General features: G+C 35.1%; 54 protein-coding genes and 1 riboswitch (2 of these 55 cut by a window edge). Of the genes, 5 read left to right on the top strand and 49 right to left on the bottom strand.

Going from position 1 to position 57,671, the window contains the following annotated elements; genetic code table 11:
• The 21 genes from essA to F9279_RS14690 all read right to left on the bottom strand — a co-directional run.
• Positions 1 to 518 carry the 5' portion of a type VII secretion protein EssA gene (gene essA / locus F9279_RS14780; protein ID WP_152114344.1) on the bottom strand. Its footprint begins 10 nt before the window's first position, so only the first 518 of its 528 coding nucleotides appear in the window; it begins with the start codon at positions 516 to 518; the stop codon falls past the left edge of the window.
• Entirely contained in the window at positions 493 to 3,459 is a 2,967-nt protein-coding gene (esaA, locus tag F9279_RS14775; protein ID WP_226793562.1) for a type VII secretion protein EsaA, read from the bottom strand. Before esaA ends, essA begins: the two co-directional genes overlap by 26 nt.
• Positions 3,460 to 3,482: 23 nt before the next feature.
• The gene (essC, locus tag F9279_RS14770; protein WP_152114340.1) at positions 3,483 to 7,970 is read right to left on the bottom strand and encodes a type VII secretion protein EssC; all 4,488 of its coding nucleotides are present in this window, start codon (positions 7,968 to 7,970) and stop codon (positions 3,483 to 3,485) included.
• Between the two features lie 51 nt (positions 7,971 to 8,021).
• The gene (gene essB / locus F9279_RS14765) at positions 8,022 to 9,251 is read right to left on the bottom strand and encodes a type VII secretion protein EssB (protein ID WP_152114337.1); all 1,230 of its coding nucleotides are present in this window, start codon (positions 9,249 to 9,251) and stop codon (positions 8,022 to 8,024) included.
• A 14-nt stretch (positions 9,252 to 9,265) separates the two neighbouring features.
• Positions 9,266 to 9,505 carry an EsaB/YukD family protein gene (locus F9279_RS14760; RefSeq protein WP_152114368.1) on the bottom strand — a complete coding sequence of 80 codons (240 nt, stop codon included), beginning with the start codon at positions 9,503 to 9,505 and terminating at the stop codon, positions 9,266 to 9,268.
• A gap of 81 nt (positions 9,506 to 9,586) precedes the next feature.
• Complete coding sequence (locus F9279_RS14755; RefSeq protein ID WP_152114335.1) at positions 9,587 to 9,880, bottom strand: WXG100 family type VII secretion target; 294 nt, start codon at positions 9,878 to 9,880, stop codon at positions 9,587 to 9,589.
• A 154-nt stretch (positions 9,881 to 10,034) separates the two neighbouring features.
• Positions 10,035 to 10,580 (bottom strand): hypothetical protein, encoded by a 546-nt coding sequence (locus F9279_RS14750; protein WP_152114333.1) that lies wholly within the window; start codon positions 10,578 to 10,580, stop codon positions 10,035 to 10,037.
• Between the two features lie 48 nt (positions 10,581 to 10,628).
• Positions 10,629 to 10,814, bottom strand: coding sequence for a hypothetical protein (locus F9279_RS25240; RefSeq protein WP_226793553.1), 186 nt, complete (start codon positions 10,812 to 10,814; stop codon positions 10,629 to 10,631).
• Between the two features lie 669 nt (positions 10,815 to 11,483).
• Positions 11,484 to 12,689, bottom strand: coding sequence for a M20 family metallopeptidase (locus tag F9279_RS14745; protein ID WP_152114332.1), 1,206 nt, complete (start codon positions 12,687 to 12,689; stop codon positions 11,484 to 11,486).
• Between the two features lie 12 nt (positions 12,690 to 12,701).
• Entirely contained in the window at positions 12,702 to 13,559 is an 858-nt protein-coding gene (locus F9279_RS14740; protein WP_152114330.1) for a MetQ/NlpA family ABC transporter substrate-binding protein, read from the bottom strand.
• Between the two features lie 24 nt (positions 13,560 to 13,583).
• Complete coding sequence (locus F9279_RS14735) at positions 13,584 to 14,246, bottom strand: methionine ABC transporter permease (RefSeq protein WP_152114328.1); 663 nt, start codon at positions 14,244 to 14,246, stop codon at positions 13,584 to 13,586.
• On the bottom strand, positions 14,243 to 15,262 hold the full coding sequence (locus F9279_RS14730) for a methionine ABC transporter ATP-binding protein (RefSeq protein WP_152114326.1): 1,020 nt from the start codon (positions 15,260 to 15,262) through the stop codon (positions 14,243 to 14,245). The genes F9279_RS14735 and F9279_RS14730 overlap by 4 nt, the downstream gene beginning before the upstream one ends.
• Before the next feature lie 100 nt (positions 15,263 to 15,362).
• Positions 15,363 to 15,476, bottom strand: a riboswitch (SAM riboswitch).
• A 335-nt stretch (positions 15,477 to 15,811) separates the two neighbouring features.
• A complete protein-coding gene (locus F9279_RS14725; RefSeq protein ID WP_152114324.1) occupies positions 15,812 to 16,114 on the bottom strand; it encodes a hypothetical protein in 303 nt (100 codons plus the stop codon).
• A gap of 890 nt (positions 16,115 to 17,004) precedes the next feature.
• Complete coding sequence (locus F9279_RS14720) at positions 17,005 to 18,204, bottom strand: hypothetical protein (protein WP_152114322.1); 1,200 nt, start codon at positions 18,202 to 18,204, stop codon at positions 17,005 to 17,007.
• Positions 18,205 to 18,218: 14 nt separating this feature from the next.
• A complete protein-coding gene (locus F9279_RS14715; protein WP_152114320.1) occupies positions 18,219 to 19,049 on the bottom strand; it encodes a hypothetical protein in 831 nt (276 codons plus the stop codon).
• Positions 19,046 to 19,735 (bottom strand): ABC transporter ATP-binding protein, encoded by a 690-nt coding sequence (locus F9279_RS14710; protein ID WP_152114318.1) that lies wholly within the window; start codon positions 19,733 to 19,735, stop codon positions 19,046 to 19,048. The genes F9279_RS14715 and F9279_RS14710 overlap by 4 nt, the downstream gene beginning before the upstream one ends.
• 12 nt (positions 19,736 to 19,747) lie before the next feature.
• The gene (locus F9279_RS14705) at positions 19,748 to 20,119 is read right to left on the bottom strand and encodes a GntR family transcriptional regulator (RefSeq protein WP_152114315.1); all 372 of its coding nucleotides are present in this window, start codon (positions 20,117 to 20,119) and stop codon (positions 19,748 to 19,750) included.
• Between the two features lie 251 nt (positions 20,120 to 20,370).
• On the bottom strand, positions 20,371 to 20,871 hold the full coding sequence (locus tag F9279_RS14700; protein ID WP_152114313.1) for a GNAT family N-acetyltransferase: 501 nt from the start codon (positions 20,869 to 20,871) through the stop codon (positions 20,371 to 20,373).
• Positions 20,872 to 20,879: 8 nt separating this feature from the next.
• Positions 20,880 to 21,245 (bottom strand): glutathione S-transferase C-terminal domain-containing protein, encoded by a 366-nt coding sequence (locus F9279_RS26080; RefSeq protein WP_319020769.1) that lies wholly within the window; start codon positions 21,243 to 21,245, stop codon positions 20,880 to 20,882.
• A 12-nt stretch (positions 21,246 to 21,257) separates the two neighbouring features.
• On the bottom strand, positions 21,258 to 21,914 hold the full coding sequence (locus F9279_RS26075; RefSeq protein ID WP_319020767.1) for a hypothetical protein: 657 nt from the start codon (positions 21,912 to 21,914) through the stop codon (positions 21,258 to 21,260).
• A gap of 530 nt (positions 21,915 to 22,444) precedes the next feature.
• On the bottom strand, positions 22,445 to 22,840 hold the full coding sequence (locus F9279_RS14690; RefSeq protein WP_152114311.1) for a VOC family protein: 396 nt from the start codon (positions 22,838 to 22,840) through the stop codon (positions 22,445 to 22,447).
• Between the two features lie 274 nt (positions 22,841 to 23,114).
• Between F9279_RS14690 and F9279_RS14685 the strand changes: the two genes are divergently transcribed.
• The gene (locus tag F9279_RS14685) at positions 23,115 to 24,086 is read left to right on the top strand and encodes a bile acid:sodium symporter family protein (protein WP_152114309.1); all 972 of its coding nucleotides are present in this window, start codon (positions 23,115 to 23,117) and stop codon (positions 24,084 to 24,086) included.
• 101 nt (positions 24,087 to 24,187) lie between these two features.
• Here F9279_RS14685 and F9279_RS14680 read toward each other — a convergent pair whose 3' ends face one another.
• The 5 genes from F9279_RS14680 to F9279_RS14660 form a co-directional block, all read right to left on the bottom strand.
• Positions 24,188 to 24,586, bottom strand: coding sequence for a hypothetical protein (locus F9279_RS14680; protein WP_152114307.1), 399 nt, complete (start codon positions 24,584 to 24,586; stop codon positions 24,188 to 24,190).
• 368 nt (positions 24,587 to 24,954) lie between these two features.
• A complete protein-coding gene (locus tag F9279_RS14675) occupies positions 24,955 to 26,859 on the bottom strand; it encodes an ABC transporter permease (protein ID WP_152114306.1) in 1,905 nt (634 codons plus the stop codon).
• A complete protein-coding gene (locus F9279_RS14670; RefSeq protein ID WP_152114304.1) occupies positions 26,834 to 27,598 on the bottom strand; it encodes an ABC transporter ATP-binding protein in 765 nt (254 codons plus the stop codon). The genes F9279_RS14675 and F9279_RS14670 overlap by 26 nt, the downstream gene beginning before the upstream one ends.
• Before the next feature lie 83 nt (positions 27,599 to 27,681).
• Positions 27,682 to 28,683, bottom strand: coding sequence for a sensor histidine kinase (locus tag F9279_RS14665; protein WP_152114302.1), 1,002 nt, complete (start codon positions 28,681 to 28,683; stop codon positions 27,682 to 27,684).
• Positions 28,680 to 29,384, bottom strand: a complete 705-nt coding sequence (locus F9279_RS14660; protein ID WP_152114300.1) for a response regulator transcription factor — start codon at positions 29,382 to 29,384, stop codon at positions 28,680 to 28,682. Before F9279_RS14660 ends, F9279_RS14665 begins: the two co-directional genes overlap by 4 nt.
• A gap of 214 nt (positions 29,385 to 29,598) precedes the next feature.
• On the opposite strand from F9279_RS14660, the gene F9279_RS14655 reads away from it, so the two are divergent.
• Both F9279_RS14655 and F9279_RS14650 read left to right on the top strand, forming a co-directional pair.
• A complete protein-coding gene (locus tag F9279_RS14655; protein WP_152114298.1) occupies positions 29,599 to 29,847 on the top strand; it encodes a DUF2642 domain-containing protein in 249 nt (82 codons plus the stop codon).
• A gap of 60 nt (positions 29,848 to 29,907) precedes the next feature.
• Positions 29,908 to 30,129 carry a DUF2642 domain-containing protein gene (locus F9279_RS14650; RefSeq protein ID WP_152114296.1) on the top strand — a complete coding sequence of 74 codons (222 nt, stop codon included), beginning with the start codon at positions 29,908 to 29,910 and terminating at the stop codon, positions 30,127 to 30,129.
• Between the two features lie 200 nt (positions 30,130 to 30,329).
• Here F9279_RS14650 and F9279_RS14645 read toward each other — a convergent pair whose 3' ends face one another.
• From F9279_RS14645 to F9279_RS14635, 3 genes are all read right to left on the bottom strand, one after another.
• Entirely contained in the window at positions 30,330 to 30,665 is a 336-nt protein-coding gene (locus F9279_RS14645) for a hypothetical protein (protein WP_152114294.1), read from the bottom strand.
• A 230-nt stretch (positions 30,666 to 30,895) separates the two neighbouring features.
• Positions 30,896 to 31,588 carry a DUF2089 family protein gene (locus tag F9279_RS14640; protein ID WP_152114292.1) on the bottom strand — a complete coding sequence of 231 codons (693 nt, stop codon included), beginning with the start codon at positions 31,586 to 31,588 and terminating at the stop codon, positions 30,896 to 30,898.
• Between the two features lie 16 nt (positions 31,589 to 31,604).
• Positions 31,605 to 32,603: a helix-turn-helix transcriptional regulator gene (locus F9279_RS14635; RefSeq protein ID WP_152114290.1), complete on the bottom strand. Its 999-nt coding sequence runs from the start codon at positions 32,601 to 32,603 to the stop codon at positions 31,605 to 31,607.
• 413 nt (positions 32,604 to 33,016) lie between these two features.
• Here F9279_RS14635 and F9279_RS25230 point away from each other — a divergent pair, with 413 nt between their 5' ends.
• Complete coding sequence (locus F9279_RS25230; RefSeq protein WP_193224587.1) at positions 33,017 to 33,193, top strand: hypothetical protein; 177 nt, start codon at positions 33,017 to 33,019, stop codon at positions 33,191 to 33,193.
• Between the two features lie 83 nt (positions 33,194 to 33,276).
• Here the strand turns inward: F9279_RS25230 and F9279_RS14630 are convergent, their stop codons facing one another.
• The 12 genes from F9279_RS14630 to F9279_RS14575 all read right to left on the bottom strand — a co-directional run bounded on the left by F9279_RS14630 (position 33,277) and on the right by F9279_RS14575 (position 47,049).
• A complete protein-coding gene (locus F9279_RS14630) occupies positions 33,277 to 34,707 on the bottom strand; it encodes a 6-phospho-beta-glucosidase (protein WP_152114288.1) in 1,431 nt (476 codons plus the stop codon).
• 13 nt (positions 34,708 to 34,720) lie between these two features.
• Entirely contained in the window at positions 34,721 to 36,604 is a 1,884-nt protein-coding gene (locus F9279_RS14625) for a beta-glucoside-specific PTS transporter subunit IIABC (protein WP_152114286.1), read from the bottom strand.
• Between the two features lie 132 nt (positions 36,605 to 36,736).
• Positions 36,737 to 37,573, bottom strand: coding sequence for a BglG family transcription antiterminator LicT (gene licT / locus F9279_RS14620; protein WP_152114284.1), 837 nt, complete (start codon positions 37,571 to 37,573; stop codon positions 36,737 to 36,739).
• Positions 37,574 to 37,832: 259 nt separating this feature from the next.
• A complete protein-coding gene (locus F9279_RS14615) occupies positions 37,833 to 38,792 on the bottom strand; it encodes a phosphoglycerate dehydrogenase (RefSeq protein WP_152114282.1) in 960 nt (319 codons plus the stop codon).
• A gap of 103 nt (positions 38,793 to 38,895) precedes the next feature.
• On the bottom strand, positions 38,896 to 40,065 hold the full coding sequence (locus F9279_RS14610; RefSeq protein WP_152114280.1) for a M20 family metallopeptidase: 1,170 nt from the start codon (positions 40,063 to 40,065) through the stop codon (positions 38,896 to 38,898).
• Between the two features lie 24 nt (positions 40,066 to 40,089).
• Entirely contained in the window at positions 40,090 to 41,373 is a 1,284-nt protein-coding gene (locus F9279_RS14605; RefSeq protein WP_152114278.1) for an Nramp family divalent metal transporter, read from the bottom strand.
• Positions 41,374 to 41,455: 82 nt separating this feature from the next.
• Entirely contained in the window at positions 41,456 to 42,232 is a 777-nt protein-coding gene (locus tag F9279_RS14600; protein WP_152114276.1) for a LamB/YcsF family protein, read from the bottom strand.
• A 26-nt stretch (positions 42,233 to 42,258) separates the two neighbouring features.
• Positions 42,259 to 43,218, bottom strand: coding sequence for a biotin-dependent carboxyltransferase family protein (locus F9279_RS14595; RefSeq protein WP_319020766.1), 960 nt, complete (start codon positions 43,216 to 43,218; stop codon positions 42,259 to 42,261).
• Complete coding sequence (pxpB, locus tag F9279_RS14590) at positions 43,215 to 43,946, bottom strand: 5-oxoprolinase subunit PxpB (RefSeq protein WP_226793550.1); 732 nt, start codon at positions 43,944 to 43,946, stop codon at positions 43,215 to 43,217. Before pxpB ends, F9279_RS14595 begins: the two co-directional genes overlap by 4 nt.
• An 18-nt stretch (positions 43,947 to 43,964) precedes the next feature.
• Positions 43,965 to 45,152 (bottom strand): pyridoxal phosphate-dependent aminotransferase, encoded by a 1,188-nt coding sequence (locus F9279_RS14585; protein WP_226793547.1) that lies wholly within the window; start codon positions 45,150 to 45,152, stop codon positions 43,965 to 43,967.
• Between the two features lie 115 nt (positions 45,153 to 45,267).
• The gene (locus tag F9279_RS14580; protein WP_152114271.1) at positions 45,268 to 45,984 is read right to left on the bottom strand and encodes a FadR/GntR family transcriptional regulator; all 717 of its coding nucleotides are present in this window, start codon (positions 45,982 to 45,984) and stop codon (positions 45,268 to 45,270) included.
• A 21-nt stretch (positions 45,985 to 46,005) separates the two neighbouring features.
• Positions 46,006 to 47,049: a homoserine dehydrogenase gene (locus F9279_RS14575; RefSeq protein WP_193224586.1), complete on the bottom strand. Its 1,044-nt coding sequence runs from the start codon at positions 47,047 to 47,049 to the stop codon at positions 46,006 to 46,008.
• 110 nt (positions 47,050 to 47,159) lie between these two features.
• Here F9279_RS14575 and F9279_RS14570 point away from each other — a divergent pair, with 110 nt between their 5' ends.
• Positions 47,160 to 47,783, top strand: coding sequence for a FadR/GntR family transcriptional regulator (locus F9279_RS14570; RefSeq protein WP_152114269.1), 624 nt, complete (start codon positions 47,160 to 47,162; stop codon positions 47,781 to 47,783).
• Between the two features lie 587 nt (positions 47,784 to 48,370).
• Here the strand turns inward: F9279_RS14570 and F9279_RS14565 are convergent.
• The 8 genes from F9279_RS14565 to F9279_RS14530 all read right to left on the bottom strand — a co-directional run.
• Positions 48,371 to 49,957: a hydantoinase/oxoprolinase family protein gene (locus tag F9279_RS14565; RefSeq protein WP_152114268.1), complete on the bottom strand. Its 1,587-nt coding sequence runs from the start codon at positions 49,955 to 49,957 to the stop codon at positions 48,371 to 48,373.
• On the bottom strand, positions 49,957 to 51,048 hold the full coding sequence (locus tag F9279_RS14560) for a DUF917 domain-containing protein (RefSeq protein ID WP_152114266.1): 1,092 nt from the start codon (positions 51,046 to 51,048) through the stop codon (positions 49,957 to 49,959). Before F9279_RS14560 ends, F9279_RS14565 begins: the two co-directional genes overlap by 1 nt.
• A gap of 27 nt (positions 51,049 to 51,075) precedes the next feature.
• On the bottom strand, positions 51,076 to 51,876 hold the full coding sequence (locus F9279_RS14555) for a nitrilase-related carbon-nitrogen hydrolase (protein ID WP_226793559.1): 801 nt from the start codon (positions 51,874 to 51,876) through the stop codon (positions 51,076 to 51,078).
• A gap of 30 nt (positions 51,877 to 51,906) precedes the next feature.
• Positions 51,907 to 53,229 carry a cytosine permease gene (locus tag F9279_RS14550; RefSeq protein ID WP_193224585.1) on the bottom strand — a complete coding sequence of 441 codons (1,323 nt, stop codon included), beginning with the start codon at positions 53,227 to 53,229 and terminating at the stop codon, positions 51,907 to 51,909.
• Positions 53,230 to 53,407: 178 nt separating this feature from the next.
• Entirely contained in the window at positions 53,408 to 55,009 is a 1,602-nt protein-coding gene (locus F9279_RS14545) for a hydantoinase/oxoprolinase family protein (RefSeq protein ID WP_152114260.1), read from the bottom strand.
• Positions 55,006 to 56,124 carry a DUF917 domain-containing protein gene (locus F9279_RS14540; protein WP_152114258.1) on the bottom strand — a complete coding sequence of 373 codons (1,119 nt, stop codon included), beginning with the start codon at positions 56,122 to 56,124 and terminating at the stop codon, positions 55,006 to 55,008. Before F9279_RS14540 ends, F9279_RS14545 begins: the two co-directional genes overlap by 4 nt.
• Before the next feature lie 140 nt (positions 56,125 to 56,264).
• Positions 56,265 to 57,563, bottom strand: a complete 1,299-nt coding sequence (locus F9279_RS14535; RefSeq protein WP_193224584.1) for a helix-turn-helix domain-containing protein — start codon at positions 57,561 to 57,563, stop codon at positions 56,265 to 56,267.
• A 21-nt stretch (positions 57,564 to 57,584) separates the two neighbouring features.
• Positions 57,585 to 57,671, bottom strand: partial view of a PucR family transcriptional regulator ligand-binding domain-containing protein gene (locus F9279_RS14530; protein ID WP_152114254.1) — the 3' portion only. 180 nt of this gene lie beyond the right edge of the window; 87 of the gene's 267 nt are visible here — the last part of the coding sequence; the start codon falls outside the window, past its right edge — the gene reads right to left on this strand; its stop codon occupies positions 57,585 to 57,587.

The raw sequence follows: 57,671 nt of genomic DNA, 5'->3' as shown, positions 1-57,671 counted from the left end.
CCATTCTTATTAGGAGATGTCTTTCTATTAGAACGGAAAAAAACAACCAATACTAAAATAAGAAGTAACAGACAGAAGACCGCCAGTATTGTTATCAATACTGCCATAGACTGCATGGATGCTCCATCCTGTTCAGAGGTATCCATTCTATATTGCCTATCCACCTCATTACTGGTAAATAGCTGTAGCTTCTCTGCTTGACTAATAATAGGCTTTTTCGTTTCTATTTCATTAGTAAAGAGCAGGTCTTTCCATTCATCAAAGTTATTCACCTTACTTCCATCAAATGTAATCTCACGCTTTTCTGCAGACAAAGCATCCGATCTAGATGAAGTTCTTGATTCTTTAAGAAGGTTAGTATCCTTTTGATCTCGTTCGCTTTCATATTCATTTGGCTGTAAATCATCTATCCTAGTGTCAGTATTTGCCTTTGCATGTTCCTCTGCCAACAAGAAAAATGTCATGAATCCTAGTAAAAAAAGAATAGATTTACTAAATAGATGCATTATTTGAATCATCCTTAATATCTCGCCTATTCCATCTCTCTATTAGAATCTCGACTGCTATCAGTATGATAAACCCAACTAATAGAATGATAGCTGCTGGAGTAAATAATGATTGTGTTCCATATTGAATAGACATATAGACCTTAGACATCGGATCATTAAAAGTGAAATTTGGCGTTGTGAGTGCTAATAGCGGCGTTACATATAGGATAATCATTCCAACTGTAATGAATAAGCCAATAAGCTTTTGCGCAGCAAAACTTACTGCAATTATGCTTGAACTTACTAATATTAAAAGAATGGTAAATATCGTCCATTGTATGGTACTTGTTTGCGAAAGTTCATAGATATCTATTCCAAATAAACTTATGATAAAACCAACAATTAAATTTAATAAGGTGAACATAGTTCCCCGAACCCATAGTGGAATACTATTAAAATAATACGTTGTATATCCAATTAGTAAGCTACTAATTAGGACAATAAACAACACAACCACTGGTGGTATATTTTTTTCCTGCTTTGTTTCGCTCGCTCCTGCTGTTAATTGAAGGGGACTAGACAAGAAATTATATACATCTCCATTAGACTGCCCTTCAATAAATGTATTTTGTAGCACATTAAATACATCGTCCTTGATCAACTTAGTTGAATTGACATTAGTTGCCCATTTATTATTCAAGGTATCTGCATCTGTTTGCACATTAGAAACTTCTTGATGTAGCTCATTCGTCTGATCAATTACTGTCTGCTGATGCTCTCCTGCTTCTTTCAAGGAAGAATGAATAGTAGCCATTTGCTCTAAGATTCCTAAATGGACAGTTGCTAGCTGTGCTCCTCGTGTAGAACCAGTCTCCTGCACCATCGTTTGTTCTCCTTGCTTTATTTGCTGAAGCAATGCCTCTCCTTCTGTTTTCACCTCTGTTAGACTTTGTGCTAATTTCGTCTGATGGGAGTCAAGACTTTCTCTTGCTTTAGCTAAAAACACAACAAATTGATCTTGAAGTGTTGTCAATCCATCTTCCACTGTAGGCAATTTTGATTCCATATCTATCCACGAATTAGTTTCCGCTTCTGTTAACTGAAAAATTTGGGCAAGTTCTGTGAGAAATTGCTCATTTTTCATTACTTCATTTTTTGCTTTGTTTTCAGAAAGCATATTGGTTAGTATCGTTTCATATTGATCAAGATAAGCATAATAATAGAGTAAATCCATCATATCTCCGGTAAGAAATTCACGATTAAACCATTCTTGAAGGACAGACTTCCTTTGCTCGGAAAGTGCACTTGACTCCAAGATTACCTGTTCTTTCTCTTCTATTCTCGTTAAAATGGAATTCATATTATCTGTAAGCATCGTCAACTGTTCTCTCAGTTGATCATTTACCTCTGTCAGAGATTTCATGTATTCTTTCAGAAGTCTATTCTCTTCACTAAGCGATTCTTTATTATTTGTAAGCTCCTTAATTGTGTTTCCTAACGTTTCATTATCTGTGAGAAGGGAAATAATTTTGTCATTAAGTAATTCAATTATATGTTTGTTGTCCCCATCATTTGTTTGAAGTGATTGTTTCACTTCCTGTACTTTTATTTGAATGTCTGCGATTTGTAACTCTAGTTGTTCTCTACTTTCAAAGGGAATTTGCTTATCTGCTTTCAAAAATTCTTGAAGCTTATTCAGCAGTTTTTCTATTTGTTCAACCTGTTCTTTAGTACTTGTTGTTTGTATTTCCTTGTTTTCTTCTTTAACTATAGTAGAAATTACTCCTGAATGGGTAATACCCGTTACTGTCACTTTCTCAGTGGCATCACTTTCTTCATCTACTATAGGAAGATCAGGGAATTCCGGATTTTCTGGAGGTGCTTCAGGTAACAAACTTCCTTCCCCTTCTGTCAATCTTTCTTTCGTTTGAATTATTTTTTCTTGAAAGGAGTCTAGTGATCCCGTATCAATGAGTTGCTGATAATAATCTAGCACTCTGCTCTGATATTCATAAATTGCTTTTGTTTGTTCTTCCAAAGCAATTAATCTATTGTCTTTTAAATCTGTTAATAACTGTTTGCTCGTACCCAACTGATCATATAGAGAATTAACATTACTTGTTAGTTGCTTATTATTTTCAAATAAACTAAGTGACTGTTCTTCAAAATAAGGTGAGACAGCTTCTGTAGCTGCATTCACAGTGGAAATAGCAACTGTCTGCATTTCTGTCAATTTTTGCTTTTGTTGTTGCTGATACTCTTCATAGGTTTTGATAAAATCAACTAAACTAGTCAAATCTTCAGCAAATGACTTCATAGATTGATTCTGGCTGTCATTATGTATCCCGATCTGATCAATCGATGACTTCATCGACTTTAATACCGCTTCCTGATCTAGAATCTGATCTGCAAGGTTTTTAGAACTTGGTTTATAAAAAGCAAGCATAGTCTGCTGAAAGTCTAGTTCCTTTTGCAAGATTTCTTCAAATTCTGAGCGTACCATTTCCATATCATCTGCTACATAATTCCAGTATAAAGAACTGATACGTTCATTTGCCCGTTTTGTTGCTTTTTCTATCTCTAAATTCACTTTTTCTGTATTTACTGCATTTAACTGACTTTGTACATTATAATTAAATGTAACTTTACTTGGATTTTCTTCTTCATATGCCATTATTTGTTCAGAAAAATTAGAAGGAACATAGATAACGGCATCATATTTTTGATTTCTCAATCCATTTTCTCCTGCACTTCTAGAGACAACTGTCCACTCGAAGGGAGAATTATTAGTAAGAATAGAAGAAACATCTCCTCCTAAATATGTCTGTTCCCCAGCAACTTCAACTCCTGCATCTTCATTCACAATGGCAATAGTATTTGTTGTATTAGGCTTTTCCAGAAAAGGATTATCTCCAATTAACTGAAAAAACAACACAGGTAAGCCGATTATGACTACCAGAGCTAGAATCATCTTCCACAATGTAAATTTCCTCATCAAGAATATACCTTCCTCTCCGTAAGCACTAATGGAATTTGAATTTTTCTCTCAACTCCATTTTTTATATAATACCCATAGCCTGGCTGAATTTCTGGTTCTTTTCGATCATAAGACAAGGTATACAACGATTGTTCTGATTTCTTCATAAGTAACAATGCTTGCCTAATTTGTTTTATTTCTAATGTCAATGGATCATAGCCCTTTGTTAGTTCATTTACACTTCCTGAAACTACTATATGAAATCCTAAATGGCTATAATTTTTCATTAATCTCACTATGTTATCCTGTATTCTATTATCTAGTTGCTGGAGCAATCTTCCATAGCCATCTACAACCAATAATAATGGATGAAAGCTTGGTATTGACTTTCCTTCTAAAATCGCTTGATCATATTGTCGATTTCGTTCCAGCAGCAATTCTTCAGTGGACTCCAGCCACTTAGCAACAGAGTCTTTTTCAGGAAGATAATCAACTTGATCGCTATCTGATAAATGAACTAATCCTCGATTAATTGAGTCCCAAACTCCAATCCTTGACCCTCCCATTTGGATGGCCTGGTTTATAAGAAGTTTAATAACATTTGATTTTCCTTTCTGAGCTTGACCTAAAATCAGAAGATGATTCATTACATGAAAATCGATAGATACAGACTGAACTGATTCCTCGTCTAAACCAATAGGCAATAGATTAACTGACTTTTCTTCTTTAATGTAGTCTTTAAAAGTGATGGTAGTCAGCTCTTTCGGTAGCATTGGAATTCTCTTAGGCATACTAGATGATGAGTATTTCTCTCGTAAAGTTTGGATGGATGCCTTTAATTCTGTTAATTGGTCATAATCACTATCTCCAATGGTAGGAAGTAATATTTGAGTAAAATAAGTACCTTCTTTTTTTATAATAGCCCTTCCTGGAACAGGCTCTGGCTCAAATGAAGTTCTCCCCAATATGGAATACGCTTCTGTTTGGTCCATTAAATAATGCACCAATTTTGTCCGTAAGTTATTCATTAAAGATGCTCGAATAGAGCTTACACGAGTGGCACTAAAAATCATATTAATTCCCAATGATTGACCATCTCTTGCAAATTGATTCAATTGTGTCTCCAATTCAGGCATTTCATCTCTTACAATATCGTAATTGTCTATCACGATAATCCAAACAGGAAGCTTTTCTTCACTAAGCTGGTTATACATAGAGATAGAACTTACTTCCTTTTGCACAAACAACTGCTTCCTACTATTTATCTCCCCTTGCAAAATAGAAATAAATTTGTTAATTTTCTGCTGTTCATCCATTAAAAATAAATCTCCGACATGCGGGAGTTGTTTTAGTGGCATTAATCCACCATTTCCAAAATCCATTAGATAGAAATGAGCCTCTTCAGGCGAAAAGTTTTCTGCGATTCCCATAAGAAGAGAAATAATGCTCTGTGTTTTTCCATATCCAGAAGTGCCAAAAACCCCCACATTTCCGTCTTCTAGTAAGGTATAAGAATATAGCGATTGACTTTGTGTTTCCGGATCATCTATCACAGCTAAATTGATTTTTTTGCGGTTTTCATCAGGCTTCATATCTGGACGATAAATTCGCGGAGACAATGGCGGGAGCCAAGGACTCGATATCTTAGCTAGCTTCAGCTGTTTCTGCAGTTCTTCTATCCTTTCTACAATTACATCAATCTCACTGTTTGCTTGCGTTTTCTGTGTTTCGTGGACAGATAGCTCAGATAAAGGAATTAAGCCGAGATCCGTAACCAGAGCAATCTCATCTTCCATTTGCGAAGAATCTTCTTGATAGTTAGCACCACTCCATGCAGATTGAAATAATTCATACACCTCATTATTACCAACTTGCAGATATCCTCTTCCAGTAGCAGTAAGGGAAGCAGCATCACCGTTCTTTAATATTTCCCTGCTATCTTCTGCATTCTGTACCTTAAGACCAATTCGAAAACGAGCATTACTCCAGATCTGTGCGTCAATAACTCCTCCAGGCTTCTGCGTCGCTAAAATTAGATGCACACCTAAACTTCTACCTATTCGTGCAGCACTTACCAGTTCTTTAATAAACTCAGGTTCTTCACTTTTCAGCTCAGCAAACTCATCAGAAATAAGGAATAAATGTGGCAGTGGCTCCTTTGTTTCTCCTCTTTTATACAAACTTGTATAGTCGTTAATATGATTCACTTCATACTGATCAAACAATCGTTGTCTTCGTTTAAGTTCGCTCTTAATGGAGGCAAGAGCACGATTACTAAAGTTTTTGCTTCCTTCAATATTGGTGATAGTTCCCAGTAAATGCGGCATATTTCGGAATGGTTGCGCCATCCCACCACCTTTATAGTCAATAAGCAAAAAGGCTACCTCATGTGGATGATAATGAACAGCAAGCGACAAAATATAAGTTTGCAATAGTTCACTTTTTCCGGATCCAGTGGTACCTGCCAACAATCCATGTGGTCCATGAGCTTTTTCATGGAGATTTAAGTAGACAATATCAGATTTACCCTTTAGCCCAATAGGAGCAGCCAGGGTTTTAGCAGACTCGTTTGTCAACCAATTCTCTTTAATAGGTATATCATCTACATCTTTTACACGTAGCATTTCCATAAACGAAACTGTTTCTGGTATGGAGTTAGTTATCCCCACCTGGTGATTTAATGTTTTTAGCATGCGGGCATACTCTTCATTACTAGTAGTTGTATGGTCATCCAGAGAAAACGGAATTTGCACAGCACTCTTATTTTGAATTAATATATCGCCCTGTTTTGTATTCACATATCGAAGTAATGTATGTATATTATTTGAAAAGCTCTCCTTTGCTTCTGCAGCAAAAATAACCGATATACCTAAATGCTGATGCTGTCCTTCCAGATATTCTAAAATTACATGCTCTGCAATAAGTTCCTGATTGGTGACTATAAATACAAAATGGGGAGTAGAGCGAGTTTTTTCATCTGCCTCTTCCATATCTCTTTCCCTGATTAACTCATATATAGATGATAATAGCTGATCTCTTGTCTGTTCATTGTAAATAAATCCTTTAGCAAAAGATTGGGGAATTTGAAAATGCGGGAGCCATTTCATCCATTCCCAATACTTATACTCCTCCTCATGAAAAATAAAGATGAACCTAACATCATGATAGCTATGAAAAAATGCTAGTTGCCCAATTATTTGGTGCAATTCTTTTTTTAATACTGCTTCCTTTCCAATAAGTCCTATGGCACCTTTTGAAAGATCTGCGGTAACTGGAGACTGTGCTAAATGTTGATATGTACTTTGCAGTTTCTTTGACTTTTCCATTAATTCATCCATTTCCCTATTAGATAAATCAGCAGAATTCACCGTTATCTGATAGCTTGATGGAACATCTCCAGTTCCTAATCGAAACTGTAAAAAGTCCTTGCTATCCATGCTTCTTTCCCAAATTCGGTCAGAGATCTGACTTGTCAAATACTTCATCCTTTCAAAAGTAGGAAAATGAAACAGTAGTACCTCTCGTTGTTTAGAAGCTAGTTCCTCAAGCTCTTGCCTCTTGTCTTCTAGGTATTTAGAATAAACTCTCTTTCTTCTTTCTTCTTGTTCTTTTCTAGTTGACTTCTCTTTGAAATACTGTACAGAGGAAGTAATAATAGTCATAGAAAACATCACAAGAGATATTATGATAAAAACCCCTCGTGGTATTAATAACGCAACAAGTCCCATCACGATAAGCATAACTAGTGGTGGAAGGATAATTAACCAAAGACTTCTTTTAGAATGATTCGCTTCCTGACCAGGGAAGGATAACTGTACTTTTTCATCGGGCAATTCATACAGCATTCTGGGTGTTCTGCGATAAATTGGATAACGCTTCTTCATCTCTGATTGTGGAAGGCTAATTTCTTTCAGTTCCGTTTCATACCCATATAAACTCTCCACTTGAATCACATCAACATCTATCAATGTAATATTCATACCATTCCAGAACAACATATCGCCTATCTCCATCTTTTGAATATCTGTCACTTGCAGACCATTCAAATAAATAGTAGATTCGCTAGGAATAATCTCTACATGCTCTTGTTTTTTAATTAGATAAAATCCTTCTTCTTCTTGCATCATTGGTGTTCTATCTAAGTAGACTGGCTTTTTTCTAGATTGCTTCGTTTCAATAGATAAATCTGGTACGACCATAAATGGAATTTCTGTCTGGTTTCCAATATAGTAAGTGCTCTCGACTTTCTCTTTATCTGTCAAAAACAATGACAGATCGTTATTCTCCGAACTCAGCCGATAAAATTCCTCGTTTTCCATCACCGTTTCATTTGATTCTATTACATACTTTACGATTTCTTCCTCACTGGTTTGAACACTGATGGAAGAAGTAACAGTTGGAATGGTGATGGTGTTTCCTAAATCCTGTCCGATAGAAACGCTGCTATTTTTTGTTAATTTGATTGAATGATAGGTTTGTTTATAGAAAACAAACAGCGTATACATTACATCACCTCATATTGTTCCAAATATATCTTTTTAGTAGATATCTATCTCTTACGGCGTCTCGCCCTGTTCTTGACTTGACTGGCTATTACTATCTTCTAGAAGGCTATCCTCCTGTGTAGATTCATCTTTCATATCTTGTTCATATTTTTTCAGTTCATTTTCAATTTCATTGATTTGTTGCTGGCGCTCTTCACTATTGAGTGAATCATCTCTCTGTACTTCTGCCTGATATTCTAATAACGCATACATAATAAGACTACGATCTTCTAGAAAACGAGCATTTTCCAAAGCTTCTTTTGCTTCGCCTCTCCCAATCTTGATCCAATATGCATAATAGTTAGTATCCGATTGAAGAGTAACAGTGTTCTGTACAGTGGACCTTTGTTCTTCAGATAAATCTGCACTAGAAATGTAAGCAGTAGCTAATTCATACTGCGTGACAATAGGCAAACTATCCAAGTCATATGATTCGAGATTATTGATAACATCACTGTATGCACTTGCTAAAAAATGCCTATGAGCATCGATTATATTTTCATGTTTTGGCTGAAGGAAAAACAGGCTATAGATAGAATAGATAATTGCTGGAATTAGTAATATTCCTGTTGCCCAAATTCCGTACCTGGTCCATCTCCACTTCTTTCTAGGAAGTTCGACCAACTGATTCCTTTCCTCTTTTTCTAGCAATATGGCTTGGTTAAGGATAGATAGCAGACTATTATAATCATCTGATTTCATTATTTCTGCTGCATCATCACTTAATTTCAATGTTTCATAGTAAGCCACATATTGATCAAAGGAATATTGATTATCCACAAGTGAGGCTGTCATAGCCTTCAGTTGGAGCCACTCTTCTTCTTTATTTTCCTCATATGGCGGAATACTCTCCTTCACCCCATAATGAAGGAAATAAGAAGTCAAGCCTTGGTCAACAGCAATATTTTCTGGGCATATAAATAAATGTAGTCGTGATAAGGAGTGATTTCGAACCCTTTCAATCAGTTGATGAGCTATTATGTATCGATCCTTTTTTTTCAAAGAAAAAATTTCTTGGTCATAAATAAAAGTCTTAGGCAATTGCACCTCTATCTGTAAAACGTCCTCTATTTTATGAAGATTTCTCTTTATTTGGCTATCAACTTCTTCCAAAAATCCTACTTCCAATAGATGATTCATCTTAATTTTCTCTATTTGAAAACTAAATGTTACTTGCTGGTCTTCCTTCTGGATAACAGCATCCAGCTTTTTTTCCATATAGGATGCATACTCATTTGGCATACTTGCTGGCTCCTTTATAATATTTGAATCTTATCGCCTGTCATTATTCCGATATCTGCTAACCGGTGTTCACCGGAAAATACTTTCTTTTTATTTAATACTTTTACCCAATACCCATCTCTTGGAGCATCTAGCCTACTCGTTGTTTGCCAGGCAATATCCACTAATTTCTTCACAGTATGATAATTTGATAGACGGAGTTCTAGATTTTCTCCATTATATTTAGCAAAATCTATTGTTACTTCAATATACATGACATCACCTTCCATAATGAAAAAGAGCGCCTCCTTTTAGTGAAAAGCGCTCAGGAACTAACAATATTTTATATTCCAATCCTAACCGCGGATTTGATTGGCGATTTGAGCGTCTGCATCTTCCAATGCTTTTGCTGTACTGTTTAATTGGGAAGAAATTTCTTCAAGCAGTTGTTGCATTTGCAAAAAAGATGGTCTAAGCGATTGGTACTGCTCACTGAATGCTCTACTTGACTGACCTTCCCACATGCTTTCTAAATCTTGAATCATGTTGTCTAAACGAGAAATTTGTTCGCCAACTTGACTTCCTTCACTAGTATAGCGATTGGACATACCTATTAATTCTTCTGGTGTAACTCGAATAATTCCTGACATACTATCTCTCCCTTAGTTTTATAAATTTATAACACATAATGAAATAACATTATGTAATTACTAAAAATTACCACTTATTCCATACCACAATTAGCAATCTACCAAACCACTTTTTAGTATTTTCAACTAAATATTACACAAAATACTATATAAGTTAGTTTAGTTGGTAGTCTATTTCATAATCACCCGCCAAATTTTTCATGTCTTCATGATAGCTAGTGATTTTCTCCATGTATTCCTGTGCTTTGGAATTTGACTTTTCAATAAGCTCTTTATCATTTTTCTCTAACGCCTCTTTTTCAAGCATTAGCGCTTCATAGTAAGTACCAGTTGCTACTTCGATTTGCTTTATTAATGGCTCTAGCTCGTCGATTGACACTTCTAGGTTTTTCACTTCATTAACAGCTTTTTCATAAGTTGGAATAACCTTTACTGTCAGCACTTCATATAATTCCTGATCGGAACGAAAATTTTCTCCAGATACAGTTGCCAATTGCTGATTAGCTTCCGTTTCGTAGTTCACTATATTTTGCATATCATCATTAATGAATTGAACTATTTCTTTTTGCTTTTCTTCAAATGAAAGCTCTTCTTCAGATACATTTTTCTTTGTTTCTTGTTTTTCTGTAGTAGATAGATCATTACTACAGCCAACAAGCATTAAGAAGACAGTAATTATACTGTAAATTAATTTTGTCAAAGTGCTATACCTCTCTATACTATGATTCTATTAAGGTCGAATCGTTTTTTATGAAAGGATTGCGGCGTTTAAGGTATTTTTAAAAAATTTTAAAGTCAATGATTCATGCCAGGTAGAGGCTGATAGCTCTAGCTTTATTACAGAGTCACGATAACTTGTCAGTTCGTGATTAATTTCTTGGAGGTCAAACATTCCATTATTTAATCTACGAAGCTGCTCTTCCTTCTCCTGCAACAAAAGGGTATAGGCTATTTAATTCACCCTATCTAGTGCCATTTTTTACTCTGTGTAATAATTCTTATATGAAGTCTTTTCCATTAAATGGACTTCTTTTTCAATCTTTTTCAATATAACACAACTAAAATTTGTAACAAATGGTAAGAAATATCTAATTTCTATTCATTTCTACTAGTTCAATAGAAGTATGTATATCAAGACTAACCTCTAGATGTTTAACATACATTTAAATGTAAATACCGATACAGCTACAATATAAATTTCCACAAACACTCTGATTTGTGAATAAATACCATATACCTATACCCCCTATTCTCTCTTTTAAACCTTTTAAAATACCAAAATAGTTAATAATATGATTTGACTTCGTATCTTACGATAAGCAAATGGATACTTTAAAAAATGTTAATTCCTGTTTTGTTTTTTCCAAAAGTATACCTTAGATTTTATCGGGATGAACTTTGCTTGTTATGTTCTTGGAAATGAAAACAAATCTGGAGAAATTATGCAGAATATAAGAGGAATTTCTGCCGATGCTCAAGTTTGATATGAATTAATAGAAATGAAGTCATCATAATACAAAGAATAAGGAGTTCTGCAATTGGAATAAATATTTCCAAAAAAAATAAGAGCTGCCATTCAATATTGCAGCTCCCATTAAACTTCTTATCTATTATTTTTTGCTTTCTTCTCGACATCAAAGGCTTTATTTATTTTGTGTAATAATAATGAATCTGATAATAAACGATATCCTACAGCTGCAATTGCTTTTGCACCATTGATAATTGCTTGGTTCCCAACTTCTGACTGTGCTGCTTCTCTAAATTCATTTGTATGGGCAATTAAATCATCTGGACCAATTTTAATATGTCCATGAGCAGTTGGAACTTCATAGCTGATATTACCAGCATCTGTTGAACCTTTTCCTGTTGATTTCTCTACGAAAACATCTTCTCCAATTGCTTGAAGTTCTTCTTTAAGGACATTATCTAATACTGGGTTAATAACAAAGTCTTTTACTTCATTTTGAAATCTCTCTACTTTTACCGTGCTTCCAGTTGCAAGTGCAGCACCCTCAGCAATAGATCGAACCTTTGTGGAAACTTCTTCTGTTTTTTTCCATGAGCTTGCTCGGATATAAAAACGTGCAGATGCATATTCTGGAATGATATTTGGTGCATCTCCACCATGTGTAATAATTCCGTGTATTCTCACATCAGAAGGAAGTTGTTGTCTTAAGGTACTAATTCCAACAAACAATTGAATAACCGCATCCAATGCATTAATTCCTTTTTCTGGCGAACCTGCTGCATGAGCAGCTTTTCCATAGAAATGAAAATCTAGTGGATCTACTGCAAGTGTTTCACTTGTTAATGATGTTTTTCCAGAAGGGTGAAGCATTAAAGCCACATCCACATCTTTTAAGTAACCATGCTTTACAAAGCTACCTTTTGCACTTCCATTCGGTCCACCTTCTTCTGCAGGAGTCCCTAATACAACTACACGACCACCAGTTTGTGGTAAAGCTTCTGCTAATGCAATCCCTGCAGCTACACTTGTTGTGCCTATAATGTTATGTCCACAAGCATGCCCTAATCCTGGTAATGCATCATATTCTGCAAGAAAAGCAATGGTTGGTCCAGAGATTCCACTATCCTTTACGGCATAGAAGGATGTCTCATGACCTGCAACAGCTTTATCTACTTTAAAACCCTCACTTTCCAATAGATTTACAAGGGTTTTGCTTGCAAAAAACTCTTGGTTTCCAATCTCCGGTTTAGCATGTATTGCCTGACTTGTTTGTATATAAACTTCTTTTTTATTTTCAATCGATAATTGAATGCTATCTAGTAAATTGGTCACTTCGCTCATTCCTTTCTCCTCCTATAACTCTTTAAATTGTTTTACTAAATCTTCCTTCGGTTTATCTACTACAATAGAACCCCCATTAGTATCTGCTTCTACAGCTTTAATGACATCTTCTTCATGATAAAGTTCTACGATGCGTTGATATGTTTTATTATCTGTATCCTCTGATCTTGCTGCAAATACATTTATATATGGTAAAACACTCTCGTCATTGGCATCTTCAAGATAGATTGGATCTTTTACTGGATCAAATCCTGCTTGACCTGCTACTCCATTATTAATTACAGATGCTGCCACATCAGGAAGCACACGTGGAGTTTGCTGTGCAACTACAGGGTATATTTCTAAGTCTTTTGGATTCTCTACTATTTTAGTAGGATCACCGAATAGTCCGAAATCATCTGCTAATGTAATAAGTCCTGCAGATTCAAGAAGCTTTAATGCACGAGCTTGGTTTGATGGATCATCTGGAATTGCAATTTTATCGCCTTTCTTTAGTTCACTAACATCTTTAACTTTTTCGGAATAAATCCCCATTGGAGCAATAATTGTGGAGCCAATTGGTTCTAAATCTGCGTTATTTTCATTAGCAAATTGACTTAGAAAAGCAATATGTTGAAAAGAATTAAGATCAATTTCTTTGTTTGCAAGTGCTTGGTTAGGAAGCGTATAATCGGAGAATTCTACTAGTTCAATTTCAATTCCCTCTTTTTTTGCTTTTTCTTTCAATAATGGCCATACCTCTCCATCTGTTCCAGTAACACCAATTTTGACTTTAACTACTTCCTCATCTCCTGAAGCCGATTTATTCCCACATGCTGCTAGTGCCCATACTGCAAGTAGTACTACAAATAATTTCGCTATTTTTTTCATGTTGTTTCCCCTTTTCTTTATTAATTATCTACGCATAATTTTTCTTGATAATGTATTGCCTAACCATTGTGCTAATTGAACAAGTAATATTAAGATAATGACTGTCACTAACATGACACTTCCATCAAATCTCTGATATCCGTAAGTCATAGCAACATGCCCTAGACCTCCGCCACCAACTGTACCTGCCATTGCAGAGAAATCAATTAAACTAATCGTTACAAAAGTTAAACCTAGAATAAGTGGACCTAAAGCTTCTGGTATTAATACAGTAAAGATGATTTGGAGCGGACTTGCCCCCATTGCTTTAGCTGCTTCAATAACCCCTGGGTCTATGCTTATAAGATTATTCTCAACTACCCTAGCAATCCCGAAAGATGCTGCAATTGTCATGGGAAATATTGCAGCCCAAATTCCGATCGTTGTTCCTACAATAGATCTTGTTAAAGGGCTAATTGCTACAAGAAAAATAATAAAAGGGATAGGTCGAATAATATTGATTAATAAGTTCAATAGTTGGAAAGCTATCTTATTCTCCAGGATGTTTCCTTTTCTTGTTACAAATAAAAGTAATCCTATCAAAATACCAAGAATTGAGCCCAAAACTAAAGTCATGATAACCATTAAAATGGTTTCTCCCGTTGATTCTATAATTCTCGGCCAAAATGTGGTCCAATCGACTTTCATTCAAAAATCACCTCCTCAATAGAAACTTCTCTTTCTAATTCGAGGATTACCTGTTGAATGTCTGCCTTTTCTCCTTCAAAAGAGACAAGTAAATTCCCAAAAAATTTCTCTTGTAGTTCTTGTACAGATCCATACACAATATTGATATCTACATTATTTTTTCTAGAGACTTGTGAAAGCAATGGTCTATTTGCTAGTTCTCCTTTAAAAATAACCCGATAAAGATCTTCTCCTCCACTTTGTTTCCATTGATGAAGCAATATATCAGAAGGGCGATCTTGCTGTACAGATTGAATAAATCTTTTCGTAGTAGGATGTTGTGGATTTGTAAATGTTTCAAAAACATTTCCTGATTCAATTACTTCTCCGTTTTCCATTACTGCGACCTTATCACAGATGGTTTGAATGACATTCATTTCATGGGTGATTAGTAAAATGGTGATACCAAAGTCTTTATTTACCTTTTTCAACAGTCTAAGTATTTCACCTGTCGTATCTGGATCTAGTGCAGAAGTTGCTTCATCACAAATTAGAATATCTGGAGAATTGGCTAGAGCTCTTGCTATACCTACTCGTTGTTTTTGCCCACCTGAGAGTTGTTCTGGATAATCATTTGCTTTATCCGTTAATCCAACAAATTGTAATAGCTCCTCTACTCTCTTGTTTATCTCTGCTTTTGGCTTGCCTTCTAATTTCAATGGATAGGCTATATTGCCCGCTACCGTTCTAGAAGTGAATAAATTAAAATTTTGAAAGATCATCCCGATTCTTCTTCTAAGCTTTCGAACTTCCTTTGCACTAAATTTCGATAAATCTTCTCCTTGAATTTTTATTGAACCATTTGATGGGGTTTCTAGTAAATTTACTAGTCTTAATAATGTACTCTTCCCTGCACCACTGAAACCAATGATTCCAAAGATTTCTCCTTTCTTAATGGTTAAAGATACATTTTTTACAGCTTCCACTTTTCTTTTGCCTAAAGTAAATGTTTTAGCTATTTGACTAAATTCAATCAAAGCATTCACTTCCCTTTTTATGTATTTACAATAACAAAAAGCCCTCTTTCTTTTCTCAATACAGAAGAAAAAAAAGAGGGCTTTAATTTAAAGTTCCTCGATCTTATCTTCCAAATGTTCAAAAATAAACATTTGCAGGAGTTGGCACGGTATTTGTAAAAATCCGTTGCCGAAACGTCATAGGGCCTGATCCCTCGGTTTCTCTGGATAAGAGTTAAGAATTATGAAGTTATTATTTGAATTGTTATCAATATAAAACTAATTCAACTGAATGTCAACACATTTTTTCGTTAAAAACAAGAATTTTTCTCCCATTATATTTTCCAATAAAACACATATTAATAGTATATCAGAATAGTTATTTAACTGTTTTCTAAGCGTCATTTTCTTAAGTATATACTAACTAAATGATGCTAACCTCTTATTACTTAAAAGACACTTCCATTCATTGCTTTCCCCTTTCATAAATCCACTTCACAGATATATTTCTATAATTATATTTTATAAAAAAAACGAGAACCATATTGCAAATTCTAAGGATATATTTTTTTATTGATACTGCATAAATAAAGCATATTTAATGGTGGCATCTGTCCTTTTATCAAATTCTCTAGAGCGAAAACCAAATGTAATATTCACTTTCACCTCATATGGAGATGTTATTTGCGCACTAGTTTCAATGGTGGTTCTAAAAAATTGGCCTTCTTGATCGGAAAAACCGTAATCTATTCCTCGAAGTGCACAGCTTGCTTGATATACCCTATAAGGATATGTACGATATGTTCGTGTGATTGTTCTCCCTTTTTCCAACGCTTCTGGAAAACGAACGGAATCTTCAATAATATTTAACATCCATATCACCTCAAATTATGCATATTAGTGAGGTAATTATTATATGTGTGAATTTTCCTTTATTCTTTTATAAAAGTTTCTTAAAGATATACATAGGTATACGTGACTTTCCTATATCATGAAACACTGTTGATATTACAATACTAGATTTAAAGCTTTCATCTAAATAGATACCCTTTTTTCTGATCATATGCCTCTACAAGAAGATTGGTTAATTGTTGTACCCTAATCTTGTGATCAATCTCTTATAACGATCAATAGAGAATGTTACTGTTTTATTAAGAATAACAGCAATACGTACGACAAAGAACGGGTGGTTTTCTCTGCGGTATAAAATTTGTTTATTACTGAGGGCTACACAATAGTTAACCAATTACGCTGCTTCTATTGGCCAAGCCTAATAGCTTCTCTTGTGCTTATTTTTTTCGTACTTTATTACCCGCAAACGGATCGGTATGCTTCATCATCTAGTATTTCGCATATGGTAAAAGTGTCTACATCTTTCGGCCGGAAATTAGGAAAAGAATCCGATTAGATAGATAAAAATAGCCGGAGAAAATCCCCTTATTCGTTTACTGCCATGAAAAACATCCCCAATAGACGGAGAAATTCCGACTATTTCATTAAAACACATGAAACATGAGGATTTTTCCTTCCTTATCCGGAAATTCTCCGCTTATTATCCTGAAAATAAGAGTCTAGCTGCAATTAGCCGGAATTTCTCCGCTTATTTTGCTAATTAACACCTATTTGACGTGAACCAAGAATAGTTTTTGCACCATGAGGAAGTCACGCTGTAAGTTTATCTGAGGGCATAGCCTAAGGTTTTCTTTTCTAGAAGATAAAAAAAGTTGCTATTTCCTAGCAACTTTTTTAGCATCAAAATACAATTAATTATAGATATCAAAAACTAGAAGAGCTCCTTTCTCTTTATCCTCTATCTTTCCTTGAATGTCTATTTCTCCCTCATATAAAGACATACCTGTTTCTAGATTACCGATATACATTCGGTATTCTTTATTTCCTGGATAGATGGTATATATTTTGCCATCCATTAATTTTATAAACGGTTCATCTATCGTTTTCTTTTTATCTGATAGATCAAATACTATTGGATTCTTCCACTCTTCATTCACTAAGTCATATTGCTCTACTTCTAGTCTATCTTCCAATTGACTAGGAATATATAGGGTTGTATTCTTCACATAGGAATAATCTATATATGGATTCAGTTGCTTCGAAAGTTGAACAATTTGGGAAGTCCCTTTTTCCACATTGTAAACCATTAATTCTGAATTACTTCTTTCCGACTCTGTCGCTTCCCACTTAGCTTGATCATAGTCGCCAATAAAGTTGTCTATTTTTATTAAAACATTAGAGTCATTAACAAATGATTCACCTAGAATACTAAAATCTGACCAGTCTCCCTCTCCTTTATAGGGATGCGCAGAATATATTGTTTCATCATTTAATAACTGTTCATTTTCCATATCAACACTATAAATAAGTAGATGACTTGATCCATTATCATCATATTCACGCTTTATAATCTTAAGTTGATTTCCTACCATTTGCACTCTTTCAACATCAGACCAACCTTCAGACTCCTTTAAAGGAATATTAAATGATGTGCTATCATTTGTTTTCTTATTTAACACATCAATTTCAAAACTAGTTTCTTCGGAGAACCCTCCGTTGAGTTCTTTACTCTTCGTTTGCACATATACTAATTTATTCTCATCATTATAAATTCCATTGAAATTTCTTTTTCCACGCATAAAGCCTTTATACTCTTCTACTAACGCATTGTACTTTGAGTAATAACTAGACTCTGGTAAACTCTCGAAAAAGGAGCGATAGTTTAGATTGATCGTCTCTCCATTCGTGACATACATGGATGCCAAATAGTCATATCCTACTTGGTAATCTGTATTTATAACCAAATTATTTAGCTCTTCTTCGTTTCCACTAACTTTATTATGCTTTAATGAAATGTCCTCTTTAGCAGCTATATTTACTTGTATATAATATGCTCCCATAATGACAACAATAAGGAAACAAACAGAAATTATTTTCCAGTAGCGTTTCAAGCGAATCCCTCCTATTAAACTCTAATCTTATGCTTCAATAAGTAATTTCCTATCCAAATGGCTCCTGCTAAAATCATGACAGCGGCAATTACCTCTAAAATGAATAGCTCCAAAGGATAGAAGTAATCCACTACAATAAAAGCATTAAACAGCATAGGAATAAAGAAAATAAAGCAAGAAAGAGCTCCATAAAGTAATCCGTATAAAATCCCAATGAATCGGTAAGATCTTTCTAAGAGAATTGCAGTAAAAATAACACAAACTATTACAAGACCGCCACCATAAGTAAGAAGGAAGCCGAGAATAGATTTAGGTAATAAAATTCCTAGCTCATCATAATTAGAAATAGCCATCAAGGAGAATTCCGTAAGATATTCATCAGGTATCATCCACTTCAAAATTTGATCTCCAATCACTATTAATATTATTTGTAATGCAACTAGTCCTAATGTAAAAAGTAAGATAGTCGTCAATTTTGCTAAATATATATTCAGCCTGTTTGTCGGTACCATAAACAGACGATAACTGAACGTATTTTTACCAAACCAATCACGATACCATATAAAAAACACATAAAGAACTAAAGTCGCACCACACAGCATAATAGGAGCAATAAACCAAAAGTTATGATATATATTAATAAAGGACATTGTGCCATAACTATCTATAAAAGCAATTTTAGACATGCCTTCTGTAAAGATGGCATTATTTGCTTGATTCATATATTGCTTTGCCTTTCCTACAACAGCAATGATTTGTCCAATAATCGTGATTCCTATTAATACTAGGTAAAATATAAGAAAACGATTGAATTCAAAATTTACTAGTTTCAAATAACGGTTCATCCTTGATACACCTCTCTCATTACATCAATGACCGATTTCCCTTCTGTTTCCCTTACCTCTTCTGCATTGAATTCTTTTAATACAATTCCGTTGTCAATTAATACCACTTTATCAATTAAATGCTCAATATCATTAATTTCATGTGTGGTGATAATCACACCTCTGTCTTCAATTAAATGACTTGTAAAAACATTTGCTATTTGCTCTCTACTAAAGATATCAATTCCTGAAAAAGGCTCATCCATTAATATGTAATCTACATCTAACGCCAGCCCTAACAACAGATTCACTTTTGCTGTATTTCCTTTTGATAAATGTGAAATGCGATTGTCTTTATCTAATTTAAAAAACTGTAGTAATTCTTTCGCACGATCCTCATTCCAAGATACATAAAAATCAGACATAAATTGAAAGGCATCCTTGATTTTCATTTGAGGCATCATTGTTATGGTATCTGGTATATAGGTGATTTTTTCATACATAGAAGGGCTTATCTTCTGACCATCAATAAGGATTTCTCCACTATTTATAGGAGTTAAGGACATAATAGATTTCATGATAGTCGTTTTCCCTACTCCATTTATTCCAATCACACAGGTGATTTCTCCCTTGTTCGCTGTAAAAGAAACACCATTAAGCACTTTCTTTTTCCCAAATTTTTTGGTTACGTCTTTTACTTCAATCACTGCTATCCCCCCTTATTTCCCATCTTCTTCGTATATTTTCTTCACTAAATCTAATGTTTCAGATAACGGGATATTGATTGATTTTACGGAACTAACAAATGATTCTACTGCATCCATTATTAATTCTTCTCGCACCTTCTTGTATACTGAATCGTCTTTTGTAATGCAGCTTGGTGAGTTTCCATCTGTATAAATCAACCCTTGTTCCTCCATCTCTTTATACGCTCTTTGCGCTGTATTTGGATTAATTTTCAATTGTCCTGCCATTTCTCTCCTCGAAGGAATCTCTTGTCCAGGTTCAAAAAAACCTTTAGCAATCTGCTCCTTAAAATATTGGATTACTTGCACATAAACAGGATCCCGATTATTAAACTGAATAACCATACACCCAACTCCTATTGTATTCACTTAGTGTATTAATCACTTAATACACTTTGATTATAAAAAAAATCATTACCAATACTATGTATGAATCTCTTCATACAGTAAAAGTGTATCAAGCACTTCATACACTTTACACTCTGTATTATATGGTTAGTACACTTAAAAAGTCAATGAGGAAATGTATATTATTTACACATTTTCCAATCAACAAAAAGGAATAGGAAATAGTTCCTACTCCACTTTAATGAGAATTACAATGCCCGTCTATACGCCCTAACAATAATCCCATCATTAGCTGGCTCAAAATCATACTGTGGAAGTCGATTAAAACCAAGACTTTCATATAATCTAATTGCTCCAAGCATAAAGCTGCCAGTATGTAAGCCAATATATCCATATCCCTTAGTTTTGGCTCTTAAAAAACACTCATTAAGTAATGCAGTAGCAACCCCATGTCCTCTGGAACTTTTAGGTACTGCTAATAAACGGATTTCTGGATATTCTAATTCCTCAACCTTTCCCTCATAAGCATCAACTTTCGCTGGAAATAAGGCGATACTTCCTACAATGATTCCATCAAGCTCTGCCACCAATAACTCTACATGTGGCTGAATATCAGCATCTGATAAAATAGATTTCTGAAGAGCTTCCCAATGCTCCTTACTCACTGCATCTTCATGCTCTTCATAAGCTGATTTCCGCTGATTGCGAATAAATGATAATTCTTCCTTTTTCACATCTCTAATAATCATAAAAACACCTACCTTATTAAAAACTTTTCTGCTTTCTTACTTAGCACTTCACGATCAACCTTCGTATTCCAAATGCTTACATCAGGTCCTTTAGGCAAGATTTTTACTTCTTCTTTATCTGGATTAATCGTAATAGATTGGAAGTAATGCTGTTTAATAGCTTGAAAATCGGTTGTATCTCCAAACCCTGGTGTTTGGTATAACTCTCTCGCATATTCCCATAGATGAGGAAATTCACGAAGAAGATTACGATTCGCATTAAATGCTGCGAAATAAGCTGTATCGAATCTTGCAAGTGTTGTATATAATCGTACATCTGAATCGGTAATATAGTCACCTAGTAAAAAGCGGTTGGTGGAAAGTCTTTCTTCCAGCTCATCTAATGTTTAAAATAGAACAGAATAAGATTCTTCATAAGACTCTTGCGACTCGGCAAATCCACATTTATATACCCCATTATTGACATTATGGAATATCTTCTCATTTAATCTATCTATTTCATTCCGCAGTTCTTCCGGATATAAGTCTGGAGCATTTTCTTTATGAAACGGTGCCCAAGCTGTTTCGAAGTAGTTTGTTAGTTTAAAATAATCATTATTTACGACGACCCTTTCTTTTACATCAACCATGACTGGAACAGTTGGCCTGCCATCAAAGTTTGGATCTGTCTCTTTATAAATTTCACTAATATAGCGTATACCTAGTACAGAATCAACCTTACCCTCATCTAGTGAAAACTCCCAGTCTACCCGTCCCACTCTTGGTCGGAACGGACTAACTGTTCCTAAACTAATCGCTTCTTCTAATCCAAGAATTCTACGAACAATGACAGAACGATGTGCCCACGGGCAAGCAGGGCACCATAGAAGTCGATAACGCCCTGATTCAACAGGCAATTCTCCTTCTCCTGCACCAAAAGGCGTGGTGAATTGATTTACCTGTCTTTGAAAAGACCCATCTTTACTAATTTCTTCTGGTTTATTGTTTGATTTGTTGGTACTAATTTTTACTTCACAGCTTATTTGTTGATCATTGTTTGCCATCATGTAGCCTCTCTTCCATCATTAGTAATTCCTTTACTAGATATCTCAATTCCGAGATATAATAAGTATATATTCAAAAATTCAGAAAGAAAAGAATACTGATTACCAATTATATTTTATTCTTTCTTCCATTCTATATAATGGATAATAAATGATTTTGACTAAAAAAGGGTGAAAATAGTGGAAGGATTGGTTCGTTCTTTCAAGTGGCTTTTCAAAAAAGATAGCTGGACTATAAGTAGCTTTATTTCTTTTCTAATGATTTATTTTATACTCCTATTGTTACATGAATTTTTCTTCCATAATCATAAATTATTGTTTCTAGCTTGTATTCTATTTTCCTTAATTCCATTTAAAATCATAGAGGAACTTGTTGCACAATTGCTTCAGAACAAGAATAAAAAAATGACTATAGGATATGCCATACTTATTTTTGCAATAGCTACTGGTATCTCTACCTTCTATCTTTAAATTCATCTTTTAAAAATTAAAAGCAGTTAAGCTACATCAGCTCAACTGCTTTTAATGATTTATTTTGCATTTTCATCTGGCTGATGAATACCGAATACGTTTCCTTCTGTATCTTTATAATATCCTTGCCACGCCATACCAGGAAGAGCATGCTTTGGTAGTGCTATACTTCCTCCATGACTTAAAATTTTTGCCTCAGTGGCATCATAATCGCCTACTCCAAGCGTACATGCAAAGCCATTCATTGCTTGGTTTTCTTCTGGAGGGGATCCTTGTCGTTTTATTAATGCTCCATTTATTCCAGGATATTGGTCATCCCCTGTCACTGCGCCGAAATAAGGCATTCCTGCGTATTCGCTCCAATCTTGGAATGTCCAACCAAAAACCTCTCCATAGAATTCTTTCGCTCGCTCCATGTCTGATACATGAATTTCAAAATGTATTATTCTACTCATTATTGCCTCCTATATTCTTATTGTTTGTTCTTGTTTATGTAAGTTCTACTAAATGCAATTGGCTCCTCCTTCATTATGGGAAAATTACAGAATTTTATTCAAAAGGATTATTTTTTAATATTAATCACTATATTAATTCTTATTATCATCCTCTATTAATCTAAAAAACACTGTCAGATATTCTTTCAATTTACTTGCATTTATTATTTTGATTTGTTTTTATATATTGAAATTTCAGAATTAAAAGATATAATAACCTAAAAGGGGTGGTTAAATGAATATATTAGAGAAAATTAGTAAAGTAGCGGGGAATACCTTTGCGATCTGGGTCATTATATTTGCCATTTTGGCCTTTTTTATCCCAGGTGGGTTTACATGGATTGCTCCACATATTTCTTTACTATTAGGGATTATTATGTTTGGTATGGGACTTACCTTGTCTCTAGAAGATTTTAAAGCGGTTTTTCAAGCACCTAAAAGTGTGTTTATTGGAGTGTTAGGACAGTATACCATTATGCCTTTACTCGCATTTTTATTAGCAACTGTTTTCCAATTAGAACCAGAAGTGGCAGTAGGGGTTATATTAGTAGGCTGTTGTCCTGGGGGAACTGCTTCTAATGTGATGACATTTTTAGCAAAAGGAAATACAGCCTTGTCAGTTGCTGTTACATCTGTTTCGACCTTACTTGCTCCTATTTTAACACCAGCTTTAACTCTATTATTTGCTAGCAAGTGGTTACCTGTATCTGCGGGTTCATTAGTTCTATCCATTGTTCAAATAGTTCTTGTACCAATTATTCTTGGACTTATTGTTAAATTATTATTTAAAAAGCAAGTGGAAAAAAGTATATCTGTTTTACCACTTATCTCTGTTATAGGAATAGTAGCTGTTGCTGCAGCTGTTGTGTCTGTAAATGCAGCTAAAATAGCAGAAACAGGACTTTTAATTGTTTCTATAGTTATCTTACATAATGTGTTAGGATTACTTATTGGCTTTTTAGCGGCAAAAGCTTTACGATTAAATTTTGCTGATCAAAAAGCTATATCCATTGAGGTAGGAATGCAAAACTCTGGACTTGGAGCCGCTCTAGCTGTTGCTCACTTCTCTCCGCTTTCCGCTGTTCCTAGTGCCATTTTTAGTGTATGGCATAACATTTCAGGTCCCATTCTTGCAACATGGTGGGGGAAAAAAGCGGAAAAACATCAAAATGCTACTGAAATAAAAGATGATTCTGTGAAAGCATAAGAAAGTACTTTATTTGGAGATAGAAAAAGAACCCTTGTTGAATACTACTTAAACAAGGGTTCTCTATTAGAATAAACAAATATTACAAATCAGAAAATGTATTAAGAAGCTTCTGGGCTTTCTACATTAGCTTCAATATCTGCTTTTAATTTGTCTACTTCATCTTGAATATCAGTTGGAATATATTTCGTTTTGTTTAAATATGTTTTGCTTAAAGAATAATCAGGAACCGATTTAAAAGCATTTGCAATAAAATAGAAATTCACTTGAGCATCACTACCAAATCCTACTGTTTGATCCACAATAGTTTGATACTCTCCTTTTTTAAACAGTTCAATAAACTGTTTATCTTCTTCTGTTAATTTTTGCTCAGCATTTTCTTTACTCGCAGTAGTTTTCTCTTCTTGTTTTGCCGTATCCTCTTTTTTCTCGTCAGCTGAAGTACCACAGCCTGCAAGTAAGAACATCAACGCAACAACAAATAGTGAAAGATATTTCATCTAAAATCTCCCCTTGTCTTGGAATCAAGTATGATTACTATTCCTTAAAAAATATAAGTTTATGTATGTAGTCAATTATCTTTCGACTTAACTTTTTTCCTTACTCTTAAATCACTAAGATGCTTGACTGGATTATTTTAGCACACCACAATCATTATATCAATATATTGATAATAGTGTAAGTATTTGGAATTTTAACAATTATTAAATATAATAATATTATACTAGATACGGTTAATTTGAAGAAAAAAGACCTCAACACTACATATCGAGGTCATTCTATATAAAGTATTTTTAACTATATTTATTACTTTTAAATACTATTTCTTAGCTTTACGCAATAAAGCAGCAACATCTCATTTTCTTTATTAATTACCTTTGAAAACACTACTTAGCATCTGTTTCATGTAGAAATATCGGACAATAAAGAAATAGATGATCTGGATTATTGCGAAGCAACCTAATACTAAAGCGGATTCTTGTACTAAATTATAATCAAAGAAATGAGACAGTGCAGTAAGTGCGACAGCACCATGAATTAAAGCTACTACGATCGGTGAGAAAAATAGTAAAGCAATTTGCTGGTTGACTACTTTCTTTAATTCAGATTGAGTTAAGCCAATCTTAGCAATGGCTTGGAATTTTCGCTTTTCTTCATCTAAATCTGTAAACAGGCGGAAATAAAGGAAGCTACCTGCTGACACAAAGAATACAATTCCTATAAAAAGACCTATAAATAAAATAGGGCCATATGCTTTATTAATTTCATATATAGAGTAATCTAAAGTGAAAGCTTTATATCCTACTTGTTTCTCAATCTTTCTTCCTGCTTCAATAATTTGGTCTGTATGATGATCTTCAGCTTTCCAAACAATGGTAGTATCCTTTCTTATTGGTTCTTCCAATTGTTCATAGTTACTATCACTAATCACATAATAACCATTTAACTCTGTCATTACACTGGATTCTTTGACCAAACTTGGTTGAAGTTCTTCTCCGTTTTTCAGCTGGATGTTAGATTTCAATAAGGATTCACTTGCTTTTGATCCTTCCGTTAGCATTGCATTGCTTTGTTCCATTACTATTGCTTCCTTGTCACTTGGATGAAGCTCCTCTTCTCCTAATAGATTAGCAAAACGATTGTATTCAGATGCTTTTACTATTAAAATTCCATTTAATTCTGCAGAATTCTTATAATAATTAGTTTCCAATGATTCCATTGTTGCCTTTACATTCTGTTCTTTTAGAATGGTATTAATTTTCTCTGTATCTTCTTCTATTATGTCTTCTGTATCATCTAGAACTGGACTATAGGTAATAGTAAAGGGATTCATCTCTTTCACCCCTTTTGTAAGGTAAGACTGAAATCCATATAGTGTTCCAATCGCGCTAAAAGCGACGGTTGATATAATAGCTACCATAAAGAAAGATCGCGCATTATCCTTTAATCGAAAAGAAAGATCGGAAAACAATAGCATATTCGTTTTTTTCCAGAATACTGCCTTGTTCTTTTTTAATATACGAATGATATACACACTAAGTTGCGTAAATAGCAAATAGGTTCCAAGGGTCACCACTATTACAACAGGGACTAACGCATAAACAACAAGCAAACCCTTTACTACTAGTGCCGTAACATAACCAGCAATTAATAACAATGCTGCTAAAATAGACAAAATAACAGATGCTTTTGGTTCTCCTTTAGATTTCTTATCTCCTTTTATTAAGTCGATTAATTTATTGGTACGCAAAATAAAAGCAACAAAAAGCGAGATACAGAAAAAGAGTAAAACAAAGCTAACTAATGTCAAGACAATGGCAAGAGTAGGAAAGTAAAAATCAAGAGATTCACTAATGATTAATACGTTCTCTGCAATTAACAAGATTACTTTGGCAAATAATAATCCTACCAAAATCCCACCTATTGTTGCACCAAAACCAATCAAAATATTTTCTAGAAATACCATTAACCGAATTTGACCATTAGATGCTCCAAGACTCATCAGCAAACCAAATTCTTTTTTACGCGACTGTAAGAAAGAACTCATAGAGTAAAGGATAAAAAAGAAAGAGAATACATAGATAATTCCTCCAGAAACTCCCATCCCTATCATGGCTTGATTATTCACAGAACCATTTGAAAAAGCAGGATGAAAAGCAAAAATGGCAAATGTGAAGAATACCATTACTGTAAACATGCTACTTAGGAAGTAGGCGATATATAGTCTTTTATTACGTAAAACATTCTTAAACGCGAATTGACGAAAAGTCATGGCCCTCGCCTCCCATCAATGAAAGCATATCAATGATTTTCTGGAAGAAAGCCTGTCTACTTTCCCCACGATGAATCTCTGAGTGAAGCTTTCCATCACGAATAAAAACCACTCTATCTGAATAACTGGCAGCTTGTGGATCATGTGTTACCATCAATAAGCTTGTTTGCTCCTTCTCATTAATAGTTACAAGCATATTCATAACATCTTTTGCTGCTTTTGAATCTAAATTTCCTGTCGGCTCATCTGCTAAAAGCAATTTCGGTTCATGAATCATCGCTCTAGCGATAGCCACTCTTTGTGCTTGCCCTCCAGAGATTTCGTATGTTCTTTTTTTCATAATGGATTCAATTCCAAGACTTTTTGCTATAGTATGAGATTTTTGTTTCATTTCCTTAACAGAAGTACCTTCTAATGTAAGTGGCAACACGATATTCTCTTCTACTGTTAATGTGTGCAATAAATTAAAATCTTGAAAAATAAATCCTAGTTCATTCCTACGAAACTTTGCAAGTGCATTCTTATTCAGTTTATGAGGATTTGTACCATTTATAGCTATCTCCCCAGTAGTTGGAAAATCATTAGTTGAAATCATATTTAGTAGTGTTGTCTTTCCACTACCAGATGGTCCCATAATCGCGACAAATTCCCCTTTTTCAATCTCTAGATCTATATCTGTAAGAGCACGGTATGTTACTTTTCCATCATAAACCTTACTTACCTTTGATAGTTTTAGCATAATCCTTCTCCTCCCTTAACGCTTCTGTAACAAGTATAGCCCGAGCATCAGAAGTCATACTATCGATTATGCTTTCAGTTACCTTACACCGCTGTAAGGTTTTGTGTTTTGGAGAAAATAATGCGGACTGTTGTTCCTTTGTCAGGTGTTGAGTCTAGTTCTACGCGATGCTCTAACCTTTCTGCTACCTCTTTTACTAAATAAAGGCCCATCCCTGTTGACTCTCGGTATGTACGACCATTATCCCCTGTATAAAATTTATTAAATACTCGCTTTTGGTCTACTAGAGGGATGCCAACTCCAAAGTCTTTCACTTCTAATACAGCTTCTCCTGATTGTTCATAAAGAGAGAGAATAATTTGTTTAGAAATTCCCGTCGAATATTTCACCGCATTATGAATGATTTGTGTTAATAGGAAGAATATCCACTTTTCATCTGTTTCTACTCTTATTCCAGGCTTTTCTTCCTTTAATTGAGGATAGACTTCATGACGGATATAAAAACGCTTATTCTCTGTATTCACTTCATGAATTAACTTGGATAAAGTCACTTGTTTTATTAAAAAGTCTTCTGAGATAGTTCGCAGTCTAGCCATATAGAGAACGGTATTTAAGCCATTTTTCATTCGATCTGTTTCCTCTCGAATACTAGAAGAATCTGGTTCATCTAAGTTCTGAGCGGTTAGCTCAATAACAGATAATGGTGTTTTCATTTGATGAACCCAACGATCCATGAATAGTAAGTGCTCATCCTGCCTCTCTTCTGCTTTTTGTATAGCTTCCAGATATAAGCGGTACTGACTTACTAATAACTGTTGAAGAGCTTCTGAAATGGGTGCAGAGCCAATTGTCTCTAATGATTCATCTATGGTTTTCATTGGTTCTAGTAATCGCAAATAAAATTCTTTCCTACTGAAATACCGGTATATCAGATAAATGGTTAACAATACAAAGGACATAAATATGGCATATAGACTTACCCCCATTCCTCTATATCCATCTAGCCAAAATAAGATAGGAGCAGCAATTGCTTGGAGAACTTGGATAAGAATAAGAAAGGCATGCTCACGAAGGAATAGTCTCATTCCTGCCCCTCATCCCAAGTAATACGCAACCGGTATCCAGCACCTCTAACTGTTTCCACTGCATCCTCGATTCCTAATTCCTGAAACTTCCTTCTTACTCGAGTGATATTTACATTCAATGTATTTTCGTCTACATACATTTGATCATCCCATAGCTTTTCCAACAAGTCCTGCCGCCCCGCTACACGTGGATACCGTTCTAATAAGCTTTCCATAATATCTGTTTCTTTCTTCGTCAATTGGGCCACTTTTTGTCCATATCGTAATTCAAACCGCTCTGGAAACAAACTTAAACCTGCTTGTGCTAGAACCCTTTCCTCATACTTTGCTGCATATTCTCCGTATGCCCTGCGTAGTTGACTTCGGATTTTTGCCATAACAATATCAGGATGAAAAGGCTTAGTAATAAAGTCATCTCCTCCATTTTCGATAGCCATGACTTGATCCATTTCCCCCGTTCTTGCAGAAATGAAAATTACTGGGCAAATAGATTCCTTGCGAATTTGCCTACACCAATAATAACCATCGTAGCTTGGGAGGTTAATATCTAATAAAACAAGACTAGGATTCTCCTGTAAGAATAAATCCATAATTTTATGAAAATCAGATGCAATGACTACATGATAGCCGTATTTTTCTATATATGAACCTAAATATTCCGCAATCTTTCTATCATCTTCTACAATCATTATTTTTTCCATATTATAACTCCTAACTCCAACCATCTTCTTTCATAAATGTACCATAATCATTCCATTCAAAACCATTTTTATGGGAATATACTCTATTCTAGATGAAATATTTTCTCACCTTTTTCCTCTCATGAAGAAAAATAGGCATATAACTAGGGGCAAATACCACACAAATTGAATATGGTAAAAATGTACTTATTTTAAATGATTGGGAGCAAAGAAAATGAACCAATTTTATACTCAACAAAGACAAATGGAACTTTCAGCAGCTCCAAAGCAAGTAATAGTTGCTGAACCATTTTTATATACTACTTTACAAGCATTAATTGGAAAACTTATTGTCGTGGAAACTTCAAGGGGAAATATTTCAGGAGTTATCCGTGATGTGAAAATGGATCATCTTGTCATCCAAGAAGCAGAATCAACCTTTTTCATACGCATGTGTAAAGTTATTTGGATTATGCCCGAATAAAAATAAAAGGAGAGAGAACCATGTATCGTCAAACTATGCAACCTATGCAATCCATGAACAATGATGCAACAACCTGAACAAGTATTGGTGGTAGAGCCATTCGTATTTCAAGCAGCAAGCTCCCTTATTGGAAAGAGAGCAGTTATTGAAACAACAAGAGGAAGAATTTCTGGTCAGATTATTGATGCTAAACCAGATCATGTAGCAGTTCAAGAACGTGAATCTACTTTTTATGTGCGTCTTTGTGAAGTTGTTTGGATTATGCCGGATAATGCTAAATAAGGATTTTAAGAGGAGGAGAAAGCTAGGATATAAAGCTTTCTCTTTTTATATTGATAGAGAGAACTTAACAAGTGATACTATTGGATATGTTTTCCTTGAATGTTTGAAAACAGTTTATTTAAAAATCATTCTACTGAATGGGATGGACATGATAGTTTTCCAATTTCCTGCAGATTAACAAGCCATTTTCCTATTAATTATCATCTAATTAAATCAAATCTCTCTCCACAATCAGGGCAAATTGCTTTGATAAACTTTGTGCTCCTACCTACAACCTCTAAAACTTTCTCCTTATTACATTCCGTGCAAAAATTATCAATCATTTCTCTTCTCTGTTGGGAGTATACATCAAGTACTTGAGCCATTTGATAATCATAGCGAGCCAATTCATCTGCCACAATTTTCAATAGATTAGATTCTTTTAAGTCATTACAACGTTTTAATTCTTGTGTAAATAATTCCATCTGTTTCATAAAACTAGGTAGATGTTCTTCAAGAAAACTATATTCATATTCTGTTTCAAGATAATTTGACATTTTTGTTTAAACCTCCGAATGTAATTGTCTTTTCTGCCACTATTCTATAATTATGTATCTGTCTACCTCTATCATTATATAGAATAGGGTATCCCATATTTGTCATACCTATAGAAGATAGTGTACCAAGAATGGGATACCCCCTTTGTATAAATCAGAATTTGGCTAAAAAAGCATTTTTTACATTGGATTATTTATTAGGTTCTTTATGACCCATATATCTATTAAGCTTACCAATTTTCAGGATGTAAATGGAAGTCAGGTTTAATAGATAAATAGCCTCGTTCATTACTACAAATACCTACCCAATCTAGTACTGCCGCAATGACAAATCCTGGACCAAAAGCTGTTTCTCCTATCTTTACTCCATGAACTTTTTGGGCAATATACCCTTCTACCGAATTTAATGGTAAATCTATTCCAAGTTTTGCCCCTGATCGAGCATTCCCTTTCAAAGCCTTCCCACCGTTATGAAGTACTACCTCTACTGCTGCATCAAATACTTCCCAGACTAATTGATTTGCTGGTGGAATCTTTGGTGAAATTAACCCTCTTCCATTAGAACTAAACCAAATATCACAATCATCTCCACGCAATAATTTAATGGTTGCTTTTCCACCACATTCATTTAGCTTTTCCTTTATTCTAGCAACTATCGGACTATCATTATCTTCAATCCTTGCAAGAATTAATGAGGTATTCAAATCTGCGAATACTACCTTATCACTTTCTTCTATCCCTAATTTTTGAAGTACCTCCGAGATTCTATTCTTAACAGCAGGGTAGAGCATTCCTTTTTCTCTTTGAATTTCCTTAAAGTCCCCGTAATGTCTTAGAAAGGTTATAATAAAATCGATATCTTCAGGAGGTAACTCCGTATATTTACTCAGACTATAGTCACTATTATTCACTATTCGCTTCATCTTACAGCACCTCTACCTATTGTTTATAGGAATCTACCATTTTTTTAATTTCCTGATTAATCTCCGTCACTAAAGATTGTGGCGAGACTACTTTCACATGACTACCCCAACCTAAAATCCATGCTTTTAATCCTGTACTTTGTTTAGCTTTTGCCTTTAAAATAAATGTATTATTCTCTCCCTTTCGGATATCTGCATCTATTCCAAATTTATCAATAACACCGTTTAAGACCATTTGATTTAATGTAAATTGCAAAGTGATCCATTGATCTTCCCCACCAAACATGTGGAAAGAGTTATGTACATAAGTGCTTATGTCTTGTCGTTTTTCTTTAAAGTCAATGCCTGTAATAATCACATTACGCATTCGATCAAGACGATAATTACGAGGATTATCCTCAGCACTCTTTTCCGTATCTTCTCCGATAAGATAATAAAAATCAGACTCCCAAATTAAAGCAATTGGTTTAATTTGATAGTATCTTGCTTGATGACGTAGTTGAAATTTCTTGTCAATATCAAAATCACCATATTGAAAAGAAATGATTTTACTTTCAGAAATAGCATCATGTATTTTATCAATATGTAGTTTAATTGTTGGATAGTCATGGTTAATAGATTGATGGTAGACTATTGGGTCTGGCAGCTTTTTAGCCATGTGTTGACTTGTTAGTTTTTTTAGATTCATAACGACATTCTTTTTTTCCTCTTCTGTAATAAAGCGCGCGGATAGAATAGGATCAATAAGTAGCCTTAATTGATAGTTTTCAAATAGTCTATCTTGGTGACTATAATAAATCTCTCCATACTTTTCAACATTTTCAATTATCTCGAATCCACTTGACTGCAATGTTTGAATATATCTTTTTACCGTTTTACTATCAGCCGTACAATCAGGAATTTCTAATTTTAATTTCTCTATTAATCCTTTTATGGATAATTGATTATGTTCATCTGTATCACGTAGGAATATTTCCTTTAACGCTAATAATCTTCTTCCAATTGCTTCACTCACTAACAGTTCACTCCTAAGATGAATTTCTTATAAAATCTCGACATTGTAGCAGTTCTGTATTTATATGTTTACTTTTAGTTAACTACTTTTTCTCCTTAACTGCCAAGTTCATCTATATTTTACATTTTTTATCAAAATACCGGTAAATTTTTCTAATAAAATATTAAAAGTACTTACTTAATGGAATAGCTTTTATCCTTTTAGCAATTATTAGAACAAAGGGAAATATTTGCATCACCCTTTTGTCTACGAAAAAAGCACATTTTCTTTATTACGAAGCATTTAAGACAATTCAAAAAATGAAGAGATAATAGCCCTAACTACCTTTTTTGAATATCGTAAATCTATTCCATTTACGCTTTTTGTATAATAGAAATATAGTAGGATTTTTTAACAGAAGGAGGAGAAGAAACGTGAATGAGACCAAATATACAACTGAATTAAAAAATGGGGAGTCCATCATTTATTTCACAAATATGCCAAGGGAAGTAATACCTCCAAATTATACACTTACTAATCAATATAGATTCAGAAGGTATTTTGAAGAGAGGGGTTATACATTTGAAATAAAGAAGCTATTAAAAAAGTAAAAAAATAGCTGACTCAAAAAGCAGCAAAATCACCTTTTTGAGTCAGCTAAATTAGAGGTAAAACGAATTTACTATTAAACTTATTAATTCGTCAAATCTTCCCCATTAGAAGCAATAACCTTCTTATACCAATGAAAAGACTTCTTCTTCGATCTTTTTAATGTACCGTTTCCTTCATTGTCACGGTCTACATAGATATAACCATAACGTTTCTTCATTTCACCTGTACCTGCAGATACTAAATCAATACATCCCCATGAAGTATAGCCAAGAAGATCCACACCATCTTCATCCACTGCATCTTTCATCGCTTGTATATGTGCTGCTAAATATTCAATGCGATAATCATCTTCCACATAGCCATTTTCATCTGGAATATCCATTGCACCTAGACCATTCTCAACAATAAATAAAGGTTTCTCATAACGATCATATAAGTCATTCATTGTAATACGTAGACCTAATGGATCAATCTGCCATCCCCATTCGCTTGCTTGTAGGTACGGGTTCTTAATTGTCGGAAACAAATTACCTGCCGTTTTTTCCACATTAGAATCTTCTGCAGCTGCCACTCGAGATGCATAATAAGAGAACGAAATGAAATCAACTGTATGATTTTTTAGAACCTCTAAATCATCTTGTGTCATTTCAATTTCAATATTCTTCCTAGCCAAATCTTTTAGAGCATAAGCTGGATAGGCACCTTTTGACTGTACATCTATAAAGAAATAGTTTCCTCTGTCATTTTTCCTTGCTTCCCATACATCTTCTGGTCGGCAACTATAAGGGTAATAACTAGCTGCTGCTAACATGCATCCCACTTTGTTTTCAGGATCTATTTCATGTGCAATTTTTGTCGCTTCAGCACTTGCTACAAGCTCATGATGTGCTGCTTGATATTTTACTTGCTCTTCATTTTCTCCTTCTTCAAAGCATAGACCTGCACCAAGGAATGGCGCATGAAGGATCATATTGATTTCATTGAAAGTTAACCAGTATTTTACTAGTCCTTTATAACGAGTAAATAATACATTACATAAACGTTTATAAAAATCAATCATGATACGATTGCGCCAACCACCATACTGCTCAATCAGATACATTGGACAATCAAAGTGAGTGATGGTTACTAAAGGTTCGATTCCATATTTATGACATTCTTTAAATAGATCTTCATAGAACTTTAAGCCTTCTTCATTCGGCTCCGTTTCATCTCCTTTAGGAAAAATACGGCTCCAAGCAATGGATAATCGATAGGTTTTATATCCCATTTCACCAAATAAAGCAATATCTTCTTTAAAATGATGATACATATCAATAGCTTCTTTTGCTGGATAAAAATATCCTTCTTCAAAGTTATACATTTTCTTTTTACCTGTAATGATGCTTCTACGATCTGGTCCAATTGGAATCAAATCTACATTTGCTAGACCTCTTCCACCTTGATCAAATCCACCTTCACATTGATTTGCCGCGGTTGCTCCGCCCCATAAAAAATCTTTTCTAAATCCCATGATTCATTCCCTCCTATTTCATCACCTTAATTATTTCTTCACTAAATGTAATGGCACCTTCATTTGCTATTAGTATATCTCCTAATTCAGCTGAATTTGTTATAACAACTGGAGTAATGGTTTTAAACCCTTTTGCTTTAATTCCTTTTAAATCAAACTCAATCAATTTATCTCCAATTTGCACTTTCTGATCTTTTTCAACAGAATACTCATACCCTTCACCATTTAGTTGAACCGTATCAATTCCAACATGTATTAATAGTTCAATACCATCGTCACTAGTAATTCCAATGGCGTGTTTCGAGTCAAACACTGCACTTATGGTTCCATTGACTGGTGAAACAACCTTGCCCTCAGATGGTTCGATTGCTACACCTTGTCCTAGTATTTCCTCGGAAAACATCCCGTCATCTACTTGTTTTAAATTGTGTAGAGTTCCTTGCAATGGTGATATGATACTTGCTCCACTAAAATTCACTTTTGTATTTTTCGTTGTTGTTGAATCACTCGACACATTTTCAGAAGTTTCTTCAGCTACTGGATCTTTATATAAAATCAACGTTGCAATAAATGTTACGATAATACTAATTGCTGCCCCAATACAAGCATAATAGAAGAAACTTAATGTATTGTCTCCTATATAACTTGGTAATGTTAATAGACCTGGTGAACCTCCAGAAAAGTTTCTTGTTCTAAAAATACCCATAAATAGTCCACCAGCTGCCCCACCAATCATTGCAGCATATAATGGTGTTTTATATCGTAAGTTGACCCCGTATAGAGCTGGTTCTGTAATACCAAATAATCCTGTTAATCCCGCGGAAAAAGCTAATTGTTTTACCGAACTATCTTTCGTTTTGATACCAACACCAATAGCAGCAGCACCTTGGCTGACATTGGAAGCAAGCATTCCTGGATAAATAACTGTATCATATCCTGTCGTCATACGATTGTTAATTCCAATAGGAACAAGACCATAATGAGTACCTGTTGCCACTAATAATGGCGTAAATGTACCAACCAATAAAGGCACAATCCATGGACTTACAGATTCTAATGCAGTTATTCCGTTGGAGATAGCATCACTAATCATGTAACCAATAGGACCTAATACTACTAAACTAACTGTTCCTACTATAAAAATAGTAATCAATGGTTTACTAAAGAATTTGATTGCTTTAGGTGATACTTTGTCTGCAAGTGGTTCTACATAAGACATAAACCAGACAGAAAGAATAATTGGTATAACTGAAGAAGAATAGGATACTGCTGAAATAGGTAGCCCAAATAGTTGAATAGCTGCTCCACTTTCTTTAGCAGCAGTCACCATAGCCGCGAAATTAGGATGTAACAATATTCCTCCAACCATCATTGCTAAAAACATATTTGCTTTAAATTTCTGTGCAGAAGATGCTGCTAGTAAAATCGGTAAAAAGTAGAAAGCCGCATCTGCCATAAAATTCATAATTTGATAGCTTTGACTTTCTGTTGTTAAAACTTTAAATACAACTAATAGAGATAGAACTGCTTTAAGCATCCCTGCAGCTGTTATAGCTGGAAGGATTGGAGTGAAGATCCCTGTAATAACATCAATTACTTTTGCGAAAGTAGAACGTTTGTCTTCTGTCTTTTCTTCTTCTCTTTCACTAGATATGTTCGTTTGCTTAACAATCTCTTTGTAAACATTTCCGACATCACTTCCAATAATAACTTGGTATTGTCCACCTTTGTTTACTACTCCCATTATTCCAGAAGTATTTTTTAATGATTGTTCGTCTGTATTCTGATCATCCTTTAAATTGAAACGCAATCTTGTGGCACAGTGGGTCAAACTTTTCACATTTTTCTCTCCACCAACTTTGTCGATGATAAGCTTGGCTAGATCTTGGTAGTTCATTGTTTTGTCCTCCATTCTTTTAAAAACCTGAAATGTCTGCTGTAGATAAAAAAGAATAAAAAAATACCTAAATGAATCCCTTAATAATTATTAAGGTTTCATTTAGGTATAGCCTGCATAACAGTAACAATCCTAATCATTCGTTATTCTTTTTATATGTATGGTTAAGTAAATTAACTCATCTTCTTCAAGATCTCTTCCAAATTCCTTTTTAATGTATTCCCTTATTTTCAATGCACAAGCATACTCATTTGTATACTTCTCCTTTAACATGAAAATGAAACTTGATGTGCCTGCATCATCTAATTTAACCCCACTAAATAATCGTTGAAAGAAAAACTTTAAGTGAGTGATAAATCGTTCATAATTCAGCGAATACTCATCTAATTCAATTTTAAAGTGATACTTTATGATATTCAGGATATTTTGGATAACCTTTGCCACTTCAGAAACGCGACTCACTTGTCCCATATCAAGCTCTGCATTTACAATATGTAGAGCAATAAAACCCGCTTCATCTTCTGGTAAATCAACACCAAGTCGGCTTTTCACAATCGATAACGCTTCTTTTCCAATCAGGAACTCATGATTATAAAATCGTTTAATTTCCCAAAGAAGAGCATTCTTAATTTCCATGCCATTCTCAAAGCGCTCAATTGCATAGCTAATGTGATCTGTTAATGTTAAGAAGATATTTTCACTGAGTTTCTTCCCAAGTGACACTTTCGCAAAGCTAATGATTTCATTCGCTACCTGAATATGCTCCAAAGGTATTGAGGAAAGCATCTGAGTTAGTTTATTAACATTCCATTCTTTTGAACTAAGATAGATATTCTCAATTTTCGTCTCGTCAATTGGATCTCCGACTTTTTTCTTAAAGCCAAGTCCACTACCCATAACGACAATTTCCTGATTATCTTGATTCCTAGACAATACTATATTATTATTAATTACTTTACATACATTCATAGATAGTCCCTATTCTTTTATTTTCATTATCTACAACAAAATAATAGGTATAGCCCACAATAAAGCGGTAACAATCCTTTAAAATCAGTCTATCATAGGAAATTTACGGTGTCAATTTGAGTTTTTACTATTTTCATAATCATGATTTGGGAATTTCTCCTCAAATAAACAGCCCTCCATTATCCTGGAAGGCTGTTGATTTCATCCATGTTCCTTAAGAATTAACCTTATAAATACTCAATAATCACTTAACAAGAAATTACACTCTCTCCTTAGGAACAACCAAGTAATCTAGTTCTTCCTTATTAATTAGCTTCTTTATATTAGAGATAGATAAATCCCCTATTCTCTTAATTGATTCAAAGGTTGCTCCACCAATGTGTGGGGTCGCAACAATTTCATTCCTTTTTGGCAAGTCATTTATTGGTGGCTCTACCTCAAACACATCTAAAGCTGCACCTCTAATCTTATTACTCTCTAATGCATGAACTAAGTCTACTTCGTTAATTAGTGGACCACGTGAAATATTTATAATATAAGCTGTTGGTTTCATGATGTTTAATGTTTCTATATTTATTAAATGCTTGTTTTTTTCATTTAGGGAAGTAGCAATAATAATGTAGTCAGCTGTTTGAAACAGTTCTTCTTTTTCTACAAATCTCACATTCAATGTATCTGCTGCTTGTTGATTTGGATAGTTAGTATAAACTACTGTATCCATTTCAAATCCTGTAGCCCGTTTTGCGATTGCTTTAGCAATGGATCCAAATCCTATGATTCCAAGCTTCTTTTGGTAAATTTCATTCCCCATCGATAGCTCCCAATGTCCAGATTTTATTTCCTTATCTTTTGTGGGGATATTTCTAGCAGCTGATAACATTAACCCGAAAGCAAGGTCAGCGGCAGATTGAGCATTGACACCAGGGGCATTGGAAACCAAAATCCCTTTCTCATGTGCATAATCTATATCAATATTGTCATAGCCTGCTCCATATTTAATAATGTATTTTAAATGAGGGGCTGCTTCTATCACTTCGCTATTAATTTTGACTACTGCAACAATGATAATATCCACGTCTTTTACTTCTTTTTTCAACTCTTCCTTTGCAATTCCATTATCTGTATATAATATTTTGACTTCTCCTAGTTGTTTGGCATCTTCTAAAAATTGTGGATTTGCTTCATAAAAAGCATCTCTTAACATGATTAAGATTTTCATCTTTGACCTCCGTGCTAATATTTTGTCTATCATAAAGCTATGACTTGTTATATTTTTTAAAGAGTATATGTCTATAAGCCTAATAGAAGGCTTGTTACTATTATTATGCTTTTAACAGCTCATAGAGAGTCAGAGCATATATGTTTGCTGCAGTTACTACTTCTGTTATCTCCACATATTCATCTGGAATGTGACCAACTTTAATTTTTCCTGGACCAAAGATAACGGTCGGGATTTTTCCTTGATTCACTAAATAGTCAACATCACAATGCTGAGGTGTACCGGAGAAAGTTGGCGGTAATTCTAATAGATGGAATGCATGGACCATACTTTCTACTATTTTCTCATTTGATTCCACTAGTGACGGTTTAGAGGAGTAAGTCAATTCAGCGGTGGCTTTAAACTGTGCATCTTGTACAGATAACTTATCGAGAATCTCTAAGATTTCCTGGTAGAAATCCTCACCATTTTCACCTGGAACTAAAAAACGAGAAACTTTTAATGTACATTCATCTGGGACCACACTTGATCTTTCTCCGCCTTCTATAACACCTAGTACGATGGAACCATCACCTGTTAACGGATGATATCCTGGCTTCATTAGGGATATCTCATGTGCTACTTTCATCATGGAATGAATGGCGTTAACTCCTTCAAAAGGAGTACTTCCATGTGCTCTTTTGCCAATTGTCTTAACTTCTACCTCGGCCATTCCACCACCAGCAAGACCAATATTCATATCAATCGCTTCTCCGTTTATTGCCATATCTGCTTGAAAGCCATCATTCAACAGTTTGACAGTACCTTTTTGCATCGCATCCTGCACTTCTTCCTTTACTACATAAGTTAAAGCAATTTCACCTGCTAGATCCGCTTTGGATTCTATTAGCGCTTTTACAGCCATAATTTGAGAAGCAATACTAGATTTACAATCACAGCTGCCTCTACCATAAATTCTATTTCCAACCACTTCTCCCCCTATTGGGTCGAATGTCCATCCCTCTCCATAGCCTACTGTATCCATGTGGCTATTAAGTGCTATTCGAGGTCCTGGCTTTGAACCTTTTAATCTAGCAATCACATTCCCGTGAGCGTCAATGGTAGATTCTAAGCCTAAACCTAAACATACTTTATTTAAATAATGGGCGATTTCCGCCTCATTCCCACTTATACTTGGAATTCGTACTAAATCCTGCAATAAGGTAATAATCTCACTCTCATTAATTTTTGCCAAAATATCTTCTTGTGTCTTTTCCAACATTTCGCTATTCATACTAATCTCCTTTCTTTCTCCAGATTAAATTAAACCAAATAATGATAGAAATACTCTTAAAGCAAGAACACTTACAACTAACAAAATGAATCCATAGATTATATTTTGCTTCGTACTATTAACTGCTTCACCTAGGAAACTTTTCTTATTACAAAGGATAATGATAAATGTTGCTACAACTGGAAGTGCTAATCCATTCAAGGCTTGAGCTGTAACAATTAAAGAAACTGGAACTGCATCAAAAAGCATGATAATCCCAATCGGAATAAGACTTGTCAACAGCATAACGATTCTGCTTCGTGTAGCTTTAAAGTTTTCTTCCTTACCAAGAGATTGATTCATTAACATACAGGCTAGAGATATTTGATATAACCCAGAGGAAAATCCTGCAGCCCATAATCCAAGAGCAAAAAGAATACCTGCATAACGACCAAGTAATGGTGTTAATTGAGCTGCCATGTCAGCAGCACTTGTAATTTCAATACCTTGGCCATATATAACAGTACCTGCACATATAATAATTGCTATTGTTATTAACCCAGTTCCTACCATGTTAACCCTTAAATCAAACAAGGATAATTTCATTTCTTTCGAGACTGATAGATTTTGTGTTGTGGTATACTTCTTTTTCATAAAGGCGGATAATCCTAGAACAATATTAGGAGGCATTGTTGTTGCGAGTAAGGCAATGACTAACCAGTAATCTCCACCAGGTATTTGAAAAGAAAATCCTTCTGTAACTAAATTTCCTATATTCGGACCAGAAGAAAAAGCTGTAAGAACAAATGCTAGTATCATTAAGGCAATTAAGGCCATATTAATATTTTCCAAAATTTTATAAACACCTATCCATGCAATAGCAAGGGCAACAACAGACATGGATAGAGCCCACATGGTTAGAGAGATGTTTGGTAGAAAATAATTTAGTGCCATTGCAGCACCAGTAAAGTTACCAGCTTGAAAGGCAATAGCTCCAACTAAAACGGTAATAAAGAGAAATATGGAAGCAGGTTTTCCTATATGATTTCTTACTCCTTCCATGATGGATACTTTTTTATGCAAAGTAATTCTTATGGCGGGCTCTTGATAAAAGTAAGCAAAGACACAAGAAAGAACGACAATCCAGAGAGCTTGATATCCATAAGTTGCACCTGTGACAGATGCAGTTGTTACACTTCCTGGTCCAATAATCCCAGCAGCCACAATAGCTGCAGGACCTAATGCTTTTAAATAATCTATACTTGTTAGCTTTTCTTTTTGGCTTGTAACTGATTGAGTTTTTTCTTTTACTAATTTTTCTACTTGCATTTAATTAGCCCCCTTTATATTTGAACTATTCACCTACCATCCAATGTGTGTGACAAAAATCTGCTTTCCTTCAATAGGTACCTCATTCTTTTTCTATCCATTCTCCTAAAGGAAGAATCTCTACACCATTCTCCAATAAGGTAGATTTAATTTGATGAATAAGCTGCAAAGATCCTTCTGTATCACCGTGTACTAATAAAGTGTGTCCATGTATGTCCATTTCCTCACCAGTAATAGCTGTTACTTTCTTTTCTAACACCATCTTCAAGGTACGTGTAAGGATTGTTTCAGGGTCTGTTATAACGGAATTTGGCTCTTTACGCGAAACAAGGGAACCGTCTACATGATAAGCTCGATCTGCAAATATAGTAATAGCTGTAGTCAGCCCTCTTTCTTTACATGCTTCTAGTAAACAACCTGGCTGTGTCATGACTATAAGAGATGAATCGAAATCTTTAATGGCTTCTGCAATAGCAGCAGCATAAATAGGGCTATCATTAGCCATATTTCCTAGCTGCCCATGTGGAAGAATATGCTGTAGGTTAACGTCGTTTGCTTTTGTAAAGGCAGATATAGCCCCAACTTGATAGAGTACATCGGTATATACTTCTTCATAGGTTAAATCCATGTTTCTTCTTCCAAAGCCAACTAAATCAGGAAATCCTGGATGTGCTCCAATTCCTGTCCCAAACTTTTTTGCTGATTGAACAGCCTTTTGTATTGTCCTTGGATCACCTGCATGAAAACCACAAGCAATATTGGCTGATGATACAATCTCCAATATCCTATCATCATCTGTAATACTGTATTTTCCGAATCCTTCTCCAAGATCTGCACATATATCAATTATTGGCTTCACAAGTACCCCTCCTTCTTTACTAGTTGTTAATTCTTTCTAATATGAGTATTATTCTTACTTAAAATAGCTAACCATTTCATTTGTTTCTTCCATTCTTCTTGAGCTTCTTGTATAGAAACAGGCTGAAATTTAATGAAATCACCAGGTTTCTTTTGAGCTACTAGAGGAAGATCTGCACCAATGACCATGCCAATTTTCATATAGCCACCTGACATTTGGCAGTCTGCCATTAGAATAATTGGCTTCCCATTAGCAGGGACTTGAATTGTTCCTGGAGCTACAAATTCGCTAAGTATATCTGCAGATTTTTTATGTAACAGCGTTTCTCCTTCGAGTCGATAGCCCATTCGATCTGATTGATTGGTAACCTGATAGGAACTACTTACAAATTGCGTCTTCGATTCTTCTCTAAACTCCTTATCATGAGGTCCCCATACAAATCTAATAGATTCATTATTAAAAATATTCCGAATATAAAAGTCAGGTATTCCTCTGTTCTTCACTTCTTTTATCCAATTAGAATCAATTGGACCAATGGGGATTTCATCATTTTTCTGGAGTGCTCTTCCTTCCATTCCTCCATACGCTCCCCGAATAAAAGTAGACTTACTTCCCAGTATTTCTGGAACATTTAGACCACCAAGAACGGCAAGATAACTGCGACACCCACTTTTAGGTACTCCGAATTTTAATAGATCTCCATCTTGTATGTGGACAGCTCTCCACATTTGCAGGTGTTTCCCATTTAATGTTGGCGATAAATCTGCTCCTGTAATAGCGATAATCCCTTCTCCCTTGAAGCTTAGCTCTGGTCCAACTAATGTTATTTCTAAGGCAGCGTAATTCAGGGGATTTCCTACAATAATATTGGCTAGTTTCAAGGATAGACAATCCATTGCTCCTGATGCCGAAATACCAAAGGACTGATAAGATTGTCTCCCAAGGTCTTGAATGGTTGTTAATAAACCTGGTTTTATACATGTCATATATTCCATAATGAATCCCACTCTTTTTGTACTTGTGCATTCCAGCTCTTAGCATGCTCTGCAGTTATTGGTTCATATTTAACAAAATCTCCTGCTAATAAAACGTTCGGAGGGTGATTTGTCACATCAAAGATTTCCATTGGAGTCCAACCAACTAAATGCCATCCTCCTGGAGATTCCATTGTATAAATATCTGTCATACGATTTGCGATAGCAACCGTACCTTTTGGAACCTTTATTCTTGGATTAGCCTTTCTCGGAATAGAAATTCTTTCATCTAGATCCCCCATATAAGGAAGACCAGCAATAAATCCAATCATATACACGTAATAGCTCTTTGCACAAATCATGTTAATAATCTCTGGAACACTGTAGCCCGTTATCTTAGCTATTTCAGGTAAATCTGGTCCGTACTGTTCATCAAATACAACTGGTATATGAACAGTTCGACTTTTTTGTTTTGAACTATTAATATCCTTTAATTCCATTTGTTGAAGTTCATGTGTTAATTGTTCATAACTAATTAATATGGGATCATAGAGAATAGTTAGATTACTCATTGCTGTAATAACATCTCTTACTCCTTTAATCTGGAGAGATTTTATCATTTTGGCATAGTATTGAACAGTTTGGTTATTTTCTATAGATAAAATATCCTCAAACTGAAGAATTACCATCTGTTCTCCCATTGGCAGATAATCAAACTTTCTTTTTGGTTTTATCTCCAATTCTACTCACCTCTAAAACTACCCTTTTACTTTTAATTTCTTTAGAGCATCTGCTAATCGATCCATCGCCTCGTCAATTTGCTTATATTCCGTTGAATAGGCCATACGAATATACCCCTCACCAAATTCTCCAAATGCAGATCCTGGAACACACGCAATCTGAGCTTCTCTTAAGAAAAAGGTTGCCAATTCTTTAGAAGTCATTCCTGTTTCTTTAAAGGAAGGAAATACGTAAAACGCTCCTTTTGGAATAACACAGCTAACATCCTCTAATTCACTTAATCTTTTCACTAATAACTGACGACGTTGATCAAACTCTTTTACCATTTCTACAACAGGTTCTTGTGTGCCCATATATGCAGCAACCGCTCCATATTGTGCAAAGGAAGTAGCACTTGACGTGTTATATTGATGCACTTTCATAATTGGTTGGATTAACTTGGCAGGACCAGCCGCATAGCCTAATCTCCAGCCATCCATTGCATAGGCCTTTGAAAAGCCGTTAATTGTAATTGTTCTCTCAAACATACCTGGTAAGGAAGCAATACTGATATGTTCCGTTCCATCGTAGATCAATTTTTCATAAATCTCATCAGAGAGAACTAATAAATCATGCTTAATAGCGATCTCAGCCATTTCTATCAAATAGGATTCAGGTAACACAGCTCCAGTCGGATTATGCGGAGAATTTAAAATAAGCATTTTCGTTCGGCCAGTTAACCTATCTCGTATGTCATCAGGATTAAGAATAAAGCCCTCCTCTTCACGAAGTGGAATGGACACTACTACTCCTCCAGCCAGTTCAACAATATATTGATATTCAAGCCAAGCAGGATCAGGTATTAACACCTCGTCACCAGGGTTAATAAACCCTAGAATCATACTTACAATTGCTTCCTTACACCCAACAGATACAACTACTTCTTTATTAGGATCGACAGTAATCTTATTTTCTCTTTTTAACTTATCTGCAATTGCTTCTCTTAATTCTTGTATTCCATTATTTGCAGTATAGTGAACATATCCTTGTTTTAATGCATCATACGTAGCTATTTTAATATGTTCTGGTGTATCAAAATCAGGTCTTCCTATTTCCATATGAGTAATGTTTATCCCACGCTTTTGCATGGCATTTGCTTCATCAAAGATCTCTCTAATACTAGAGAAAGGGATATTCGTTATGCGGTTTGAAAATTCAATAGACACTGTAAGTTCCTCCAAACGTATTTTCGTATTTTTATTTAATAGTTTGTTTCTTTAGACTTAGAATTCTATTTAAACTGCTCTATGAATCTTAGCTAAAAACATTTTAAATCCTTATTTAAATCGGTAAAGTATGACTCCAAACCTTCGTTTCATTGTTCAACAAGTGCTCTAAAGCGTATGCTCTGGCTCTTTCTGGATTACGGCCTTTGATTGCTTGAATGATTCGTTGATGTTCTTCATGACTCTCTTTAAAGTAGCGGTCGGAAATCTGCTTGGATTGGTTTTTAGAAATGGTTAAGGCTTCTAAATAATAAGGTGCGATAAAATCAAATATTCTTTCGTACATGCTATTACAAGATGCAAGGATGATTAACTGGTGAAAAGTAAAATCTTCCTTAATCCCTGTTTCTCCGTTTTTATTCACTTCAATTAGTTTTAAATGTGCCTTCTCGATCGCCTCCAATTGTTCAGGGCTAGCTCTTTCAGCTGCTAAAGCAGTTGCCTCCACTTCAACTCCTCTTCGAAATTCTAAGATGTCCTGTAATGCATGTTTATCTACAATTAATTTGTTTGTCATTTGATCAATAAATGTGGCTCCACTTGTTTCTTTTAAAATGCTCCCAACACCAGGTTTTTTCTCAATTATGCCTCTAGCAGCAAGCACACTTAATGCTTCTCTTACAGCTGTTTTACTTACTTTGAAGTACTCCATTAATTCATTTTCAGATGGAAGCTTTTCGCCTGGCTTAATATTTTCCTTTTGTATATAAAGGATAATGCTTGATACGATTTCTTCATAAAGACTTCTCTTTTTAATCGATTCTAAAGCCAATTTTATTCTCCTCTCCTACCTTCAGGCCCTTATCAACTGAGTGTTTGCCTCATTCTTGTATAGATTGATGACATCCTTTAGCGCTGCAGCTGCTGCTCCTTTTGGATGGGAAGCTCCACCAGTTGCACAAATTGTTCCCATTTCCTCTGTTTCAAAAAGAATCCCTTTATTCGTTCCATTTACATAAAACAAAGGATGATTTTCGTCAAGCTCAGTAGGTTTAACCTCTAGGATGGTTTGGTCATTTTCCCTGTAAGCACTCGCTATTAGTTTAACCCGTTTCTTTCTTTTCGCTATTTCCTCCATCCTTTCACTTGTCAATTTCTCTATTCCTTCTATTGCTACATCCTTTATGGTGTAATCCATCCCGAAGAGTTCGTTAGCTAACAACAAGATCTTATAGGCACTATCAAACCCCTTGATATCTAAACTAGGATTTGCTTCTGCAATTCCTCTTTCCTTTGCAATCTGTAAAGCATCTTCAAACGAAATATTCTCGTTGTTCATACTAGTTAGAATAAAGTTAGAAGTACCATTCAAGATTCCCTCTATCTTCGTAATCGTACAGCCAGATAAGCAATCATCTCCTATATCAATAGTAGGAAGAGCAGCTGCGGTGGCACCGCTGAATTTTAATCGTGATTCCTTATTTGCTGCCACCTTTTTTATTAGCGGAAAAGAGTGAACTAAAGCACCTTTTGAAACAGAGACAATATCAGCACCTGCATGGATAGCTTCTAATATGTAGGAAAGACCTGGTTCGCCATTTTCCACATTGGTTGGTGTGCATTCAACCAGTACATCAGCTTCATAAATTGGATTAATAAACGAAACTTGTTTTTTCTTTGAATACTCTATTAAGGCATTTGAACCTATTTCATCCTCTATAAGTGTCTGCAAATCTAAGCCCTCTTGTTGATAAATCATTCCTTTGCTTCCAATGATTCCTGTAACAGTTAATGTAAAGCCATACTTATCTTTTATTGTTTCTGCTTTATCCACAATCAGTTTGCAAAACTCTTTTGCTACAATTCCATAGCCTGTAATAATAATTGTTTTTTCCATATATATACTCCTTTAGATAAAAATCACTTCTTGAAACAATGAACAAAGGTATATAATTAAAGTCATAAAACCAACGACTTAGTATTCCTATAATAATGGAGGAATGAAAAATGGATGAAAATCACTTTTTAATAAAACGTCAATTCAAAACCTTTGAACAAGCAGCAAATCAGATTGCTAACTTTATAGTAGAAGAACAATTACCAATAGGAACAAAAATTCCTCCTGAAAGACAATTAAGTGAACAATTAAATATTAGTCGCCCTTCTGTTCGAGAAGGTTTGAGAGTATTAAATCTATTAAAATATCTAGATTCTCGCCAAGGAGAAGGTACTTTTGTTTCCACATCCCCACCTTTCCTGCTTCCTGACAGCCTTGTTGAAATTAGCATGGATGAAGAAAAGCAACGGAATTACTATGGAATCTTTTTAATGTGTTCAGAGAAAATCATTCTCTCTTCACTAAAAGCGGATATTCCAGTAGAGATGAAAAACTATCCCCGAAATTCTCACCACCCTTTTTGGGTTAATTTTATTAATCTTATTGAAAGTCATAGAGCTAGTTGTAAAAAACCTTATTTATTGGCACTTTGGGATAATATTTATGTGCTCCTAGAAGATAATAATTTCTTTCAATACTATCAAGCTAATGTAGCCATAGAAGAACTACAAATGACAATAGAGGAAAAAGATATCCTAAAAATACTTGCCCTGTTTGAGAATCTTCACTATTGATTCTACAGGGTTTATTTTTTAGAAATATGCAATATAAGATATTTACTCTGTTCCAAAGATAATATGGTCAGACCAATTATAACTTAATTAATATTGTTAGATTTTCTGACAATATTAAGATATTTCGTTATTATTAGGCGTTATACTAAAATGAATTGTGGAATATTATGCTGATTCAATGAAGAATTTTCATTTGGTGTATTTTCATGTGAGTTATTATAACATCGATTACTTATATGGGTTATCATATAGCACTATTTATGGTTTGTAAATAGTAATTTATTTAATTTTCTAAAAAATTAGTTTAGTTCAATTCATGGAATCGTTTCCTTTTCTATCAGAACACTATCCTAGTTAATATGTATTAATATGGTTGGAATTAGTGTGTTTCTTATCTTTTTCCCGCATTAAGAATAGCTAACTATTCCATCCTTCATTCTTTCTCAATGTGAAGATAACTTCTGAAATAATTTGACCATTTTACGTAAAAAAAAAGAGAGCGTATCATTTCATTCTACTCTCCCTGCCAAATTAATTATAGATATCCTTGCCTATATCACTGATAACTCCTTAAGATAATAATCCTCTCACACTTCCACTTCTTTCCCTTTTCCCACTCCTACTAGCTCTCCTGCTGCCTTCACTCGAACTCTTGTAGCATTTCCTGGTAAATATGCTAATGGCACATCTTCCACATCTACTAGAACCACTTGTTCTGGATCCGCACCTGCCTTCACTGCTTCCTCAAATGCCATCGCTTTAGCCAGTTCTAGTGTCTTCTCTCGACCTAGTTCATCCATAGAAAAAACCTTTTCTACTCTTCCACTAACCTGAGCAATCGCTGCACCTATCGCATTAGCTACACCAAAATTTTTCGGTCGCAAAACAAAAGATGCTCCTTTTAGTTCATCAGGTAATAAGATACTTCCACCACCTACAAGAATAACAGGAATTGGTTCAGAGCTTGTTTTCATTTTATCAATGGCAACTTCTACTTTTCCCACCAGTTTTTCATATACTTTTTCTAGAAAATTCTTTTCTAAATGCTGCACCAATGATGCATCACCAATATTGACCTTCCCAAGTGCCACAACCACATCTGTCGTAGTTAATGTGTCACCACCAAAGACTAAACCCTTTTCAGGCAGCTGGTAACCTACACTATCTGGTCCTATCGTAATTTCTCCATCATCAGTTACTCTTACAATGGTTCCACCTCCAAGACCAATGGAAACAAGATCTGGCATTCTAAAGTTTGTCCTTGCTCCTCCAATTTCTACCGCTAAGGAAGACTCTCTAGGAAAAGAACCGACTAATACGCCAATATCTGAAGTAGTACCTCCAACATCGACTACCAATGCATCCGAGTTACCTGTTAAATAAGAAGCACCACGCAAGCTATTCGTAGGACCACATGCTACTGTGAAAATAGGGTATTTCACCGCATAGTCAATAGACATTAATGTCCCGTCATTTTGCCCAAAAAATACTCTAGCATTAATTCCCTCTTCTTTCAGAGCCTGCACAAATCCATCAGCTGTTGTTTTCGCCACATTAATAACAGAAGCATTTAAAATAGTGGCATTTTCTCTTTCTAGCAATCCAACACTACCAATTTCACTAGATAAAGAGACGGCCACACTCTCACCAAGCACTTCTTTTATAATGTTTGCAGCCCGCTCTTCATGTTCAGGAGAAACAGGAGAAAACACAGAAGTAATAGCAATTGAATCTACTAGCCCGTTTACTTCATGAGCAATTCGATAGAGCTCTGTTTCATTTAATGTTGAAATTTCTCTCCCATCAAACTCATTTCCTCCCTCCACTAAGTATACGTATTTTCCCAAGTGTTCTTTTAAGTCTTCTGGAACACCAATCAACGGCTTAACGGCAAGAGTCGCGGGTGCACCGATTCGAATAATAGCAACCGAGTTCAGTCTTTTTCTTTCCACAATGGCATTTGTACAGTGGGTTGTGCCAAGCATGGCGTACTGAATCTTCTCTAATGGGATATCAACTTTAGAAATGACCTTTCTCATAGCTTGATAGATTCCTGTGCTCACATCTTCCGTTGTCGGAGATTTTGTTTCTGAGATTACCTCGTACTTTTCATTTAAAATAACAGCATCTGTGTGGGTTCCACCAACGTCTATTCCTATACGATAATATGACATTATTTCACTCCCTCTAAGACTAATTCTTCAATAGGACGATATTCAACATCATAGCCAAAATAGCCAGGGCCACAAGTCGCGATGCCCTTTTCTGTTCGCCACTTTTCATGACAAGGAATCCCAATAACAACACATCTTGCCCCATAACGAAGTCCTTCAGTAGTAACTGGTAATCCAGTTTCTGAATCGAGCACTGCAATGAGATCTGGTGTTACACATAATACAGCTTCTTTTGTTCTAGCAATTAAATGCTCATTTTGAAAACTTAATGTTAATTCTTGTTTCATGTAATTTTCTAAGCCTTCAAAGGTTGCTGTCCCTCTAGCAAATCCAGTTTCTGTTTTGCGGTTAACATCCACGACTTTTCCTTTAAACAGCTCAAATCCTCTTGTTAATTGCAATACTTCTTTGATTGGCTCTTTACCATTTTGCTTAGCCAGTCGAATAGATTTCCCAATCTCTTCTTCTAATTGAAGGATATTATGGATGCCACTTCCCTTCAGATTTTCCCCTTTCATTGGATAAATGGACATCATCACAGAACCGCCCATTTGAATCGTAGTATTACGAGCTATTCGTTCTGCCCAGACATTATTAACTGTATTAATCAAAGAAGTGTTACCTTTTTCATCGCCAATTACCATTGGAGTAGCAGAAATTCCATCTAAATAAAAGGTTACCATTTGCAATTCTGGAAAGGCTCTTCCCATCCCATCTACATCTACAACTGGAAGACCTAACCTCGCTGCCAATGTAAAAGGTAAAAGAGAATTTACTCCTCCGGCTTCTATTGGCATAGTAGCATAGATTTCTTCACCTAAGTAACTTTCTAATGATTTAAAAGCATTTATTGCTTCTTCGCCACTTGGCGGCTTTTCAATCATTACGGTAGGAGCGCCCATCATTCCTGAAGGTACAATTAACTTATCATCAGGCACCTCATCCACACCGAGAAGCTTTACAGGTCCATACTCTTCAATGGCCTGAAGTGCCATTAGTTTACCAATGTATGGATCGCCACCTCCACCAGTTCCAAGTAACGCTGCACCAACTGCTATATCTTCTATTTCTTGTTTTCCAATTAATCGCATGAACTTTTCTCCTCCTCTTTTCTTAAGTTAAAGCGTATAAGCTGTTTTTCTATCTCTTAAGAAAGGAATCTCTTTTCGATAGGCTGTAACCTGATCCAAATCTAGTTCGACAATCTGCATGGCTTCCTCATCAATCGGTGCCTCTAGCAATAATTCCCCTCTTGGGTTTACTACTTTATTGTTACCAAATAGATGAAGAGATCCTTCCACTCCAACTCGGTTAACAGCAACTGTAAAACAAACATTCTCTAAAGATCTAGCTTTAAAGTAAATATCCCACATATCTTTATCAATCATTGGAAAAGCAGAGGTACAAACGAGTAGCTCTGCTCCTGCTAAAGCAAGTTTTCTAGATACTTCTGGAAAACCTCCATCATAGCAAATCATGATACCTATCTTCCCAAAGTCTAATTGAAATACAGGATATTCACTTCCTTCTCTAAAATAATTTCGTTCGCCAGCCCAAAGATGTGTCTTATCATAACTACCTTCTATAACTCCTTGTCTATTAATGACAATAGCCGAGTTAAAAAGAACACCAGGTTGTTCTTTATAGGTAACAGTTGGAATAACCATATTCATATTTGTTTCTATTGCGATGTTTTGAAAGAATTCAAGTATGTCGCTTTTTTCTCTAACATTTACTGCATAATCAAAGTATTGTTGATAAACCATGTCTGGATTATAACCTGTTAAAAATAATTCTGGAAAAACAATTAAATCTACTTGCTGTTCTGCTGCTTCTTTTATAAACGAGATAGCCTTTTCTATATTTTCTTCCATATTATTTAACGTGCTTTGAAACTGAACTAGTGCTATTCTTGCCATCCTCACATTCCACCCTCCTTTTCTATCAAACTATGAAGCTATTTGGTCTCCTCCCATTTTGGGTAAAGAATTACCAGATACCTTAAGCAGGATGAATTGAGCTAAGGCTGCTACTAAAATACCATCTAAAGAGGAAATGGTTGTTAATGTGATAACACCATTAGTAGTGAGGATTGCCACCAATGAACCTAATACCCAGCAACCAATAGACAATAATCGGATTTTAGGTAGTTCCGCTAATTTATCTATTGTATAGTTTGCACTATTAAATAGGTAGAAATCGATAATCATGACTCCACCCATTGGCGGGATTAAAACACCGAGAATATTCAAAAATGGAATAAAATTATCATAGATTCCGAATAGAGAAAGGATAATTCCTAATATTCCAGAGATTACTGTTAACTGCCACTTTTTCAACTTTTTAAAAACAACTGCAAAGCCAAGTGCTGAGCTATACAAGTTATTATCATTAGACGTCCATTGAGCAAACATAAGAACAAGTAAAGCAAAGGTTCCCCAGCCTAAACCAATCATAATATCTACTAAATCCCATGATCCTGTTACTTGTGCCATCACTGTTCCAACTAAAACAATCAAAGGTGTTACGATAAAAAATGCCATAAATGCAGCAATAATCGTATCTTTTTGCGATTTAGCATAACGGGATACATCTGGTGCTACCACTGCTCCTACGATAAAAGAGCTAATAACAAGGGAAACTCCAGTTCCAATTGTGATAGGTTCTTCTGTTCCTTGAAGATTCCATAAATCTGTGACATTGTTATCTTGAAGGATTTTCCAAACAGATGCCCCCATTAAAATAATCAATAACGGGACAGCAGCTTTACTAAGTGCATCTAATGCTTTATAACCTAATGTTGCTGTAGCAATCATGCAAATTCCACCTAGTATGATAAATAAAGTAGTATTCCCTCCAAATCCTGTCGTTTCTTCCCATGCAACAGCAGCTGTATCTCCAAATAACCCCAATTGAACTCCGAACCATCCGTAGGAACCAAAAGCTTGTATTAAGGCAATACCAATGATAGCTAATTCCCCAAATGCAAAACGGCTAATCATGGCTGTTGATAGGTTTGTTCTTGCCCCAATAATCCCAACTAATGCTGTAATAACAGCTAGCACAAAGCCACCAATAAAAGCAGCGAGTACTGTTTGTTTAAAGGAAAGCCCCACACCTAGCGTACCACCAGTGAGTAATAGACCTAAACTAATTCCTACACCACTCCAAATGAGCGCCATCGATAGATAATTTTTTGTTTTATCTCTTGGTACTGGCTTATCACTATAATCCTCCAGAACCTGATCAATACTTTTTGTATTATTCTCCATTTTCATTCCTCCGGTTTCTATACTTAATTAATCCATCTAGATTGGGGACGAACTTATACCGGTGGATTCATGTAGGCTAGTTTACTCTGTTTTATCCATTCCAACTAGAGTTCTCTTTCTTTTCATACCAACAACTAATGATGATTGCACTTTACTCCCACTGAGCAAGAAAGCCACTTCATGCATTGGTCATTTCAATAGTTGTCTTATGTAGTTCTCCAGCTGCTTTTGCTTTAATTCGAATAACATTGGAAGGTAGATAAGCAATCGGCACTTCTTCAAAATCAATTAACTCTACACTTTCCGGATTTGCACCAGCTGCTATGGTTTGTTCTATCACCTGTTGTTTTGCTTCTGCAACTACTTCATCCCTTGTTCTTCCTTCAAAGGAATAAATTTTATCCAATTCCCCGCTAACCTGTGCAATGGCTGCTCCAATTGCATTTGCACAGTCAGAATGATGTGGTCTTATCACCTGACTCGAACCTTCTATATTACCTGGAATTAATATGGACCCACCTCCAACTAATACAACTGGCAAAGGCTCGTTTTTTGTCTTAATTTTATCTACAGCAATGGAAACCTTTTGATTAATAACAGTGATCGCTTCCTCTATGATAGAAGGATCAACAGTAGCTAATCTAAGCACATCACAAGCAGAATCATCAATGGTAGCTAATCCAGAAGCAAGTAAGCAATCTGTCGCAGTTAGTGTTTCTCCCCCAAAAGCAATACTTTCAGTTCTAATTTTGTACCCTACACTGTCTGGTCCTACTGTTACCGTTCCGTCAGCTAAAACGCGAACAATGCTCCCTCCTCCAATACCAATAGAAATAATATCTGGCATTCGGAAGTTTGTTCGCACACTTTCAATATCTACTGCAAGTGAGGATTGTCTTGGAAAACCCTTAACCAGAATGCCAATATCCGTAGAAGTTCCCCCTATATCACATACAATACAATCTTGTAATTCACTTAAGTACGCTGCGCCCCGAATACTGTTCGTTGGGCCAGATCCAATCGTTAAAATTGGATATTTTTGCGCATAATCTAAAGACATTAAAGTTCCATCATTTTGTGCGAAAAATATGTTTGCATTAATCCCATATCTTTCTAATGATTTTTCTAGTCCACTAGAAACCTTCTTAATGACCTTTACTAAACTAGCATTCAATGCCGCTGAGCTTTCTCTTTCCAATAAACCAAGATTTCCAATCTCACAGGAAAGCGAAATAGGAAAGTCATTCCCTAATACTACTTTTGCCATCTCTGCTAATTCTCTCTCATAGTCTTCTAGAACGGGTGAGAAAATGGAAGTAATAGCGATAGATTCAACTCCAGTATTCTTGATTTCCTCTAAAATTTTTATACACTCTTCTTCTATTAATCCCTTGTGGTGAAGAGGTCTGCCATCAAATTCACTGCCTCCATGGAGAAAATAGTAGCGATTTCCAACAGCTTGCTTTAATGATTCATCCCAGCTAAACATCGGTTCAATTGCTTGACCTGCTGGTAAGCAAATCCGCAAAACTGCAATCTGGGCTAGCTCTTTTCTTTCAATAATCGCATTCGTTGCATGAGTTGTACCAAGCATCACACTTTTTATATAGTGAAAATCAATATCTGTTTTTTCTAATACACCTTCTAACGCATAAAAGATACCTGATTCTACGTCTAAAGTAGTTGGTGTTTTTTGGGCTTGAATCACTTGATTATTCTCGTCTAAAATTACTGCATCTGTGTTTGTACCACCTACATCAATGCCAATCTTATAAATCATACGTTCACCTTCCTTGAATCATAGATTTCTTCGATTTTCTGATAATCCATGTTATATCCAAACTCCCTTGGACCCCATACTTGCAGGGCCCCTTCACTCCTCATAATGGATGGAGTTGGAATACCAACACAAATGACTCTAAATCCATATCTTAAGCCTTCTGTTGTAAGGGGGCTACCTGTTTCCAAGTCTAAGAAAGAAATTAAATCTGGCACCATAGCAATCGTATGGCCATCTACCATTGCTACTAAATTTTCATTTTGAAATTCGACGAGCATCTCTTCCCCTTCATATTGCTCGAATCCTTCCACCATTGCTTTTCCTCTCACAAATCCATCAGTGGATCTACGTTCTACATCAACTACCTTTCCTTTAAACAAAACAACTGCTTCTCCGTATATAGAACTTTTTGTTACCTGCTTAATGGCATCCATTACATCTCGCTTTGCTTCACTAGCTTCTCTTATACTTCTACCTAACTCGATACAAAGACTGATTGTATTTGGTATGGCCGTTCTTTTTACATCGTGACCCAACATCCCATAAAGTGCTACATGAGAAGCACCGCCCATTCGAATTGTGATTCCTCTAGACACATGCTCTAGCATCTTATTATCTAATGCTTTTAATAAACAATAATCGCCACGCTCGTTATGAATTGCCATTGGTGTACCATTCACTCCATATACATTAAAGGTTTCCATATCGAGTTCTGGAAATGCCCTTCCCATTCCATCTCCATCCACAACAGGAATCCCTAACTCTGAAGCAACCACTAAAGGAATCGTAGAATTTAATCCTCCACATTCAATAGGCATGGTGGCATAAGCTTTCTTGCCCCATTCTTTTTCTACTAATTGAAAAGATTTCAGTGATTCATTGCCATTTGGTATTTTTTCTACCATAATGGTTGGTGCTCCCATCATCGCTGTTGGAATAACTAACTCTTCATCAGGAACCTCTGTCGGGTCTATTAATTTGATAGGACCATTTTTTCTAATAGACTTTAACACCATCAACTTGCCTAGATAAGGATCGCCACCTCCTCCTGTACCTAACAGTGCCGCTCCAATAGATAAGTCTTCTATCTCTTGTTCTCCTATCCAAATCGCCATGCAAACCCTCCTTCGTATACTTTAACTTCTTTTGATTTCACTATCATTTTAAAAATCTATATTAAGACTAACACTAATTCAGATAATTCAAAATATTTAAAAATACAAAAAAAGACCCTTCTGCTTGTTCAGTAGAACAATCATAGGGATATTTTCTTTATCAAAAATGCTAACTCATAGGAAATTCGATAGGGACTAACAAATGGATCATTAGGTAATAAATCTTTTATCCGGTTCTTTCTATAGTTTAACGTATTTTTATGGATATTTAATTTTTCTGGCAGTTCATTAAAATCTTTGGAAAATAGCAAATAACCTAGTGTTTCCAATAAATCCGAATTATTTTTCTCATCATATTGAATTAATGGTGCAAGTAAATCATCCATTTTCCTTAACAATCGCTTGTCCTTATTCAAAAATTGCGCTGAAAATATTGGAACCTCATTCAGGAATAACACTTTCGGCAGCATATCCAACTTCTTTTGCACATGAATAGTACTTGTTAATTCTTCATAGAAGAATCTCCCATCTTTTATTAATTGATTTGTTGATGGACTCAAAGAAATGTGGACATCTTTATATGCATCTGCTAATGAAGAATCATATAACTCTTCAAAGAAGGCCCGATAATATTCTTGGTAACTCTTCCTACTCTGTAAGAAAAACACTATCTTTTCTCCATAAATGAAAGTGAGAGACTGATTTCCCTTCTGCTGAAAGTAACTTCTTATTACTTGAAGAATATTTTCCACATTAACATCGAGTCCTGAACAAGACAGAATTCCAATACCCGACTTCTCAAAGATACTCCAACTCAACTTTTTGGACCTTTCAAGAAAAACATCACTATTTACTTCTTCCTGTGATAACCAATCATCTAATAAATCCTTTTTCATTTTATTTGTGGCATCTTGTATGAACAGTGTTTGAGAATACAGTAATCCTAATCCTGTAGAAATACTCTCCATTATTAAGGATGAAATCTTTTGTTGAACTGCTGTTTCTACTGCAACGGTAAATCCATATACCCTTCCTTTGACTTTAATTGGATGGATATGAATCATTTGATTTTCTTCCGCCCAAACAATTGTCACTAGTTGCTCTTTTGATAAAGCCAAATATTCCTTAGATATAAATTGATGGATAGATTCCATTGCAAACCCTGAACCTATTGGTACGAATGACGACATAATGTTAAATTCCTTGTCCAACGTAATGACGGATATGTCCAACAGCTTAGAGATTTTTGTCGTAATTGTTTGAAAATCTTTTCCTTGAATAATCCATTGATTCACTTGATTTTGTAAATGAATAGCATTCTGTGCTTCCTTATACTGCTCTCTTTCTATCTCTCTTAAAATGGGAGATATAATATCAATATATGCAACATTCTTAGGAATTTCTATTATTGGTATCTTCAATTCATTAGCCTTGTCCATTGTTTCTTGTGAAATATAGTCCTAGTATAATCCTGGATAACAAATTCCCAATGCTGCTGACTTCTTTTCACTTAAATGGGTAATTAATTTTAGCTGTGCTGAAATATC

The organism is Bacillus sp. B1-b2 (assembly GCF_009183415.1).
Taxonomy (GTDB): Bacteria; Bacillota; Bacilli; order Bacillales; family Cytobacillaceae; genus Niallia.
Note: the sequence above shows the minus strand (reverse complement) of the source record. Positions and strands in the feature narration are given on the sequence as shown.

Excerpts from the sequence above, each read along its gene's own strand:
- esaA (WP_226793562.1), bottom strand. The coding sequence starts at position 3,459 with ATGATTCTAGCTCTGGTAGTCATAATCGGCTTACCTGTGTTGTTTTTT.
- essC (WP_152114340.1), bottom strand. The coding sequence starts at position 7,970 with ATGTATACGCTGTTTGTTTTCTATAAACAAACCTATCATTCAATCAAA.
- essB (WP_152114337.1), bottom strand. The coding sequence starts at position 9,251 with ATGCCAAATGAGTATGCATCCTATATGGAAAAAAAGCTGGATGCTGTT.
- F9279_RS14760 (WP_152114368.1), bottom strand. The coding sequence starts at position 9,505 with ATGTATATTGAAGTAACAATAGATTTTGCTAAATATAATGGAGAAAAT.
- F9279_RS14755 (WP_152114335.1), bottom strand. The coding sequence starts at position 9,880 with ATGTCAGGAATTATTCGAGTTACACCAGAAGAATTAATAGGTATGTCC.
- F9279_RS14745 (WP_152114332.1), bottom strand. The coding sequence starts at position 12,689 with ATGAGCGAAGTGACCAATTTACTAGATAGCATTCAATTATCGATTGAA.
- F9279_RS14740 (WP_152114330.1), bottom strand. The coding sequence starts at position 13,559 with ATGAAAAAAATAGCGAAATTATTTGTAGTACTACTTGCAGTATGGGCA.
- F9279_RS14735 (WP_152114328.1), bottom strand. The coding sequence starts at position 14,246 with ATGAAAGTCGATTGGACCACATTTTGGCCGAGAATTATAGAATCAACG.
- F9279_RS14725 (WP_152114324.1), bottom strand. The coding sequence starts at position 16,114 with ATGTTAAATATTATTGAAGATTCCGTTCGTTTTCCAGAAGCGTTGGAA.
- F9279_RS14715 (WP_152114320.1), bottom strand. The coding sequence starts at position 19,049 with ATGAACCGTTATTTGAAACTAGTAAATTTTGAATTCAATCGTTTTCTT.
- F9279_RS14705 (WP_152114315.1), bottom strand. The coding sequence starts at position 20,119 with ATGGTTATTCAGTTTAATAATCGGGATCCTGTTTATGTGCAAGTAATC.
- F9279_RS14700 (WP_152114313.1), bottom strand. The coding sequence starts at position 20,871 with ATGATTATTAGAGATGTGAAAAAGGAAGAATTATCATTTATTCGCAAT.
- F9279_RS26075 (WP_319020767.1), bottom strand. The coding sequence starts at position 21,914 with ATGGCAAACAATGATCAACAAATAAGCTGTGAAGTAAAAATTAGTACC.
- F9279_RS14690 (WP_152114311.1), bottom strand. The coding sequence starts at position 22,840 with ATGAGTAGAATAATACATTTTGAAATTCATGTATCAGACATGGAGCGA.
- F9279_RS14685 (WP_152114309.1), top strand. The coding sequence starts at position 23,115 with ATGAATATATTAGAGAAAATTAGTAAAGTAGCGGGGAATACCTTTGCG.
- F9279_RS14680 (WP_152114307.1), bottom strand. The coding sequence starts at position 24,586 with ATGAAATATCTTTCACTATTTGTTGTTGCGTTGATGTTCTTACTTGCA.
- F9279_RS14675 (WP_152114306.1), bottom strand. The coding sequence starts at position 26,859 with ATGACTTTTCGTCAATTCGCGTTTAAGAATGTTTTACGTAATAAAAGA.
- F9279_RS14670 (WP_152114304.1), bottom strand. The coding sequence starts at position 27,598 with ATGCTAAAACTATCAAAGGTAAGTAAGGTTTATGATGGAAAAGTAACA.
- F9279_RS14665 (WP_152114302.1), bottom strand. The coding sequence starts at position 28,683 with ATGAGACTATTCCTTCGTGAGCATGCCTTTCTTATTCTTATCCAAGTT.
- F9279_RS14660 (WP_152114300.1), bottom strand. The coding sequence starts at position 29,384 with ATGGAAAAAATAATGATTGTAGAAGATGATAGAAAGATTGCGGAATAT.
- F9279_RS14655 (WP_152114298.1), top strand. The coding sequence starts at position 29,599 with ATGAACCAATTTTATACTCAACAAAGACAAATGGAACTTTCAGCAGCT.
- F9279_RS14650 (WP_152114296.1), top strand. The coding sequence starts at position 29,908 with ATGATGCAACAACCTGAACAAGTATTGGTGGTAGAGCCATTCGTATTT.
- F9279_RS14645 (WP_152114294.1), bottom strand. The coding sequence starts at position 30,665 with ATGTCAAATTATCTTGAAACAGAATATGAATATAGTTTTCTTGAAGAA.
- F9279_RS14640 (WP_152114292.1), bottom strand. The coding sequence starts at position 31,588 with ATGAAGCGAATAGTGAATAATAGTGACTATAGTCTGAGTAAATATACG.
- F9279_RS14630 (WP_152114288.1), bottom strand. The coding sequence starts at position 34,707 with ATGGGATTTAGAAAAGATTTTTTATGGGGCGGAGCAACCGCGGCAAAT.
- F9279_RS14625 (WP_152114286.1), bottom strand. The coding sequence starts at position 36,604 with ATGAACTACCAAGATCTAGCCAAGCTTATCATCGACAAAGTTGGTGGA.
- licT (WP_152114284.1), bottom strand. The coding sequence starts at position 37,573 with ATGAATGTATGTAAAGTAATTAATAATAATATAGTATTGTCTAGGAAT.
- F9279_RS14615 (WP_152114282.1), bottom strand. The coding sequence starts at position 38,792 with ATGAAAATCTTAATCATGTTAAGAGATGCTTTTTATGAAGCAAATCCA.
- F9279_RS14610 (WP_152114280.1), bottom strand. The coding sequence starts at position 40,065 with ATGAATAGCGAAATGTTGGAAAAGACACAAGAAGATATTTTGGCAAAA.
- F9279_RS14605 (WP_152114278.1), bottom strand. The coding sequence starts at position 41,373 with ATGCAAGTAGAAAAATTAGTAAAAGAAAAAACTCAATCAGTTACAAGC.
- F9279_RS14595 (WP_319020766.1), bottom strand. The coding sequence starts at position 43,218 with ATGACATGTATAAAACCAGGTTTATTAACAACCATTCAAGACCTTGGG.
- F9279_RS14575 (WP_193224586.1), bottom strand. The coding sequence starts at position 47,049 with ATGGAAAAAACAATTATTATTACAGGCTATGGAATTGTAGCAAAAGAG.
- F9279_RS14570 (WP_152114269.1), top strand. The coding sequence starts at position 47,160 with ATGGATGAAAATCACTTTTTAATAAAACGTCAATTCAAAACCTTTGAA.
- F9279_RS14565 (WP_152114268.1), bottom strand. The coding sequence starts at position 49,957 with ATGTCATATTATCGTATAGGAATAGACGTTGGTGGAACCCACACAGAT.
- F9279_RS14560 (WP_152114266.1), bottom strand. The coding sequence starts at position 51,048 with ATGCGATTAATTGGAAAACAAGAAATAGAAGATATAGCAGTTGGTGCA.
- F9279_RS14555 (WP_226793559.1), bottom strand. The coding sequence starts at position 51,876 with ATGGCAAGAATAGCACTAGTTCAGTTTCAAAGCACGTTAAATAATATG.
- F9279_RS14550 (WP_193224585.1), bottom strand. The coding sequence starts at position 53,229 with ATGGAGAATAATACAAAAAGTATTGATCAGGTTCTGGAGGATTATAGT.
- F9279_RS14545 (WP_152114260.1), bottom strand. The coding sequence starts at position 55,009 with ATGATTTATAAGATTGGCATTGATGTAGGTGGTACAAACACAGATGCA.
- F9279_RS14540 (WP_152114258.1), bottom strand. The coding sequence starts at position 56,124 with ATGGCGATTTGGATAGGAGAACAAGAGATAGAAGACTTATCTATTGGA.
- F9279_RS14535 (WP_193224584.1), bottom strand. The coding sequence starts at position 57,563 with ATGGACAAGGCTAATGAATTGAAGATACCAATAATAGAAATTCCTAAG.